This is a genomic window from Amycolatopsis keratiniphila (assembly GCF_000400635.2).
Lineage (GTDB): Bacteria > Actinomycetota > Actinomycetes > Mycobacteriales > Pseudonocardiaceae > Amycolatopsis > Amycolatopsis keratiniphila.
In genome coordinates this window covers 2677463-2733967 of record NC_021252.1, presented here as the reverse complement: position 1 = coordinate 2733967, position 56505 = coordinate 2677463, and the positions used below count along the sequence as shown (strand labels likewise).

The 56505-nt window shown below is 69.3% G+C and carries 56 protein-coding genes (2 of these 56 only partly in view); 26 read left to right on the top strand and 30 right to left on the bottom strand.

Features of this window, described 5'->3' with window-relative positions:
- Both AORI_RS53805 and AORI_RS53800 read right to left on the bottom strand, forming a co-directional pair.
- On the bottom strand, positions 1-945 hold the 5' portion of the coding sequence (locus tag AORI_RS53805; protein ID WP_016332932.1) for a sugar ABC transporter substrate-binding protein. It extends 189 nt beyond the left edge of the window; the window shows 945 of its 1134 coding nt (coding positions 1-945); the start codon lies at positions 943-945; its stop codon lies beyond the left edge, outside the window.
- 473 nt (positions 946-1418) lie between these two features.
- Positions 1419-3173, bottom strand: a complete 1755-nt coding sequence (locus AORI_RS53800) for a DEAD/DEAH box helicase (protein ID WP_016332931.1) — start codon at positions 3171-3173, stop codon at positions 1419-1421.
- Positions 3174-3437: 264 nt separating this feature from the next.
- On the opposite strand from AORI_RS53800, the gene AORI_RS53795 reads away from it, so the two are divergent.
- On the top strand, positions 3438-4541 hold the full coding sequence (locus tag AORI_RS53795; RefSeq protein ID WP_016332930.1) for a YihY/virulence factor BrkB family protein: 1104 nt from the start codon (positions 3438-3440) through the stop codon (positions 4539-4541).
- A 134-nt stretch (positions 4542-4675) separates the two neighbouring features.
- Positions 4676-7801 (top strand): efflux RND transporter permease subunit, encoded by a 3126-nt coding sequence (locus AORI_RS53790; RefSeq protein WP_016332929.1) that lies wholly within the window; start codon positions 4676-4678, stop codon positions 7799-7801.
- 88 nt (positions 7802-7889) lie between these two features.
- Here AORI_RS53790 and AORI_RS53785 read toward each other — a convergent pair whose 3' ends face one another.
- Positions 7890-8726: a hypothetical protein gene (locus tag AORI_RS53785; protein WP_016332928.1), complete on the bottom strand. Its 837-nt coding sequence runs from the start codon at positions 8724-8726 to the stop codon at positions 7890-7892.
- A gap of 120 nt (positions 8727-8846) precedes the next feature.
- Positions 8847-9089 (bottom strand): DUF3039 domain-containing protein, encoded by a 243-nt coding sequence (locus AORI_RS53780; RefSeq protein WP_007033595.1) that lies wholly within the window; start codon positions 9087-9089, stop codon positions 8847-8849.
- A gap of 58 nt (positions 9090-9147) precedes the next feature.
- On the opposite strand from AORI_RS53780, the gene AORI_RS53775 reads away from it, so the two are divergent.
- The 4 genes from AORI_RS53775 to AORI_RS53760 are packed head-to-tail and all read left to right on the top strand — an operon-like array spanning position 9148 to position 12394.
- Positions 9148-9954 carry a sporulation protein gene (locus AORI_RS53775; RefSeq protein WP_016332927.1) on the top strand — a complete coding sequence of 269 codons (807 nt, stop codon included), beginning with the start codon at positions 9148-9150 and terminating at the stop codon, positions 9952-9954.
- Positions 9954-10598, top strand: coding sequence for an HD domain-containing protein (locus AORI_RS53770; RefSeq protein WP_016332926.1), 645 nt, complete (start codon positions 9954-9956; stop codon positions 10596-10598). Before AORI_RS53775 ends, AORI_RS53770 begins: the two co-directional genes overlap by 1 nt.
- 9 nt (positions 10599-10607) lie before the next feature.
- Entirely contained in the window at positions 10608-11525 is a 918-nt protein-coding gene (locus AORI_RS53765) for a pseudouridine-5'-phosphate glycosidase (RefSeq protein WP_016332925.1), read from the top strand.
- Positions 11522-12394 (top strand): carbohydrate kinase family protein, encoded by an 873-nt coding sequence (locus AORI_RS53760; RefSeq protein ID WP_016332924.1) that lies wholly within the window; start codon positions 11522-11524, stop codon positions 12392-12394. The genes AORI_RS53765 and AORI_RS53760 overlap by 4 nt, the downstream gene beginning before the upstream one ends.
- A gap of 73 nt (positions 12395-12467) precedes the next feature.
- On the opposite strand, the gene AORI_RS53755 is transcribed toward AORI_RS53760, so the two are convergent.
- Both AORI_RS53755 and AORI_RS53750 read right to left on the bottom strand, forming a co-directional pair.
- On the bottom strand, positions 12468-12821 hold the full coding sequence (locus AORI_RS53755; protein WP_043848012.1) for a DUF3099 domain-containing protein: 354 nt from the start codon (positions 12819-12821) through the stop codon (positions 12468-12470).
- 17 nt (positions 12822-12838) lie between these two features.
- Positions 12839-14104, bottom strand: a complete 1266-nt coding sequence (locus tag AORI_RS53750) for an amidohydrolase (protein WP_016332922.1) — start codon at positions 14102-14104, stop codon at positions 12839-12841.
- Between the two features lie 27 nt (positions 14105-14131).
- Between AORI_RS53750 and AORI_RS53745 the strand changes: the two genes are divergently transcribed.
- The 4 genes from AORI_RS53745 to AORI_RS53730 all read left to right on the top strand — a co-directional run bounded on the left by AORI_RS53745 (position 14132) and on the right by AORI_RS53730 (position 19468).
- Entirely contained in the window at positions 14132-15628 is a 1497-nt protein-coding gene (locus AORI_RS53745; RefSeq protein WP_016332921.1) for a DUF7782 domain-containing protein, read from the top strand.
- Complete coding sequence (dtd, locus tag AORI_RS53740; protein WP_016332920.1) at positions 15628-16053, top strand: D-aminoacyl-tRNA deacylase; 426 nt, start codon at positions 15628-15630, stop codon at positions 16051-16053. The genes AORI_RS53745 and dtd overlap by 1 nt, the downstream gene beginning before the upstream one ends.
- 247 nt (positions 16054-16300) lie before the next feature.
- Positions 16301-17332 (top strand): sigma-70 family RNA polymerase sigma factor, encoded by a 1032-nt coding sequence (locus AORI_RS53735; RefSeq protein ID WP_016332919.1) that lies wholly within the window; start codon positions 16301-16303, stop codon positions 17330-17332.
- A gap of 477 nt (positions 17333-17809) precedes the next feature.
- Complete coding sequence (locus AORI_RS53730) at positions 17810-19468, top strand: fumarate hydratase (protein WP_016332918.1); 1659 nt, start codon at positions 17810-17812, stop codon at positions 19466-19468.
- A gap of 92 nt (positions 19469-19560) precedes the next feature.
- Here the strand turns inward: AORI_RS53730 and AORI_RS53725 are convergent, their stop codons facing one another.
- From AORI_RS53725 to AORI_RS53685, 9 genes are all read right to left on the bottom strand, one after another.
- The gene (locus tag AORI_RS53725; RefSeq protein WP_016332917.1) at positions 19561-19968 is read right to left on the bottom strand and encodes a hypothetical protein; all 408 of its coding nucleotides are present in this window, start codon (positions 19966-19968) and stop codon (positions 19561-19563) included.
- 168 nt (positions 19969-20136) lie between these two features.
- Entirely contained in the window at positions 20137-20607 is a 471-nt protein-coding gene (locus tag AORI_RS53720; RefSeq protein WP_016332916.1) for a hypothetical protein, read from the bottom strand.
- Between the two features lie 36 nt (positions 20608-20643).
- Positions 20644-21441: an ABC transporter permease gene (locus AORI_RS53715; protein WP_016332915.1), complete on the bottom strand. Its 798-nt coding sequence runs from the start codon at positions 21439-21441 to the stop codon at positions 20644-20646.
- On the bottom strand, positions 21419-22276 hold the full coding sequence (locus AORI_RS53710) for a 2-aminoethylphosphonate ABC transporter permease subunit (protein ID WP_016332914.1): 858 nt from the start codon (positions 22274-22276) through the stop codon (positions 21419-21421). The genes AORI_RS53715 and AORI_RS53710 overlap by 23 nt, the downstream gene beginning before the upstream one ends.
- Positions 22273-23334 carry an ABC transporter ATP-binding protein gene (locus tag AORI_RS53705; RefSeq protein ID WP_016332913.1) on the bottom strand — a complete coding sequence of 354 codons (1062 nt, stop codon included), beginning with the start codon at positions 23332-23334 and terminating at the stop codon, positions 22273-22275. Before AORI_RS53705 ends, AORI_RS53710 begins: the two co-directional genes overlap by 4 nt.
- Positions 23331-24350, bottom strand: coding sequence for a 2-aminoethylphosphonate ABC transporter substrate-binding protein (locus AORI_RS53700; protein WP_016332912.1), 1020 nt, complete (start codon positions 24348-24350; stop codon positions 23331-23333). Before AORI_RS53700 ends, AORI_RS53705 begins: the two co-directional genes overlap by 4 nt.
- 16 nt (positions 24351-24366) lie before the next feature.
- Positions 24367-25041: a phosphonatase-like hydrolase gene (locus tag AORI_RS53695; RefSeq protein ID WP_043848705.1), complete on the bottom strand. Its 675-nt coding sequence runs from the start codon at positions 25039-25041 to the stop codon at positions 24367-24369.
- Positions 25035-26147 carry a TIGR03364 family FAD-dependent oxidoreductase gene (locus AORI_RS53690; protein ID WP_016332910.1) on the bottom strand — a complete coding sequence of 371 codons (1113 nt, stop codon included), beginning with the start codon at positions 26145-26147 and terminating at the stop codon, positions 25035-25037. The genes AORI_RS53695 and AORI_RS53690 overlap by 7 nt, the downstream gene beginning before the upstream one ends.
- Positions 26148-26329: 182 nt before the next feature.
- A complete protein-coding gene (locus tag AORI_RS53685) occupies positions 26330-27106 on the bottom strand; it encodes a GntR family transcriptional regulator (protein ID WP_016332909.1) in 777 nt (258 codons plus the stop codon).
- A 326-nt stretch (positions 27107-27432) separates the two neighbouring features.
- Here AORI_RS53685 and AORI_RS53680 point away from each other — a divergent pair, with 326 nt between their 5' ends.
- Positions 27433-28239 (top strand): S1 family peptidase, encoded by an 807-nt coding sequence (locus AORI_RS53680; protein WP_016332908.1) that lies wholly within the window; start codon positions 27433-27435, stop codon positions 28237-28239.
- 219 nt (positions 28240-28458) lie between these two features.
- Here the strand turns inward: AORI_RS53680 and AORI_RS53675 are convergent, their stop codons facing one another.
- Together AORI_RS53675 and AORI_RS53670 are read right to left on the bottom strand one after the other, a co-directional pair.
- Positions 28459-29565: an NAD(P)H-dependent flavin oxidoreductase gene (locus AORI_RS53675; protein ID WP_016332907.1), complete on the bottom strand. Its 1107-nt coding sequence runs from the start codon at positions 29563-29565 to the stop codon at positions 28459-28461.
- Between the two features lie 8 nt (positions 29566-29573).
- The gene (locus AORI_RS53670; protein ID WP_016332906.1) at positions 29574-31190 is read right to left on the bottom strand and encodes an acyl-CoA synthetase; all 1617 of its coding nucleotides are present in this window, start codon (positions 31188-31190) and stop codon (positions 29574-29576) included.
- Positions 31191-31248: 58 nt separating this feature from the next.
- On the opposite strand from AORI_RS53670, the gene AORI_RS53665 reads away from it, so the two are divergent.
- Entirely contained in the window at positions 31249-32037 is a 789-nt protein-coding gene (locus AORI_RS53665; protein ID WP_016332905.1) for a crotonase/enoyl-CoA hydratase family protein, read from the top strand.
- A 69-nt stretch (positions 32038-32106) separates the two neighbouring features.
- Here AORI_RS53665 and AORI_RS53660 read toward each other — a convergent pair whose 3' ends face one another.
- Positions 32107-33678 (bottom strand): acyl-CoA synthetase, encoded by a 1572-nt coding sequence (locus AORI_RS53660; protein WP_016332904.1) that lies wholly within the window; start codon positions 33676-33678, stop codon positions 32107-32109.
- Between the two features lie 53 nt (positions 33679-33731).
- On the opposite strand from AORI_RS53660, the gene AORI_RS53655 reads away from it, so the two are divergent.
- Genes AORI_RS53655 through AORI_RS53645 form a run of 3 tightly spaced genes read left to right on the top strand, consistent with a single transcriptional unit; the run spans position 33732 to position 36981 of the window.
- Positions 33732-34760, top strand: a complete 1029-nt coding sequence (locus tag AORI_RS53655; protein WP_046199772.1) for a Zn-ribbon domain-containing OB-fold protein — start codon at positions 33732-33734, stop codon at positions 34758-34760.
- Positions 34761-34768: 8 nt separating this feature from the next.
- Complete coding sequence (locus AORI_RS53650; RefSeq protein ID WP_043848703.1) at positions 34769-35824, top strand: thiolase domain-containing protein; 1056 nt, start codon at positions 34769-34771, stop codon at positions 35822-35824.
- Complete coding sequence (locus tag AORI_RS53645) at positions 35821-36981, top strand: thiolase domain-containing protein (protein WP_016332901.1); 1161 nt, start codon at positions 35821-35823, stop codon at positions 36979-36981. The genes AORI_RS53650 and AORI_RS53645 overlap by 4 nt, the downstream gene beginning before the upstream one ends.
- Here the strand turns inward: AORI_RS53645 and AORI_RS53640 are convergent.
- The 3 genes from AORI_RS53640 to AORI_RS53630 are packed head-to-tail and all read right to left on the bottom strand — an operon-like array spanning position 36978 to position 40100.
- Entirely contained in the window at positions 36978-38000 is a 1023-nt protein-coding gene (locus tag AORI_RS53640; protein ID WP_016332900.1) for a YhjD/YihY/BrkB family envelope integrity protein, read from the bottom strand. The genes AORI_RS53645 and AORI_RS53640 overlap by 4 nt on opposite strands.
- A 48-nt stretch (positions 38001-38048) precedes the next feature.
- Positions 38049-38837 carry a transglutaminase-like domain-containing protein gene (locus tag AORI_RS53635; protein ID WP_043848010.1) on the bottom strand — a complete coding sequence of 263 codons (789 nt, stop codon included), beginning with the start codon at positions 38835-38837 and terminating at the stop codon, positions 38049-38051.
- 36 nt (positions 38838-38873) lie between these two features.
- Entirely contained in the window at positions 38874-40100 is a 1227-nt protein-coding gene (locus AORI_RS53630; protein WP_016332898.1) for a cytochrome P450, read from the bottom strand.
- A gap of 242 nt (positions 40101-40342) precedes the next feature.
- On the opposite strand from AORI_RS53630, the gene AORI_RS53625 reads away from it, so the two are divergent.
- Positions 40343-41506, top strand: coding sequence for a steroid 3-ketoacyl-CoA thiolase (locus AORI_RS53625; protein WP_043848009.1), 1164 nt, complete (start codon positions 40343-40345; stop codon positions 41504-41506).
- Here the strand turns inward: AORI_RS53625 and AORI_RS53620 are convergent.
- Positions 41503-41988, bottom strand: a complete 486-nt coding sequence (locus tag AORI_RS53620) for a pyridoxamine 5'-phosphate oxidase family protein (RefSeq protein ID WP_043848008.1) — start codon at positions 41986-41988, stop codon at positions 41503-41505. The two genes, AORI_RS53625 and AORI_RS53620, sit on opposite strands and share 4 nt — an antisense overlap.
- Positions 41989-42028: 40 nt before the next feature.
- Entirely contained in the window at positions 42029-42874 is an 846-nt protein-coding gene (locus AORI_RS53615; protein WP_016332895.1) for an SCO6745 family protein, read from the bottom strand.
- A gap of 63 nt (positions 42875-42937) precedes the next feature.
- On the opposite strand from AORI_RS53615, the gene AORI_RS53610 reads away from it, so the two are divergent.
- A complete protein-coding gene (locus tag AORI_RS53610) occupies positions 42938-43813 on the top strand; it encodes a GNAT family N-acetyltransferase (protein ID WP_016332894.1) in 876 nt (291 codons plus the stop codon).
- 450 nt (positions 43814-44263) lie between these two features.
- Here AORI_RS53610 and AORI_RS53605 read toward each other — a convergent pair whose 3' ends face one another.
- Positions 44264-45169: an SDR family oxidoreductase gene (locus AORI_RS53605; protein ID WP_016332893.1), complete on the bottom strand. Its 906-nt coding sequence runs from the start codon at positions 45167-45169 to the stop codon at positions 44264-44266.
- A complete protein-coding gene (locus AORI_RS53600; RefSeq protein ID WP_016332892.1) occupies positions 45166-45963 on the bottom strand; it encodes an SDR family oxidoreductase in 798 nt (265 codons plus the stop codon). Before AORI_RS53600 ends, AORI_RS53605 begins: the two co-directional genes overlap by 4 nt.
- 91 nt (positions 45964-46054) lie before the next feature.
- Between AORI_RS53600 and AORI_RS53595 the strand changes: the two genes are divergently transcribed.
- The 5 genes from AORI_RS53595 to AORI_RS53575 are packed head-to-tail and all read left to right on the top strand — an operon-like array spanning position 46055 to position 50252.
- Positions 46055-46804 (top strand): enoyl-CoA hydratase family protein, encoded by a 750-nt coding sequence (locus AORI_RS53595; RefSeq protein WP_016332891.1) that lies wholly within the window; start codon positions 46055-46057, stop codon positions 46802-46804.
- The gene (locus AORI_RS53590; protein ID WP_016332890.1) at positions 46804-47664 is read left to right on the top strand and encodes a CoA transferase subunit A; all 861 of its coding nucleotides are present in this window, start codon (positions 46804-46806) and stop codon (positions 47662-47664) included. Before AORI_RS53595 ends, AORI_RS53590 begins: the two co-directional genes overlap by 1 nt.
- Positions 47661-48386 carry a CoA-transferase subunit beta gene (locus AORI_RS53585; protein WP_016332889.1) on the top strand — a complete coding sequence of 242 codons (726 nt, stop codon included), beginning with the start codon at positions 47661-47663 and terminating at the stop codon, positions 48384-48386. The genes AORI_RS53590 and AORI_RS53585 overlap by 4 nt, the downstream gene beginning before the upstream one ends.
- Entirely contained in the window at positions 48383-49429 is a 1047-nt protein-coding gene (locus AORI_RS53580; RefSeq protein ID WP_016332888.1) for an NAD(P)H-dependent flavin oxidoreductase, read from the top strand. Before AORI_RS53585 ends, AORI_RS53580 begins: the two co-directional genes overlap by 4 nt.
- A 31-nt stretch (positions 49430-49460) precedes the next feature.
- Positions 49461-50252 carry an alpha/beta fold hydrolase gene (locus AORI_RS53575; protein ID WP_016332887.1) on the top strand — a complete coding sequence of 264 codons (792 nt, stop codon included), beginning with the start codon at positions 49461-49463 and terminating at the stop codon, positions 50250-50252.
- Position 50253: 1 nt separating this feature from the next.
- Here the strand turns inward: AORI_RS53575 and AORI_RS53570 are convergent, their stop codons facing one another.
- Positions 50254-50730 carry a DUF2000 domain-containing protein gene (locus AORI_RS53570; RefSeq protein ID WP_016332886.1) on the bottom strand — a complete coding sequence of 159 codons (477 nt, stop codon included), beginning with the start codon at positions 50728-50730 and terminating at the stop codon, positions 50254-50256.
- Between the two features lie 103 nt (positions 50731-50833).
- Here AORI_RS53570 and AORI_RS53565 point away from each other — a divergent pair, with 103 nt between their 5' ends.
- Positions 50834-51301 carry an Lrp/AsnC family transcriptional regulator gene (locus AORI_RS53565; RefSeq protein WP_016332885.1) on the top strand — a complete coding sequence of 156 codons (468 nt, stop codon included), beginning with the start codon at positions 50834-50836 and terminating at the stop codon, positions 51299-51301.
- Here the strand turns inward: AORI_RS53565 and AORI_RS53560 are convergent.
- From AORI_RS53560 to AORI_RS53545, 4 genes are all read right to left on the bottom strand, one after another.
- The gene (locus AORI_RS53560; RefSeq protein WP_016332884.1) at positions 51298-51855 is read right to left on the bottom strand and encodes a sugar O-acetyltransferase; all 558 of its coding nucleotides are present in this window, start codon (positions 51853-51855) and stop codon (positions 51298-51300) included. The genes AORI_RS53565 and AORI_RS53560 overlap by 4 nt on opposite strands.
- A 207-nt stretch (positions 51856-52062) precedes the next feature.
- A complete protein-coding gene (locus tag AORI_RS53555) occupies positions 52063-53130 on the bottom strand; it encodes a DUF1996 domain-containing protein (RefSeq protein WP_016332883.1) in 1068 nt (355 codons plus the stop codon).
- Between the two features lie 204 nt (positions 53131-53334).
- Positions 53335-54090, bottom strand: a complete 756-nt coding sequence (locus tag AORI_RS53550; protein WP_016332882.1) for an anti-sigma factor family protein — start codon at positions 54088-54090, stop codon at positions 53335-53337.
- Positions 54087-54638, bottom strand: coding sequence for a sigma-70 family RNA polymerase sigma factor (locus AORI_RS53545; RefSeq protein WP_034317190.1), 552 nt, complete (start codon positions 54636-54638; stop codon positions 54087-54089). Before AORI_RS53545 ends, AORI_RS53550 begins: the two co-directional genes overlap by 4 nt.
- Before the next feature lie 224 nt (positions 54639-54862).
- Here AORI_RS53545 and AORI_RS53540 point away from each other — a divergent pair, with 224 nt between their 5' ends.
- The 3 genes in view from AORI_RS53540 to AORI_RS53530 are tightly spaced (each overlapping or abutting the next) and all read left to right on the top strand, a layout consistent with a single transcriptional unit that may run on beyond the window.
- Positions 54863-55423 carry a hypothetical protein gene (locus AORI_RS53540; RefSeq protein WP_016332880.1) on the top strand — a complete coding sequence of 187 codons (561 nt, stop codon included), beginning with the start codon at positions 54863-54865 and terminating at the stop codon, positions 55421-55423.
- The gene (locus tag AORI_RS53535; protein ID WP_016332879.1) at positions 55407-56174 is read left to right on the top strand and encodes a DUF4142 domain-containing protein; all 768 of its coding nucleotides are present in this window, start codon (positions 55407-55409) and stop codon (positions 56172-56174) included. Before AORI_RS53540 ends, AORI_RS53535 begins: the two co-directional genes overlap by 17 nt.
- Positions 56167-56505 carry the 5' portion of a ferric reductase-like transmembrane domain-containing protein gene (locus AORI_RS53530; protein WP_016332878.1) on the top strand. The gene runs 267 nt beyond the window's last position, so the window shows 339 of its 606 coding nt (coding positions 1-339); the start codon lies at positions 56167-56169; the stop codon falls past the right edge of the window. The genes AORI_RS53535 and AORI_RS53530 overlap by 8 nt, the downstream gene beginning before the upstream one ends.

The window sequence follows — 56505 nt, the reverse complement described above, 5'->3', positions numbered from 1 at the left end:
GCCCGCCTTGTCGCCCTTGGCCAGCAGGACGGCGAGCTTCGCCGCGGCCTCGGCCTCTTCCTTGATGGGCTTGAAGACGGTCATGTACTGGTCGCCGCGCAGGATGGCCATGAGGCCGTCCGCGGTGGCGTCCTGGCCGGTGACCGGGACCTTGCCGTTGAGGCCGTTCTTCTTCAGCACGGTGATGACCGCGCCGGCGAGACCGTCGTTCGCGGCGACGACGCCGTCGACCTTGCCCTTGTTGTCGGTCAGGATCTGCTCGAAGGTCTGGCCGCCCTTCTGGTTGTCCCAGTTGTCGATGGCCTGCTCGCGCACGAGCTTCAGGTCGCCGCTGGCGAACTTCGGCTGCAGCACGGACTTCTGGCCGTTGGCGAACAGCGTCGCGTTGTTGTCGGTCGGGGCACCCTCGATCATGACGACCTCGGCGCCCTTCTTGTCCTTCAGCGCGTCGGCGAGGCCCTGGCCCTGGAGCTGCCCGACCTTCTCGTTGTCGAACGAGACGTAGTAGTCGGAGCTGCCGCCGAGGTTGAGGCGGTCGTAGTCGATCGTCGGGATGCCCGCGGCCTGCGCCTTCTTGGCGACGGCCGAGCCGACCTCGCCGTTGATCGCGGCGATGATCAGGACCTTGACGTTCTGCGCGATCATGCCGTCGGCCAGCGTGGTGAACTTCTGGACGTCGCCCTGGGCGTTCTGGACGTCGGCGTCGAAGCCCGCGTCCTTGAGCGCCTTGGTCAGGAAGGGCTTGTCGAAGGACTCCCAGCGGGCGGAGGTGGCGGTCTCCGGCAGGATGACGCCGACCTTGCCACCGGCGGCGGCGCCGCCCGGGGCGGGGGCGGACTGCGAGGAGTTGCCGCTGCCCGAGTCGGCGGTGTTGGCGCCACAGGCGGAAAGCACCAGGCCGGCGCCCACCGTCGCGGCGAGGAGGGTAAGGGTTCTGCTGCGCATCCTCGTTCCTTCCGGATCTTGCTCGCGGGCGGCGATCCTGAGGGACCGGTCGCACCATCGCGCATATGTTGTGGGCGACAACATATGCCGCCGAACGGGTTTCGCGGAAGACGGCTGAATCGATTAAGCCTCATCAAATGGACACGGTTTGGCAACGTGGCCGTAGCAAGGCGTATGAAGTCTAGGTGCGCTGACGGTGTGACCGCCACCACTCACTCAGCGTGATCATTCCAGTTGAGCGTGGTGCCGACACCCTGGATCGAACCGGCGGTTTCGCGTGACTGGACGGACGACACGCGTGATCCGCGGGACGACACGCTGTGCGGCGGGGTCCCGCCGCGAGTCGTCCTCCTGAACACGCGTGTCGTCCATCCACACACGTGTGTCGTCCATCCCCGCTCGCTGCTATGAAAGGTCCTTTCCTTGCAAATTTTGCAAGGAAAGGACCTTTCATAGCGCTTGGTACGGGGCGGTCACCAAGAACGCAGGGTGACGATCCGCTCTTCCAGCTGCTCCACCGAAGCCATCGCGGTCGGCGGCCCGCCGCACACCCGGCGCAGTTCGTTGTGGATCGCGCCGTGCGGCTTCTTCGTGCGGTGGTGGTGGACGCCCACCAGCGCGTTCAGCTCCTTGCGCAGGCTGCCGAGCCGCTCGCTGACCGACTGCGGCCGCGCGACCGGCGCCGCCTCCTCGGCCTTCGGCTTGCGCCGCTTCTCGTCGGAGAGCTGCTCCTCCTGCCGCTTCCGCAGCAGCGCGCGGACCTGGTCCGGTTCGAGCAGCCCCGGCAGGCCGAGGTACTCCTGCTCCTCGTCGGAACCGGAGAACACCGCGGTGCCGAACGAGTTTCCGTCGTAGATCACCTGGTCGAGCTCGGCGGAGGCACCCAGCGAGGTGAACGCCTTCTCCTCCTCGCCCGGTTCGTCCTCGGTGCGGTTGGCCTGGGCCAGGAGTTCGTCGTCCCAGCCCTCCTTCTCGCGGTGCGGCTTGCCGAGGACGTGGTCGCGCTGCGCCTCCAGCTCACTGGCCAGTTCCAGCAGCACCGGCACGCTCGGCAGGAAGACCGAAGCCGTCTCGCCGGGTTTGCGCGAACGCACGTACCGGCCGATGGCCTGCGCGAAGAACAGCGGGGTCGACGCGCTCGTGGCGTACACACCGACCGCCAGGCGCGGGACGTCGACGCCTTCGGACACCATCCGGACCGCGACCAGCCAGCGGTCCGTCGAATCGGAGAACTCCTTGATCCGCCCCGACGCCTTGGGGTCGTCGGAGAGGACGACCGTCGGGTTCTGGCCGGAGATGCGCTGCAGGATCTTGGCGTACGCGCGCGCCGAGTCCTGGTCGGTGGCGATCACCAGACCGCCCGCGTCCGGGATGCCGTTGGCGCGAAGCTGCGCGAGACGGGTGTCCGCGGCCTGCAGTACCGAAGGGATCCATTCGCCCGCCGGGTCGAGCGCCGTGCGCCAGGCCCGCGCGTTCTGCTCGGCGGTCAGCGGCTCGCCGAGCCGCGCGGTGAACTCCTCCCCCGCGCTGGTGCGCCAGGAGGCCTCACCGGAGTAGGCGAGGAAGACGACCGGCCGGACCACGCCGTCGGCGAGCGCGTCGGCGTAGCCGTAGGCATGGTCGGCCTTGCTGCGCTGGAAACCCGAGCCGTCGGCCTCGTAGGTGACGAACGGGATCGGCGAGTCGTCGCTGCGGAACGGTGTCCCGGTGAGCGCCAGACGGCGGACGGCGGGGGTGAACGCCTCGCGGATCGCGTCGCCCCACGATTTCGCGTCGCCGCCGTGGTGGATCTCGTCGAGGATGACCAGCGTCTTGCGGTTCTCGGTGCGCACGCGGTGCAGCGACGGATGCGCGGCGACCTGCGCGTAGGTCACCGCGACACCTTGGTAGTCACGCGAGGTGACGCCGGTGCCGTTGCGGAAGTTCGAGTCGATCGCGATACCGGCGGCCGCGGCCGAGGCGGCCCACTGGTGCTTGAGGTGCTCGGTCGGCGCGACGATGGTGATCCGCTCGACGGTCCGGTCGCTCAGCAGCTCGGCGGCGATCCGGAGACCGAACACCGTCTTGCCCGCGCCCGGCGTCGCCACGGCCAGGAAGTCCTGCGGTTTCTTCGTGAGGTACTTCGTCAGCGCTCGCCGCTGCCAGGCACGCAGCGGGCGGGCCGTGCTGTCCTTCGCCGCGGGAGGCGCGCCCAGCTCGCCTCGATCGCGCTCAACGGTTTCCGACATGCAGGTCCCCCTCCTCCCTCATCCGAAACGCCTGGTCATCCACCCTGACACAAGCGAAAACCCCCACTTGGGTATCCGGCCGCGACGCCGGCGCCTGAGGTGAGGGCACTCCGGTGAGCCTACCTTCCAGCCCCGTGGAACGCCGGAAGCGCCACCCCCGTTGTCGGTTTACTCACCCGAAAACCCAGGGGTGGCGAGCCGAATGGCGCGGCATGGACCATGCTGGACACCGTCAAGGGCGCTCGGCGCCGGCGGAGGAGCTGCATGAGCGAGGAGAACGGCCGTCCCGACACGGCCGCCGAGGTCGCGAAGGGCCGCAGGGGGCCGTTGCGCCTGCTCAGCCGCACGCTCAGCAAGGCGTGGGACGGCAACATCTTCTCCGAGGCCGCCGAAGCCGCCTTCTGGCAGACGTTGTCCCTGCCCCCGCTGCTGCTCGGTCTCCTCGGTTGCCTCGGCTTCGTCGGCGACTGGTTCGGCCAGGAGGTCGTGACCGCCGTCCACGACCGGATCATCACCTTCAGCAAGACGATCTTCAGCGACAACGCCGTCCACGACATCATCGAGCCGACGGTCAACAGCATCCTCACCGTCGGCAAGGGCGAGATCGTCTCCGTCGGCTTCCTGATCTCGCTGTGGGCCGGTTCGTCGGCGATGTCGTCGTTCGTCGACGCGATCACCGTGGCGCACGACCAGTACGGCGTCCGCAACGACGTCTGGCAGCGGATCTTCGCGCTGCTGCTGTACCTGGCCGGGCTGGTCATCCTCGTGGTCGGGCTGCCGCTGCTGGCGATCGGGCCGGACCTGCTCCCCCAGTTCTTCCCCACCGACTGGCGCGGCACGGTGTCGTACTGGGTCGGCACGCTGTACTACCCGGTGCTGGCCGTGATGATCGTGCTGGCGCTGACGACGCTGTACAAGCTGGCCCTGCCGCGACGGCTGCCGTGGCACCGCGGGCTGCCGGGCGCGATGCTCGCCATGGTCGTGTTCCTGCTCTCCAGTATCGGGCTGCGGATCTACCTGAACTGGATCACCAAGACCGGCTACACCTACGGCGCGCTCGCCGCGCCGATCGCGTTCCTGTTGCTGATGTTCTTCATCGGGCTCGCGGTGGTCGGCGGCGCGTACTTCAACAGCGCGATCCAGGAACTGTGGCCCGCCAAGGCGACGAAGCGCCAGCGCCGTAAATGGCGGCGGCTGGAAATGGAGCGCGCCAGCGAACGGATCCGTGCCGAAGAGGGTCGCAAACTGTGGGAACGGACGACCGTCCCGCTCCGCCGTCCCCGTCAGGACGACGAGACCGAATCAGAACAATCGGTGAACGAAGAAACGCAGAGCGAAGCCGATCAGGTGACCGAACGGCAAAATTGAGGCCGGTCTGAGCAGGACCTCATCCCGAAGTCGTACTCCGATTCCACCCGTGGTGTGAATCCAGTCCACCCCCCGCCGTGAAAAGCTCGCGGTAATCCGCACGTACCCGAGCTGTCTTCCTGGGGGATCCCGTCATGTCCACGCTGGCCAGACTGAGCCTGCGCAACCGAAGTCTCATCGGGCTGCTCGCCCTGGTGGTGATCGGCTTCGGCGCCTTCGCCCTGCCGCAGCTGAAGCAGCAACTGTTCCCGTCATTGCAGTTCCCGCAGGCGCAGGTCGTCACGCCGTACGCGGGCGCGTCGCCGGACGCGGTCGACCGTCAGGTCACCGAGCCGCTCGAAGGCGGGCTGCAGGGTTTGAAGGGGCTCGAAGAGCTGAGCTCGACGTCGTCGGAGGGGCTGTCGCGGATCACCGCGCAGTTCGAGTTCGGCACGGACATCGACGCGGCCGTCGGGCAGATCCAGCGCGTCATCGACGGGCTCAAGGCCCGGCTGCCGCAGAACAGCGAGCCGACGGTGGCCGCGGGGTCCACCGACGATCTCCCGGTCGTGCTGCTCGCCGCCGGCACCACGGGTGACCCGCAGGCGCTCGCGCCCGCGCTGACCGGGGAGGTCGCGCCGGAACTGCGCAAGATCGACGGCGTCCGCGAGGTGGACGTGACCGGTGCGCGGCAGCCGCGGGTCACCATCGCGCTCGACTACGCGAAGCTGGCGGCCGCGGGGGTCGACCCGTCGTCGATCGCCACCACACTGCAGACCGCCGGTGCCGCCGTCCCGGCCGGGACGCTGACCGAGGGCGGCAAGACGCTCACCGTCCAGGTCGGCGGCGGACCGACCACAGTGGACACGATCAAGAACCTGTACCTGACACCGGCTTCCCGCCCCGGGGCGCCGGCGGGCAAACCGGTGAAGCTCGGTGATGTCGCGGACGTCCAGGCGGGTTTCGCGCCGCCGACGTCGATCACGCGCACCAACGGCAAGCCGAGCCTCGGGCTCTCGATCACCATGGTGGAGAACGGGAACGCGGTCGCGATCTCGGAGGCGGTGCGGGACAAGCTGCCCGGGTTGTCGAAGAAGATCGGCGCCGAGATGAGCGTCGTGTTCGACCAGGGCACCCCGGTCAAGGACGCGATCAGCGGCCTGACCACCGAAGGCCTGCTGGGGCTGGCGTTCGCGGTCGTGGTGATCCTGCTGTTCCTGATGTCGGTGCGCTCGACGCTGGTGACGGCGGTGTCGATCCCGCTCTCGGTGGTCGTGGCGCTGCTGGCGTTGTGGACGGGTGATCTTTCGCTGAACCTGCTCACCCTCGGCGCGCTCACCATCGCCATCGGGCGGGTGGTCGACGACTCGATCGTGGTGCTGGAGAACATCAAACGACATCTGGCCTACGGCGAGGAGAAGCAGCGCGCGGTGCTCGACGGCGTGCGCGAGGTCGCGGGTGCGGTGACGTCGTCCACCCTTACCACGGTCGCGGTGTTCCTGCCGATCGCCTTCGTGGGCGGGTTCGTCGGCGAGCTGTTCTCGCCGTTCGCGATCACGGTCACCGTGGCACTGCTGGCGTCGCTGCTCGTGTCGCTGACGATCGTGCCGGTGCTGGCGTACTGGTTCCTCAAGCCGCCCAAGGCCCCGGCGGACGAACGCGAGGCCGAGCTCACGCGCCAGGCCGCCGAGGACAAGGAACGCCGCGGGCTGCTGCAGCGCGGGTACGTGCCGGTGATCCGGTTCGCGACCCGGCGCCGCGTCACCGTCGTGCTGCTGGCGCTGATCATCTTCGGCGGCACGGTGGGGCTGGCCTCACAGCTGAACACCAACTTCCTCGACCAGTCCGGCTCGACGACGCTGAGCCTTTCGCAGAAGCTGCCGCCCGGCACCAGCCCCGAGGCCAAGGAGAAGGCCGCGGGCGCGGTGGAGCAGGCGCTCGCCGCCGAACCGGCCGTCGAGACCTATCAGGTCAGCATCGGCGGGGGCAACTTCTTCGGCGGCGGCGGGACGGCGACCAGCATCCAGGTCACCGTCGCCAAGGACACCGACCTCGACGCGCTGTCGGATCGCTTGCGGGGCAAGCTGGACAAGCCGGAACTCGGCGAGGTGAAGATCGGCGCGGAAGCCGGCGGGTTCAACTCCGACCAGGTCTCGATCACCGTCACCGCGCCGGACGAGGCGGCGCTGAAACCCGCCGCCGAGCAGGTCCGCCAGGCGCTGACCGGCATCCCGGACCTCACCGAGGTGACCAGTGACCTCGCGCAGGGCTCGCCGCGCGTGCAGGTCGAGGTCGACGCCGCCAAGGCCGCCGCGAGCGGGCTTTCGGCGACCACGATCGGCCAGATCGCGAACCAGGCCATCGCCGGCCGCACGGTGACCCAGCTGCCGGTGGACGGTCAGCGCACGGACATCGTGCTGCGCGCGGGCACGGCCCCGGTGTCGGTCGACGCGGTCAAGGCACTGCCGATCCCGAGCGCGACCGGCGTGGTGCGGCTGGACTCCGTCGCCACCGTGTCCACAGTGGACGGCCCGGCCGCGGTGCACCGCACCTCGGGCGAGCTGAGCACCACGGTCACCGCCAAGAACACCGGCGCGGACCTGGCGGCCACCACGAAGGCCATCCAGTCCAAACTGGACGGACTGACCTTCACCGGCGGCGCGGCGTACAAGCTCGGCGGCGTCAGCGAGGATCAGCAGGAGGCGTTCGGGAACCTGTTCCTCGCGCTGCTGGCCGCGGTCGCGATCGTGTACCTGATCATGGTGGCGACGTTCCGCAGCCTGATCCAGCCGCTGATCCTGCTGGTGTCGATCCCGTTCGCGGCGACCGGCGCGATCGGGCTGCTGCTGGCCACCGGGACCGCGCTGGGCCTGCCCGCGCTGATCGGGATGCTGATGCTCGTCGGCATCGTGGTGACCAACGCGATCGTGCTGATCGACCTGATCAACCAGTACCGGGCTTCGGGGATGAGCGTCGCCGACGCCGTCGTCGAAGGCGGCAGGCGACGGCTGCGGCCGATCCTGATGACCGCGGCGGCGACCATCTTCGCGCTGATCCCGATGGCGCTCGGGCTGACCGGGCAGGGCGGGTTCATCGGGCAGCCGCTGGCGATCGTGGTGATCGGCGGGCTGGTCAGCTCGACCCTGCTGACGCTGATCCTGGTGCCGACGCTGTACACGATGGTCGAGACGCGGAAGGAGAAGCGCCGCGCGAAGAAGGCGGCCCGCCGGACCCCCGCGGCCCCGCGCTCGGAAGACCTCACCCCGGAACCCGCCCGGTAACCCGTAACTCGCGTGATCGAAGCCGTAACTCGCGTGCTTGGAGCAGGTACGCCTCCAATCACGCGAGTTACGCGTCTGATCACGCGTGTCACGCCTTCCGGAACCGCCAGGTCTTGCTGTCGAAGGCCACGCACCACGAAGGCGACAGTACGACGACCCGCAGGGTCCCGTCGGCGGCGACGTCGATGCCCTCGGTCTCGAAGTTCCCGCTGCAGGTGCTCTTCAAGGGCAGCTGCCCCAGCGACGTCACCCGCCCGGTCACGTCCGAACCCGACAGCGCACCGGAAAGATCCACCTGCAGCAGCGGCTTCGTGGTCCCGAACAGCGAGCCTTCGGGATCGTCGGACGCGCACAGCAGCCGGGTCGCGGTGACGAAGTCGCAGCCCTGGATGTCCCGCACCGGCTTGTCCAGCCGGATCGCGGACGAGTACGGCAGGTTCGCCGACGGGTTCGTGTGCGCGACGCCGGGCATCGGGTGCACGAGGAGCCGGTCCATCGTTCCCCACTCGCCCGCCACCATCCAGCGCGCGTCCGGGGTCACGGCGGCGAACGAGTTGTTGTTCGCCTCCCACGATTCCAGCGCGTGCGTGTAGTTCGCCCATTTCCCGTCGGGCGACTCGACGCGGAAGAGCTTCGCTCCCCGGTCGTCGCGCTGGTACGGCTCGACGTACCAGCCTTGCGCGGAGCCCGGGTCGCCGACGTGGTTCCAGCCCTGGGTCGAGAGGCTCATCGGGACGGTCGCGATCCCGGTGTAGCGGTAGATCGTCCCGGACGGCCGTTCGATGGTGGCCAGGCCCTGGCCCTCGTCGAGCGGGCGGGCGTTGTCCGAGCCGACGGTGGTCCAGCCGGTGACGGCTTGGGCGGCGGCGGGTGAGAACACCGCGACCAACGCGGCGATGGCGAGCACGATCCCGGTTCTACGCATGAAGGCTCCGTCCCGGCTGGGTTTCGCTGGCGGGTACTGATTACCAGCGAAAACCGGGACGGGCAGCCGCCATGTGAAGGATTTTCAGATTTTGTCCGGTATCGGACACCGGACGGACACTCAGTCGCCCGGCTTGAGACCGTCGTAGATCTTCTTGCAGTCCGGGCAGACCGGCGAACCGGGCTTCGCCGACTTCGTCACCGGGAACACCTCACCGCACAGCGCCACCACGTGCGTGCCCATGACCGCGCTTTCGGCGATCTTGTTCTTGCGCACGTAGTGGAACATCTTCGGCGAATCGTCGTCGGTGCCGTCGGTGCCCTCGGGACGGGTATCCGGCTTCGGAAGGGTCTGAGTACTCACCCCTCCATAATGCCCCAAATCCTCCTGCGCACACCGGCGACCTGGCAGGATCTCGCCCATGTTCCAGAAGGTGCTCGCGACGTTCGGCTCGGGCGGGGCGAAGATCGACGCCCGGCTGCTCGACCGCACGGTCTCCCCCGGCCGCCCGTTGCGCGGCGAGGTCCTGCTGCTCGGCGGCGAAGTCGATCAAGAGATCAACGGCCTCTCGGTGAAGCTGCTCGCCAGGGTCACGCTCCCGGACGAACGCCGCCCCGGCGTCGAGGACCTCGAGTTCGGGTCCCAGCAGCTCGCGGGCAACGAGCGCATCGGGCCCGGCCAGCAGGTGCGGATCCCGTTCGAGGTCGCACTGCCCTGGGAGACGCCGATCTCCAGCGTCTTCGGCAAACCGCTGAACGGGATGGCCGTCGGCCTGCAGACCAGCCTCGACATCGCGAACTCCGTCACCGACCCGGTCGACGTCGACGCCGCCGCGATCGAGCCGCTGCCCGCGCAGAAACGGATCCTCGACGCCTTCAGCCGGATCGGCTTCGTCTTCCGCGAGGCGGTGCTGGAACGCGGCCGCGTCGACGGCGCGGTCCAGCAGCTGCCGTTCTTCCAGGAGATCCGCTTCACCCCTTCGCCGCGGTTCGCGCCCGTCTTCACCTCGGTGGCGGTGACCTTCCTCTCCTCACCGTCGGAGACCCAGGTCGTGCTGGAGGTGACCAAACGGGTCCGGGTGTCCAAGAGCGGCGGCTTCGGCGGACGCGGCCAGGAGTTCCTCGGCCTGTTCAAGGTCGATCACGCCGCGCTGGAGCGGGTCAAGTGGGAGCCGCAGCTCGAAGGCTGGCTGCACGAGGTGGCCAAGGCACGCGGGATCTTCGACTGATGGACTGGCCGACCGCGATCACCCGGCTCGGCGGCGATCACCGGATCGCCGCCGTCGCGTGGACCGACCTCCAGACCCGCTACGCCGAACCGCACCGCCGCTACCACGATCTGCGGCACGTCACGGCCGTCGCCCGGGACAGCGGGGACCTCGCCGTCGCCTTCGGCCTTGGCGCTCGCGAGCGGGCCCTCGTCGCCATCGCGGCGTGGACGCACGACGTCGTCTACGACGCCCGCCCCGGTGAGGACGAACAGGCGAGCGCGGCCTGGACCCGCGACGAACTCACCAACGCCGGCGTCCCCGAGGCGGATGTCGAGCGTGCCGAAGAGCTGGTCCTCAGCACGATCCACCACGCCGCCCCCGACGAAGACCTCCTCGCCACGGCACTGCTGGACGCCGACCTCGCCATCCTCGGTGCCACACCGGAGGACTACGAGCAGTACGCGACCGGTGTCCGGGAGGAGTATTCGATCTACTCCGACGAGGACTGGCGGGCGGGCCGCGTGGCCGTCCTCGAGAACCTGCTGGCCAGGCCGCGGCTGTACCGCAGCGACATCGCGCGGGCACGCTGGGAGGCCAAGGCGCGCGAGAACCTCTCGAACGAACTGACCCGATGGCGTGACGCGGACCCACATCACCGATGATGTTCGTTCGTGACTCCGCAACTGTCCCTTCACGAAGAGGTCGCCTCCGCCCTCGCCGCCGGTGACCCCGTCGTCGCGCTGGAGAGCACCATCCTCTCCCACGGTCTCCCGCCCGGCCGCAACCTCGACGTCGCCCGGCGGCTGGAGAAGGTCGTGCGCGACGGCGGCGCCGTCCCCGCGACCATCGCCGTCCTCGACGGCGTCCCGCTGATCGGCCTCACCGGCGAGCAGCTGGAACGCGTCTGCGCGCCCGGCGCGGACCTGGACAAGCTCTCCCTGCGCGACATCGGCCCGGCCGTCGGCCTCGGCCGCTCCGGCGCGACCACGGTCGCCAGCACCGCGGCGCTGGCCGCCGCGGCCGGGATCGGCATGTTCGCCACCGGCGGGCTCGGCGGCGTGCACCAGGGCGCGGCGCAGAGCTGGGACGTGTCGGCGGATCTGGGCGTGCTCGCGAAGGTGCCGACCACGGTCGTCTGCTCGGGAGTGAAGTCGGTGCTCGACATCGCCGCGACCCTCGAGGTGCTGGAGACCAACTCGGTGCCCGTGCTGGGCTACCGCACCGGCGAGTTCCCGGCGTTCTACCTGCGCTCGTCCGGTTTCGAGGTGCCGTGGCGGGTCGACGACGCCGCGCAGGCCGCCGCGGTCATCGCCGCCCACCGGGCGCACGCGACTTCCGGGGTACTGCTGGCGAATCCGATCCCGGAAGCGTCCGAAATGGACCGGGCGCTGCACGACCGGCTGCTCGCCGAAGGGCTCGAACTCCTCAAGACCCGTGGCGTGCACGGGAAGGACGTCACACCGGTGCTGCTGGAGCACTTCCACACCGCCAGCGAGGGCGTGAGCCTCGACGCGAACGAGGCACTGGTGCTGTCCAACGCGGAACTGGCCACCGAGGTCGCCGTCGCGCTCGCCGGGACCGCCGCATGAGCGGCATCGTCGTCGTCGGCGACGTCGGCCTGGACGTGGTCGCGCGGCACGAAGGCCCCATCCCGCACGGCGGCGACATCCGCGCGAAGGTCCACTTCACCAGCGGCGGCGCGGGTGCGAACACCGCGCTGTGGCTGCGGGCCGAGGACACGGAGACCACGCTGGTCGCCCGGATCGGGGACGACTCCGGCGGCCGCATGGTGAAGAGCGAACTGGAGGCCGCGGGCGTCCGCTGCGAGTTCGCGGTGGATCCCGAGGAGCCGACGTTCTGCGTCGTCGTGCTCGTCGACGGCGCCGGTGAACGGAGCATGCTCGCCGACCGCGCCGCGAACGCGAAGTTCAGCCCCGAGGACGTCACCGAGGCGGCGCTGGCCGGGGCGAGTCACCTACACCTCTCGGGCTACGTCCTGCTGTACCCCTCGTCACGGCCCGCGGCGCTCGCCTCGCTGGCCGCGGCGAAGAAGGCCGGGCTGACGACGTCGGTCGACCCGCAGGCGGCGACGCTGATCACCGATCCCGCGGCGTTCCTCGACGACGTGCGCGGCGTCGACCTGCTGATGCCGAACACCAGCGAGCTGGTCGCGCTGACCGGGTCGAGTGATCCCGAGGCGGCGAAGGAACTGCTGGACTACGTCGGCGAGGTCGTGGTCACCGCCGGTCTCGACGGCGCCAGCTGGGTGGACGCGAGCGGCACCATCACCTCGGTGCCCGCGCAGCCGGCGGAGTGCGTCGATTCGACCGGTGCCGGGGACGCCTTCGACGCCGGTGTGCTGGCGGCGTGGCTGCGCGGCGAGTCCACCGTGGAGGTGCTTCGGGCGGGGACGCGGCTGGGGGCCCGGGCGGTCGCGAAGGTCGGGCCGCAGCCGTAGCCGAATGCCATGAAAGGTCCTTTCCTTGCAAAATTTGCAAGGAAAGGACCTTTCATAGCACGCGCGAAACGAGTCAGCCGCCGTCGATGACGCGGTGACCGGAGCTCTCGATCCGCGTCGGCTCGGCCTGGTACCGGTTGACCTTTTCGCTCTTGCGCGGCGGCCGGTCGTTGGCGATCAGCACGGCGACCCACGGCAGCGGGATCGAGATCGCGATCAGCGCCAGCGCGAGCCACCAGGTCTGGTAGAAGATCCCGGCGAGGATCAGGCACGGGATGCGGAACGACATCATGATGATGTACTTCCGCTTCCGCTTGGCCAGCTGGTCTTCGTAGGACGGGGCGGCTTCGGTGATCAGCACCGGAGCGGGTTCCCTCGGTTCGGGACCGTGGGCGGGCGCGTTCACAGCACCACCTCCGGCTTCCATGCTCCCACTCTCCCGACTCATCCGACACCCGGGTGGGTGAGCCGGTGCAAAGCCGCGACCACGAGCGTCTCGACGCCCGCCGAAAGCGTCGGATGCGGGACCGGCGCGAAGAGCGGCGAATGGTTCGACGGGATGTCCTGTTCGAAGCGCCCGGCGGTCATCGCGGCGATCACCTTGCCCTCGTCCAGGCCGCCGACCAGCCAGAACACCGACGGCACCCCGGCGGCGCGGCCGAACTCGCTGAAGTCCTCGCTGCCGGTGACCAGCGGCGCGGGCATCACCCGGCCCTCGCCGAAGTGGTCGCGGAACGCGGCGGTGAGCCCTTCGGTGGCCGCGTCGTCGTTCTCGGTGACCGGGAACGCGCCGATCCGCTCGATCTCCGGCGGTTTCGGCGCGCCCGCGGTGGCCGCCTCGCCCTGGACGATCCGCTCGACCGCCGCGACGACCTTCTCCCGTACGGCCTGGTCGAACGACCGGATGTTGACCTCGAGGACGGCCTGGTCGGCGATGATGTTGTGCGCGGTGCCGACGTGCAGCGACCCCACGGTCACCACCGCCGATTCGGTCGCCGAGATCTCCCGCGACACGATGGTCTGCAGCTTGAGCACCACGGACGCGGCGAGCACGGCGGGATCCACCGTGGTCTCGGGCCGCGAGCCGTGCCCGCCCCGGCCGTGCAGGGTGATGCGGAGCGCGTCGGTGGCCGCCATGATCACGCCCGGCCTGGTCAGCACCCAGCCCGCCGGGCCGGGGACGACATGCTGGCCGAGCACGACGTCAGGCTTGCCGGCGGGTTCGAAGACGCCGTCGCGGACCATGCCGGCGGCGCCGTCCCCGGCCTCCTCCCCCGGCTGGAAGACGACCATCAGCGTGCCGGACCAGTGCTCGCGTCCGGCCGCGAGCAGCGAAGCCGCGCCGGAGAGCCAGGTGGCGTGCATGTCGTGGCCGCAGGCGTGCATCACCGGGACGTCGCGGCCGTCGGCGTCGGCCCCGCGCGCGGTGCTCGCGTACGGCAGGCCGGTCTTCTCCTCGACCGGCAGCGCGTCGATGTCGGCGCGCAGCATCACCTTCGGGCCGGGGCCGTTGCGCAGCACGCCCAGCACGCCGGTACGCCCGATGCCGGTGTGCACCTCGTAACCGTCGGCCTCCAGCCGCCGCGCCAGTTCGGCGGCGGTGCGGGTTTCGGCGAACGACAGCTCCGGATGCCGGTGGAGGTCGGTGTACAGGTCTTCCAATCCGGGCAGCGCCGCCTGCAGCGGTGCCAGGACACTCTCAAGGCTCACGACGCAATCCTGGCAGTATTACCGACCGTGAGCACACGAGCGGCCCTCCCCGACCTGTCCGACGACGTTTGCGCGAGGCTCCGTGACGCCTTCCGCCGGACGGGTTACGACGCCGACGGCGTGGTCGGCGCCCTCGGCTCCGCGCACGGCGCCCTCGGGCGCGGCGAACCCGAACTCGCCTACCGCGCGACACGCGACGCGGGTGAGCTCGGCACGCTGATCCGGCTGTTCCTCCTGGGGTCGACCGAACCGGAGAAGGACGTCGAGGCCGCTTTCGCGCCGCTTTCCCTCGATGACGCGGTCGCCGCCACCCTGCTCGTGCCCGTGGCCGACGGCTACCGCGCCGGTCTCGACGTCCGCCCGCACGGCGACGACGAAGGCTCGTGGTGGGTCGTCGCCGACCTCGACGCCGACATCCTGGGCCGCACCGTGCCCGAAGACCACGTGCTCGGCGTCGGGCACGCCTCCCTCAGCCTGATCCGGGCCACCAGCCGCCGCGAGGTCGGCAGCCTGCTCGACGTCGGCACCGGCAACGGCGTCCAGGCGCTGCACGCCACCCGGCACGCGAAGAAGGTCACCGCGACCGACGTCTCGGCCCGTGCGCTGGCGCTGGCCGCGGCGACGTTCCGGCTCAACGAGCTGGACGTCGAACTCGTCCGCGGCGAATGGTTCGCGCCGGTCGCGCGGCGCCGGTTCGACCAGATCGTCTGTAATCCGCCGTTCGTGGTGGGCCCGCCGCGGGTCGACTACACCTACCGTGACTCCGGTCTCGCCGGTGACGACGCCAGCGCGCTGGTGGTGCGGCAGCTGCCCGGGTTCCTCAACGACGGCGGCACCGGCCAGCTCCTGGCGTCCTGGCTGCACGTGAAGGGCGAGGACTGGGGCGATCGGGTGACCCGCTGGCTGCCGGCCGAGACCGACGCGTGGTTCGTCCAGCGGGACATCGCGGACCCGGGGCTGTATGTCGGCACGTGGCTGCGTGACGCGGGCATCGACCCCCGGTCTCCCGAAGGCCGCGCGAAATCCGGAGCGTGGCTCGACTGGTTCGACGAAAACGACGTCCAGGGCATCGGGTTCGGCTTCGTCACGCTTCGCCGGGCGGACGGCGCGACCCCGACGATCGTGTGCGAGGACCTGCGCCAGGCCTACGACGACCCGCTGGGTGCCGAGGCCGCGAACTGGCTGGATCGCGTGGAATGGCTTCGCACCAACGGGGATTCGCTCCTCGATGTCCGGTTCAGGGTCCCGGAGACCGTGCTTCTGGAGAGCGTCGCCGAGCCGGGCGAGGAGGGCTGGGCCACGACCGTCCAACGGCTGCACCGCACCGACGGTCCCGGTTGGTCGCACGAAGTGGACGAACTCGCGACACGACTGCTCGCCGGTTGCCAGGGCGCTTTGCCCCTGGAGGATCTGATCGTGCTCCTGGCGGCCGCTCAGGGCCTGGAACCGGAGGAACTGGCCGAGGCCGCGCTGCCCGTCGTCCGGGAACTGGTCCGGCACGGCATGCTGCTGCCCGCCGTCTGATGCGGGCGGTGGTGGCGAGGGTCACGGAAGCGAGCGTGACCGTCGGCGACGAGGTGACCGGCGCCATCGACGAGCCGGGTTTGCTGGTGCTGCTGGGAATCCATGCCGACGACGACGTGTCGAAAGTGCCGGCGATGGCGCGCAAACTGCACGAAGCTCGCATACTTCGCGACGAGGAGTCCTGCGCCACCACCGGCGCTCCCCTGCTCGTCGTAAGCCAGTTCACTCTTTACGGCGACACCCGCAAAGGCCGCCGTCCGTCCTGGACGGCGGCCGCCCGGCCCGAGGTCGCCGAACCGCTCGTGACGGCCGTCGTCGACGCGTTGCGCGAACGCGGCGCACGGGTCGCAACCGGTCGCTTCGGGGCCATGATGGCGGTCCGGAGCGTGAACGACGGTCCGTTCACCCTCCTCATAGAGGTCTAGACCACGTTTCTTTCTCCCGGGCGCGGGCATTCTCAGGAAAAGCTCAGGGTTGGTCGAGCAACGCCCCAGGTCAGCCGCCCGTCTCCTCTGTAGCGGCCGGGAACGTTTTCGGACCTCCCGGCGTTGAGCCAAGTGTCCAGCCAAGCTGGGCCGACGAGGAGTAGCGGGTTTTCCACAGGGCCTGCTACGCCGAGGCGGATCCGGCGGACACATCGCAGCACGTTCAGCCCGTGACCGGGGAGGCAGAATGTCAGTCCAGACTCTCGAACGCGAAGCGCGCGGGATTCGCGAGCGCCGTATCCCGGCGCAATCCACCCAGGAGCCGGTGAGCACGGGGGCGCTCACCGACGCCGACCTCGACGCCCAGAGCCCGGCCGCGGACCTCGTTCGCGTGTACCTCAACGGAATCGGCAAAACGGCACTGCTGTCCGCCGCCGACGAGGTCGAGCTGGCCAAGCGCATCGAAGCCGGCGTGTTCGCCCAGCACATGCTGGACACCGCCGAGGGCCTCACGCCGAAGCGGCGTTCGGAGATGTCCGCCCTCGTGCGCGACGGCCACAGCGCGAAGAACCACCTGCTGGAGGCCAACCTCCGCCTCGTGGTCTCGCTCGCGAAGCGGTACACCGGCCGGGGGATGCCGCTGCTCGACCTGATCCAGGAGGGGAACCTGGGTCTGATCCGCGCGGTGGAGAAGTTCGACTACTCCAAGGGGTTCAAGTTCTCGACGTACGCCACCTGGTGGATCCGCCAGGCCATCACCAGGGGGATGGCCGACCAGGGACGCACCATCCGGCTGCCGGTCCACCTGGTGGAACAGGTGAACAAGCTGGCGCGCATCAAGCGCGACCTGCACCAGCAGCTCGGCCGGGACGCCACCCACGAGGAGCTGGCCGCCGAATCGGGTATCCCGGCGCACAAGATCTCCGACCTGCTCGACCACTCGCGTGACCCGGTGAGCCTCGACATGCCGGTCGGCACCGAGGAGGACGCCCCGCTCGGTGACTTCATCGAGGATTCCGAGGCGACCGACGCCGAGAGCGCCGTGATCTCCGGTCTGCTCCAGGACGACCTGCGCCGCGTGCTCGCGACGCTGGACGACCGCGAGTCCCAGGTGATCCGCCTGCGCTACGGCCTCGACGACGGCCAGCCGCGCACGCTCGACCAGATCGGCAAGCACTTCGGGCTCTCCCGTGAGCGCGTTCGGCAGATCGAGCGAGAGGTCATGTCGAAGCTGCGTCAGGGTGAGCGGGCGGACCGCCTGCGCGCCTACGCTTCGTAGTGCTGCTCGACCTGTCGGCGTAGCTGAAGGCGTACTTGTCAAAGTGACGACACGCGAACCCGCCACGGCCGAAGGCCCCGCTATCGCGGTGGCAGGGCGCCCTCTTCCCCATCGTGGGATGGATGACCGGGCAGCGCCCTGCCGACGTCGATCGCGGTCGCGGGTTCCCTCAGGCGCCGAGCCTTTCGGCGCGGAAAAAGCAACACCCGTTCGGCAGCGTTGACTTATGACCTGCGTCACGAGACCGTCGAGCAGGTAAAAAGTCTTCGCGGTCGGGTGTTCGCGCCCGGATCGCTTTCCCCGGGAGGTCGGGTCCGTCGGGGTGGGCCCGGCCTCCCGAACCATTTGTGGGGCGCGGCGACAAAATGCGGAGTGCGAATTGCATTCCCACGCCTTCGCTCCGGACGTGGCGCCGGTCACGTCGGGCCCGCCTAGTACCGTGAGCGGGTTCCCGATGCCGGCAAAGGAGCCCGCGCAGTGGCGCCCACCACGTTCCAGTACACCGAAGTCCTTCCCCTCGCCAAGGACACCCGCACCGAGTACCGGCTGATCGGCACCGAAGGTGTCGAGGTCGTCGAAGCCGCGGGCCGGAAGTTCCTCAAGGTCGAGCCCGAGGCGCTGACCAAGCTCGCCAAGACCGCGATCACCGACATTCAGCACCTGTTGCGCTCGTCACACCTGGCGCAGCTGCGCGCGATCGTCGACGACCCCGAGGCCAGCGGCAACGACCGGTTCGTCGCGATGGACCTGCTGCGCAACGCGGCGATCTCCGCCGGCGGCGTCCTCCCGATGTGCCAGGACACCGGCACCGCGATCGTGATCGGCAAACGCGGCGAGGGCGTGCTCACCGGCGGCGACGACGAGCGCGCGCTCTCGCGCGGTATTTTCGACGCCTATCAGGAGTTGAATCTGCGCTATTCGCAGATGGCGCCGGTGAATTTCTGGGATGAGCGCAATACGGGCACCAACTTGCCCGCACAGATCGAGCTCTATCACAAAGACGGCCAGGGCGACCCGAGCTATGAATTCCTGTTCATGGCCAAGGGCGGCGGCAGCGCGAACAAGACGTTCCTCTATCAGGAAACGAAAGCCGTCCTGAACCCGAAGCGGCTCGCGAAGTTCCTCGACGAGAAGCTGCGCAGCCTCGGCACCGCGGCCTGCCCGCCGTACCACCTCGCGATCGTCGTCGGCGGCACGTCGGCGGAGTTCAACCTGAAGGTCGCGAAGCTGGCCTCGGCCCGCTATCTCGACGACCTGCCCACCGAGGGTTCCGAGCTGGGCCACGGTTTCCGCGACGTCGACCTCGAGCAGCAGGTGCTGGAGATGACGCGCCAGTTCGGCATCGGCGCGCAGTTCGGCGGCAAGTACTTCTGCCACGACGTCCGCGTGATCCGCCTGCCGCGCCACGGCGCGTCCTGCCCGGTCGGCGTCGCCGTGTCGTGCTCGGCCGACCGCCAGGCGAAGGCGAAGATCACCGCCGACGGCGTGTTCCTGGAGCAGCTCGAGCGCGACCCGGCGCAGTTCCTGCCGGACGTCACCGAGGACGACCTGTCCGACGAGGTGGTGACCGTCGACCTGAACCGGCCGATGGCCGAGATCCGCGCCCAGCTCTCGCAGCTGCCGGTGAAGACCCGCCTGTCGCTGACCGGCCCGCTCGTCGTCGCCCGCGACATCGCGCACGCGAAGATCGCCGAGCGGCTCGACGCGGGTGAAGAGATGCCTCAGTACCTTCGCGACCACCCCGTGTACTACGCGGGCCCGGCGAAGACGCCCGAGGGCTACGCGTCGGGTTCGTTCGGGCCGACCACCGCGGGCCGCATGGACTCCTACGTCGAGCAATTCCAGGCCGCGGGCGGTTCGCTGGTGATGCTGGCGAAGGGCAACCGGTCCAAGAAGGTGACCGCCGCGTGCAACGAGCACGGCGGGTTCTACCTCGGCTCGATCGGCGGCCCGGCCGCGCGGCTGGCGCAGGACTGCATCAAGAAGGTCGACGTGCTCGAGTACGCCGAGCTGGGGATGGAAGCGGTCTGGAAGATCGAGGTCGAGGACTTCCCGGCGTTCATCGTGATCGACGACAAGGGCAACGACTTCTTCGAGGCCACGTCGGAACCGGTGCTGCAGATCAGCTTCCGCTGACAGCCCGGCCCAGTGTCATGAAAGGGTCGTTCAGGACGTTTTTCGTCCTGAACGACCCTTTCATGACATCGCGGGGATGACTCCCCTGAGCGTTATCGCATCTGCTTCAGGACCACGGTCCGCTCCCCCAGCGGCGCCGAAAGCGCCACCGAGATCACCGGATGCCGGATGTCCATCGTGCACATCTGGCCGGTCTGGCCCTTGAGTTCGGTCAGGTTGACGGTGACCCTGGTCCCGTCCTGCTGCGCGGCCTCCGCCGTCGCGTGCCCGCAGCCGCCTTCCTGGCCGCGGATGTTCAGGATCGTCCCGCCGTTGCTGGTGTACACCTCACGCGGGTAGTCCGCGGGCAGTGCCGACGCGTCGAGCTGTTTGTCCGGCAGCTTGGTGCTGCCTTCCGGAACCTCCTGGCGCGGCGCACCGGGAACGCCCGGCTGGCTTCCCGGCTTGCTGCTCGGGGCGGGGGCCGACGACGAAGGCGGTGCGGTCGGGGACGGCGGCACGGTACTCAGGGTGCCGCTCCCGGGTCCGGCCGCGGGTTCCGCCGCCTGGTTCTGCGCCCCGCAGGCGGATACCGCAACGACGATCAGGCCAAGGCCGATGACATTCGTTAAGTACCTCATGTGACTGGGACGGAACGAAGCCGCCATCGGGTTGCATCCCCGGCCCGATCAAAGGACGACGGTCCGGGTCCCGAGCGGCTCGGCGAGTTTCACCGGCAGGACGACGTAGCGGATCACCTGCGGGCACATCTGCCCCGGCTTCCCGTGGTCGATGGTCACGTGGACCACGACCCGCTGCGCGTTCTCTTCGGCGAGGTTCGCCCTCGCCTCGTCGCAGCCGCTCAGTTCGAGGTGCACGTTCAGGCCGCCGTTCTCGGCGCTGACCTGCGCGGGCAGCTGGGTCTCGACCTGGGACGGCGGCAGCATCCTGTCCGAGGGCGGCGGGCCGACGGTCGGCCGTGACATGGGCGGTTTCGCGACCGGCGGGCTCGCCGGGAGCGAGGTGGGCAGATCCGAAGGGGTGGTGACGACCGGAGGGGTGCTCGTGTTCGCCGGCGCTCCAGGGCCTCCCGCGCCGCAGGCCGCCGTCGTCGCGGCGAGCACGATCACCGCACCCAGCGTCTTCGCTGCGTTCATCATGGTTTCAGGACGGAACGAACCTCGCGCGCGGTTGCATCACCGCTGGGCAGCGCGTCCCCGGACCAGCCCGAGCAGCACCACCCCGGCGAGGGTGACGGCCAGCAGCAGCACCGTGCTCGCCGACGCGAGGAACACTTGTCCCCGGTCGGTGAGCGCGAAAATGCTCGCGGGCAGCGTTCGCCAGTCCGGCGGGTACAGCATCATCGTCGCGCCCAGTTCGCCCATCGACATCGCCAGCGCGAGGCTCGCCGACGCCGAGATCGACGGCAGCAGCACCGGCAGCCGCACGCGCAGCAGCACGCGGACCGGCGACGCGCCGAGGCTCGCCGCGGCCTGTGCCAGCAGCGGATCCATCCGCGCGATCGCGGCCGAGACCGTGCTGTAGGAGAACGGCAGCAGGATCATCACGTGCCCCAGCAGCACGATCCAGCGCGTGCCGTTGAAGGCGAGCGGTGGACGGCTGAACGCGACGAGCAGCGCCAGCCCCAGCACCACCGACGGTACCGCGATCGGCAGGTGGAACAGGGTGTCGACGGCCTTCCGCAGCTTCGGCGGCGCCGACGGCGACGCGAGCGCGGCCCACGTGCCGAGCAGCACCGACACCAGCGACGCGATGACGCCGGTCTGGATGCTCACCGAGAGACTCGCGAACGTCTCCCCGGACAGCGCCTGCGCGAAATGCGAGCCGGTGAGCGCGCCCGGCAGCAACCCGGTCCAGTTCCCGGCGACCGACGCCAGCACGATCATCAGCAGCGGCGCCAGCACGATCGCGGTGAACAGCACCGCGAACACCACCCACAGCAGGACGCGGCTACGCCTGGTCCACAGCAGCACGGCGGCCTCCCTTCGTCAGTCGCCGGTAGGTTCCGTACAGGGCCAGGGAGAACAGGACGTTGACCACCGCGATGACACAGGCCTGCGGGAAGTCGAAGGTGACGATCCCCTTGCCGTACACCAGCATCGGCAGCGTCGTGACGTCCTTGGCGCCGAGGAACAGCACGATGCCGAACTCGTTCATCGCCAGCAGCATGGTCAGGCAGGCACCGGATGCCAGTGACGGCAAGGCCTCCGGCAGGATCACCTGGCGCAGCACGCGACCGGGTTTCGCGCCGAGGCTGGCCGCGACCTCCATCTGCGCCGAGGAGACCTGGCCGAACGCGGCGAGCGCGGGCCGCATCACGAACGGCGTGTAGAAGGTGATCTCCGCCAGCAGGATCCCGAACGGCGAGTACAGGAACCCACCCGCGCCCAGGATTCCCGCGCCGCCGTAGATGAAGGTGAACGCGAGCGCGATGAGGAACGACGGGAACGCGAGCACGGTGTCCACCAGCCGCGAGAGCGTCCGCGCGCCGGGAAACGGCACGAACGCGATCACCAGCGCGAGGAACGTCCCCAGCACCACGCAGCCCGCGGTGGCGCCGAGCGCGAGCGCGACGGTCTTCCAGGCGGCGTCCCGGAATTCCGCCGAGCCCAGGACGTCCAGCCAGACCGACAAGCCGAACTCGCCGGTCTTCGATTCCAGCGACTGCAGGACGACCAGCACCAGCGGGTAGCCGAAGAAGCCGAGCAGGCCGAGCACCGGCGGCAGAAGGAGCCAGCCGCGACTGGGTCGTTTCTCCTGCCGCCGCGCCGGTGCCGCCGCCGTGGTGGCGAGCGCGAGGCCGGTCATCCGACGCCCACCAGCGGGCAACCGTCCGGAATGGACACTCCGACGCGCTGCCCCACGTCCGGGAGGCCGTCGATGTCCGGAACCTCGGCCCGGACCTCGTTGCCGTCGTGCGCGAGTTCGAGGTCGAGCCGGAAACCCGTGCCCCGCCACTGGACACCGCGCAGGACCGCCGGCAGCGCGCCGGGGGTGTCCGCCGCGGTGATCCCGACCCGGTGCGGCCGGACGCCGAGCGCGACGGGCTGGCCCGCCCGGAAGGTCCCGGACGGGTCGGCCGCCAGTTCGCGATCGCCGAGGCGGACCCTGGTGCCGTCGGCCTGGATCAGCTCGACCGGGATGAGGTTGGACGCGCCGAGGAAGCTCGCGGTGAACTCCGTCGACGGCCGCTGGTAGAGCTCGCGGCTGGGCCCGAGTTCGACGAGCTTCGAGTCGCGCATGACGGCGATCCGGTCGGCCAGGGCCAGCGCCTCGCCCTGGTCGTGGGTGACGTAGATCAGCGTGGTGTCGGGCAGTTCGGCCCGCAGCCGCAGCAGTTCCGCGACCATGTCCTCGCGCAGGGCGGCGTCCAAAGCGGACAGTGGTTCGTCGAGCAGCAGCACCCTCGGGCGGATCGCCAAGGCCCGCGCGAGGGCGACACGCTGCTGCTGTCCGCCCGAAAGCTCACGCGGGTAGCGCCGGGCGTACTTGCCCATCCCGACCAGTTCCAGCGCCGCGGCGACCCGGCCCGCCGTCTCGGCACGGGGTGTTTTCCGTGCCTTGAGGCCGAAAGCGACGTTGGCCTCGACCCGCATGTGCGGGAACAGCGCGTAGCTCTGCACGACCACGCCGAGGCCGCGCCGGTGCGGCGGCAGCTCGGTGACGTCCTCGCCGTCGAGCAGGACGCGGCCGGTGCTCGGCACGACGAAGCCCGCGAGCGCCTTCAGTGCCGTCGACTTGCCGGAGCCCGACGGTCCGAGCATCGCCAGCGTCTCCCCTCTCGCCACGGTGAGGTCCAGTGGCGAGAGGGCGGTCGTCCGGCCGAAGCGGACGGACACGCCGCGGAATTCGACCGCCGGGGTCATCGGCCCACGGCCTTCTTGTACGCGGCGAGGTCGGCGTCGAGCTTCGCGAGGACGGCGTCCCAGTCCGGCTGCCAGATCTCGACTCCGGCGAGGGCCGCCTTCACCTTGTCCGCGCGCGGGCCGGACGGCGTGACGTCGGTCCTCGACGGGGCACCGAAGGCGTCGACGGCCTTGCCCTGCACCTCGGGCGAGAGCAGGAAGTCCAGGAACTTCTTGGCGTTCTCGGCGTGCGGCGCGTTGTTCACCAGGCCCGCGTAGTACGGGAGGGCGAAGGTGGAGCGCTTGCCCTGCGCGTCGGCCGGGAAGAAGACCTCGAAACCGCCGCTCTTCTCGATCGCGGCGAGGTTCATCTGGACGTCGCCGTTGGCCACCAGGATCTCGGCCTTGGCCACCTTCGGCTGGAGCTTGCCGGTGGAGGACGACGGGCCGACGTTGTTGGCTTCGAGCTTCTTGAGGTAGTCGAGCGCGCCCTGCTCACCGAGGACGTGCTGGAGCTGCAGCAGGACCGCGGTGCCGTCGCCCGCCTCACCGGGGGTCGAGTACTGGAGCTTGCCCTTGAGCGACGGCGACAGCAGGTCGTCCCAGGTCTTGGGCGAGACCTGCGGGTTGCGGATGAAACTGAGGTAGTTGTTCATGAGAGCGAAGTAGCGGCCCTGGCCGTCCTTCTGCCCGGCGGGCACCTGGTCGATCCCGGCGGGTGCCGAGGCGGCCAGCAGGCCCTGCGACGCGGCCCGCTGGATGAACGGCGGCAGCGTGACCAGGATGTCGGCCTGGGTGTTGGCCTTCTCCTTCTCCACCCGCGAGGCGACCTCGCCGGAGCCGGCGGTCACCGCCTGGACGGTGATCCCGGTCTTGGCCTTGAACTCCTCGATGCGCTGGGCGTACCAGTCCTCGAGACCGTCCACTGTGTACAGCGTGACGGTCTGGTCGCCGGACGCGCCACCGGCGGTTCCGCCGCAGGCGCCCAGGGTGAGGGCGAGCAGGGCGGCGAGGGCGGTGGCCGCGAGTTTCTTCATGTCGTCAAAGCTCCTTTTAGGACAGCAGGGCGGGGAGGTCGCGGACGGATTCGAGGACGTGGGTGGCGCCGGCGGCTTCGAGTTCCGGCTTCTTCGCCGATCCGGTGAGCACGCCGGCGACGATCGAGGCACCGGACCGCAGCCCGGTCTGGACGTCGGAAGGGGTGTCACCGGCGACGGCGACGCGGCGGACGTCGGTGACTTCGAGCCGCAGCGCGGCGGCGAGGACGAGGTCGGGGAACGGGCGGCCGCGCACCCCGTCGCCCGGTGCCAGTACGGCGTCGGCGAGGCCGTGCCAGCCCAGCGCGTCGAGGATCGCCTTCTGCGTGCCCGGGGCGAAGCCGGTCGTGAGCGCGACCTTCACGCCGTGGGCGCGCAGTTCCTGGATCGTCTGCTCGGCGCCGGGGATCGGCTCGCAGTGGCCGTCGGCGACGAGTTTCCCGTAGGCGTCCTGGAAGGCGGTGTTCGCGCGCTGGGCGAGTGCTTCGTCCCCGTCGAGCAGGGCGCGGAAGACGACGATCTTGGACTGCCCCATCGTTTCGACGACGTAGTCGAGCATGCCGGGGAAGCGGCTGTCCTCTTCGGACACTCCGGCGGCGGCGATCGCGGCGGTGAAGGCGCGGATCACCAGGCCGTCGTCGGCGACGGTGGTGCCCGCCATGTCCAGGACGACGAGTTCGGTGTTCACCAGGACAGCTCCTCTGCGGTGTCTTCGGCGATGGCGGGGGAACAGGTCATCCCCCGGCCGCCCGGTCCGGTGACGAGCCACGCGTTGTCCGCGACGCGGGCACGGTGCACGATCCGGGTGGTGTCGGTGGTCTGGGCGTAGACCCCGGCCCAGCGGCGGGTGATCCGCGGCAGTGGCCGTCCGAGCAGCGCCCCGGCGACCTCGGCGAGGTGGTCGTACGGGGCTTCGGTGGTGTCGAAGGAGAACGGCTCGTCGTACTCGTGGGTGTCGCCGATGGTCAGCGAGCCGTCGAGGCGCTGGACCATGAGCAGCTGCATCTTGGCGGCCGCGGCGATCTCGCCCTGCGGCTGGCCCGCGTTGAGGCCGTCGAGCGCCTCACCGCGGTACGCCGGGTAGTAGCGGAAGCTGTCCGCGTCGGCGACCGTGGTGGTGAGGGTTTCCCCGAGCGGCTCGGTCTGGGCCATCTGCAGCCGCACGCGGCGGACCGGCGTCGTCCCGGCGAGCTCCTTGACCAGGCCGCCGGTCCACGCGCCGGTGCACAGCACCACGACGTCGCCCTCGTGGGTCTCACCCGTGTCGTCGACGACGCCGCGATCGGTCAGGTCGCGGATCTCGCGGCCGGGCACCCAGGTGTAGCGGCCGGACTTCGCGAGTTCGGCGCGCAGGGCGGGCTGGGCGACGCGCGGTTCGACGGCGGCGTCGCGGTCGCACCAGAGCGCGCCGAGGAATTCACCGCGCAGGGCCGGGTTCAGCTCGCGGGTCTCGGCGGCGTCGAGCAGCTTGAAGCCACGGTCTTCGCCTGCGCCGGCGGCCGCCCGCGCGACGGCGAGTTCGGCCTCGGTGCGGACGACGGTGAGCGAGCCGTTCGGCCGGAAGCCGATCCCTTCGACGCGTTCCCCGATGCGCTCCCACAGCACCCGCGCCCTGGCGGCCGTCTCCAGTTCGGGCCCACTGGCGCGGCCGCCGACCCAGACCAGGCCGAAGTTGCGCACGGACGCGCCCCTGGCCTCGGGTTCCCGTTCGATCTGGACGACGTCGTGGCCGCGTTCGACGGCCTGCCAGGCGTGCTGGGTGCCGAGCACTCCGCCGCCGATGATGAGGATTCGCACACCGCAGACGCTCGCCTGCGCGCACCAACGCTCCGTGACCCCCGTCCTAACCCCAGGTGAAGTGCCTCCGAAATGTGGATCAGACCTGTTATCTTAGCGTTACATTGCCCCGCGTTTCGTCCTCTGGATGCGGTCGTTGAATCCGCAAATATCGCGGTCAGAGGACTGAATGCGGCAGGTGGCTACTCCACGCGGCCCAGTCGGGTCTCGAAGGAGAGCCGGTCGCCGCGGAACAGCGAACGGACACGTTCGAACGGGACCCCGTCGGTCCCCCACGAGGTCCGGTGCATCAGCAGCATCGGCAGCGCCGGGTTCGTCCCGATCAGCAGCGCCTCCCGCGGGGTGGCGAGCACGGTCTCGACCCGCTCCTCGGCGCCGTCGAAGACCACCCCCAGCCGTTCCCGCAAACAGGCGTAGAGCGACTGTGTGGGATCGAACACATCCATCAGCGTCGGGAATCGCGCGGCGGTGAGATAGGTCGATTCCAGCCCGACCCGCTCGTCGTCGGCGAGCAGCACCCGTTCGATGTGGATGACGTCGTCTTCGGGATCGATTTCCAGTTCCGAAGCCAGTGACGGCCCGGCCTCGCGGCGTTCCAAAGAGATCAAATTACGGCCGGGCTGAATGCCCTGCCTCCTGAGTCCTTCGGTGTAACTCACCAAGGCGAGCGGCTGGACGAGCTTGGGGCCCGCGACGTACGTGCCGCTCCCCTGCCGCCTGCTCAGCCGCCCTTCCAGCACGAGTTCACCGACGGCCTGGCGGACCGTCGCACGGGAAACCTCGAATCGTTCGGACAGTTCCCTTTCGGTGGGAAGTACCGCCCCTTGGCCTAATTCGGAGATCACGTCGAGCAGATCGACTTTGACCGCGTAATAGCGGGGAATGCGGCCGTGCTCGGGAATTCCGTCCCGGACCGGGCCGTCGGCGGGGGGATGCAGTCTAGGCGAACGCGCTTTCACGATCCAGATCCTAGGCCCGATTCCCCATGCCTGTACTGACCCGAACGAAGTGTTCATGCCACGCTCACACTCGTGGCCGAAAGGGCACCCTCGGCGGGCGTTCAGCCTTCCGGCGGTTCCGGCGGCTCCCGCTCCGGGAGTAAGGGCGTTGGGCACTCCGGCCCACGCCATTCGTCGGCGATCAGGCCCGGACGTCCGTTAATCACCACCATCGGCCGAAAGATCCGAAGAAAGTCGGTTGTCCCGGTGTATGCCCACCTGCTGTAGTCAATTGGCCGCAGTCAGTCTCCCTGCCTCCACTGTGGACAGCCGGAAGGAATGAACCCTTGGACATCAAGCGTCGGTTCAGCCTGCTCAAAAAGACCCTGATCGCCGTCGCGGCGGCCGGAACCCTGGCGGGTCTCGCCACGGCTCCGCAAGCCGCGGCCGCCGAGCCCCCGTCCACCGACGTGGTCGGTGGCACCCGGGCCGCTCAGGGCGAATTTCCTTGGATGGTCAGGCTTTCCATGGGCTGCGGTGGTGCGCTCTACACCCCGCAGATCGTGCTGACGGCCGCGCACTGCGTGTCGCGGACGGGGGCCAACACGGGTATCACCGCGACCCTCGGCGTGGTGGACCTGCAGAGCACGGCGGCCAAGAAGGTCAAGTCGACCTACGTGTACCGGTCGCCGACCTACCCCACCTCCACCGGCGGTGACTGGGCCCTGATCAAGCTCGCCAGCCCGGTCAGCGGCATCCCGACGCTGCCGATCGCCACCACGACCGCCTACAACAGCGGCACCTTCACCGTCGCCGGCTGGGGTGCCGCGACCGAGGGTGGCGCGCAGCAGCGGTACCTGCTCAAGGCCAACGTCCCGTTCGTCTCCGACTCGACCTGCAAGGCGCAGGGCGGCAGCTACGCCGATCTGATCGACAGCGCCGAGATCTGCGCGGGCAACGTCACCTCCGGCGGCGTCGACACCTGCCAGGGTGACTCGGGCGGCCCGATGTTCCGTCGCGACAGCGCCGGTGCCTGGATCCAGGTCGGCATCACCAGCTGGGGCGAAGGCTGCGCGCGGGCGCACGCTCCCGGCGTCTACACCGAGGTGAGCACCTTCGCGACCGCGATCAAGAACGCGGCCGCCGGTCTCTAGTCCCACCGCACGGCATGCCATGAAGGTCCCTTTCACCACAACCTTGTGGTGAAAGGGACCTTCGTGCATCGCACGCGATGAAAGGCCCCTTCAGCTCATCTGCGAAGGTGCTGGAAGGTGTCAACCCTCCCGGGAACCGCCAACCGGCGGAGTCGAAGCGAAGGGGACTTTCCCCACATCGCACGCGGGCCAAGTCCCCTTCAGCTCACCTGACACGCGTCAGCGGGTCTTGTCCAAACGCGACAGTGTCTCTTCGTAGCCCGACACGAGTTCCGCGATCACGTCGGCGACCGGGCGCACCCGGTCCATCCGCCCGACGATCTGCCCCACCGGCATCGAGACCACGCTCGGATCCGCCGCGTGGTGGATCCGGTTGTGCGCGTGGGAGACCAACAGGTTCTGCAACGGCATCGGCAGGGGCTCGGGCGCGCCGGGCGCGGCCCACGCCTCGGTCCACCGCGTCTTGAGCAGCCGCGCCGGTTTGCCGGTGTAGATCCGCGTGCGGACGGTGTCGGACGATCCCGCCGCGACCAGCGCCCGTTGCATCGCCTCGGACTCCCCCATCGTCTGGAGGTATTCCTCGGTGGCGAGCCAGAAGGAGCCCATCCAGACCCCGGAAGCGCCCAGCGCGAGCGCGGCCGCGACCTGCCGGCCCGAGCCGATCCCGCCCGCGGCGAGCACCGGGACGCGGTCGCCGACGGCGTCCACCACCTCGGGCAGCAGGACCATCGACGCGATCTCGCCGGTGTGCCCGCCGGCCTCATACCCTTGTGCCACAACGATGTCGACGCCGTTGTCGACGTGCCGGACGGCGTGTTCGGCCTTGCCCGCCAGCGCCGCGACCGGCACGCCTTTCGCGTGACACTGCTCGATGACGTCCACCGGCGGTGATCCCAGGGCGTTGGCGATCAGCCGGATGGGGTGTTTCAGCGCGACCTCGACATGGGACCGGGCGACCGAATGCAGCCAGCCCAGCACGCCCGCGCGTTCGTCGGTGTCGTCCGGCAGCGGCGGCACCGCGAGGTCGCGCAGCGTCCGCTCCACGAAGTCGCGATGCTCCTGCGGGATGTGCTTCGCGAGATCGATCGACGTCCCTTCGGCCGGGATCTTCGCCGGCATCACGATGTCGACGCCGTACGGCTTCCCGCCGGTGTTCTCGTCCATCCAGGACAGGACGGCGTCGAGCTCGGCCGCGTCGTTGAACCGCACGCAGCCCAGCACGCCGAGCCCGCCCGCCCGGCTGATCGCCGCGGCCACGTGCTCGGACGGGGTGAACCCGACGATCGGCAGGTCGATCCCGAGCCGGTCGCACAGAGACGTCCGCATGAAACTCCTTACGCCGGTTGGATGGTGATGGGTTCGTGCTCGGCGGCGTAGCGCTGGGCCCAGGGATAGTCCGGCTTCCCGCTGGGTGAGCGCCCGATCTCCTCCGCGAGCCAGAGACTGCGCGGCACCTTGTACCCGGCGATCTCGGTCCGTACGTGCGCTTCGAGCGCGGCGACGTCGAGTTCCTTGCCGGAGCGCGGCTGGATCACCGCGGCCACCCGCTGGCCGAGCCGGTCGTCGGGGATGCCGATGACGAGCGCGTCGAAGACGTCCGGATGCGATTTGAGCGCACCCTCGACCTCTTCCGGGTACACCTTCTCGCCGCCGGTGTTCACGCACTGCGACCCCCGGCCCAGCAGGGTCACCGTGAGGTCTTCCTCGTAGCGCGCGTAGTCACCCGGCACGACGTACCGCTTGCCGTCGATCTCAACGAAGATCTTCTCGGTCTTCGCGGGATCCTTGTAGTACCCGAGCGGGACGTGCCCGCGCCGCGCGATCAGGCCGATCGCGCCCGGTTTCGGCTCGACGAGCGCGCCGTCGTCGTCCACCAGGATCGCGTCCTTGCCGAAGTTGACCCTCGGACCGGCGGAATGATCGCTGTCCTTGCTGACCATGCCGATGCCGGTGAACCCGCTTTCGGACGAGCCGATCGCGTCGGTGATCACCACGTTCGGGAGCAGCGACAGGAATTCCTGCTTCACCGACTGGGAGAACAGGGCGGCGTGACTCGACACCGCCACGATCGACGACGCGTCGTAGTCGCCCTCGCGATAGGCGTCGATCAGCGGCCGCGCCATCGCGTCGCCGACGATGGTGAGCACCTGGACCTTGTTGTCCTGCACGGCTTTCCAGACCTCGTGCGCGTCGAACCGCGGGACGAACACGACCGGGCTGCCGGTGAACAGCGCGCCGAACGCGGCCCACTGCGCGGCGCCGTGGATCAGCGGCGCGGCCGGGAGCCGGACCAGGCTGCCCGACTTGCCCTGTTCGGCGAGTGTCCACTCGTCCGGGACGTACTCGCCGGTGACGAAGTTGATTCCGCCGCCGAGCGCGCGCCAGATGTCCTCGTGGCGCCACAGGACGCCCTTGGGATAGCCGGTGGTGCCGCCGGTGTAGAGGATGTAGATGTCGTCGGCGCTGCGTTCGGCGAAGTCGCGCTCGGGCGAGCCTTCGGCGAGCGCGGCTTCGTAGTCCACGCCGCCGTAGGACGAATAGTCGCCGTCGCTTCCGTCGTCGACAACGACAACGTGTTTCAGTTTCGGGGTTTCCGGCAGGACGGCGGCCACCTTGTCCGAGTAGCCGCGTTCGTGGACCAGCGCCACGAGGTCGGCGTTGTCGAACAGGTACCGCAGTTCGCCGTGGACGTAGCGGTAGTTGACGTTGACCGCGATCGCGCGCAGCTTGTACGCGGCGATCATCGATTCCAGGGCCTCGATCGAGTTCCGGGAATAGACACCGATGTGGGATCCGGGTCCCACGCCGTGTGCGGCGAGGTGGTGCGCCAGCCGGTTGGCGCGCTCTTCCAGTTCGGCGAAGGTGACCCGCCGATCGCCGCAGACGACCGCGATGCGCTCCGGCACGGCGTCGACGGCGTGCTCGAGTAGATCCGCGATGTTGAGTGCCACTTCCTCAAAGTAGAACATGTTATTGTTCTGGGCAATGGCCGCTCTACGGGAGGTTCAAGTGGGCGAACCGCACGCGCTGGTGGAAAAGATCGGACACACCCTCGTCGTCACGATGAACCGACCGGAGGCCCGCAACGCGCTCAGCGGCGAGATGCTCGGGATCATGGTCGAGGCGTGGAACCGGGTCGACGAGGACGAGGACGTCCGGTGCTGCGTGCTCACCGGCGCGGGTGGCGCGTTCTGCGCGGGCGCGGACCTGAAGTCGATGTCGAAGAATTCGCCGTCGGACTCGTTCGAGAAGGGCACTTTCGACCCCAGCAAGATCGAGGGCCTGCTGAAGGGACGGCGGCTGACGAAGCCGTTGATCGCGGCCGTCGAAGGCCCCGCGATCGCGGGCGGGACGGAGATCCTCCAAGGCACCGACATCCGCGTCGCGGGCGAGAGCGCGAAGTTCGGCGTATCCGAGGCGCGGTGGAGCCTGTTCCCGATGGGTGGTTCGGCCGTGCGGCTCCCCCGCCAGATCCCGTACACCGTCGCGGCGGATCTCCTGCTGACCGGACGGCACATCACCGCGGCCGAGGCGCTGGAGATCGGCCTGATCGGCCATGTCGTCCCGGACGGCAAGGCACTGGACAAAGCGCTCGAACTCGCAAGTCTCATCTCCGCGAACGGCCCGTTGGCCGTCCGCGCGATCCTCAAGACGATGCGCGACACCGAGGGCATGCACGAGGAAGAGGCCTTCAAGCTCGACGCCCAGTACGGCATCGAGGTCTTCGCGAGCGAAGACGCGAAGGAAGGCCCCCGCGCCTTCGCCGAGAAGCGCAAGCCCGTCTTCCGAGGCCGCTGACCCCCCGCGTTTCGTCCTCTGGATGCGGTAGTTCGCCGGTGAACTACCGCATCCAGAGGACTAATTGCGTCAGGGGGCGCGGTGGCCTTCCCAGTACGGGTCGCGGAGCTTGCGCTTGTAGAGCTTCCCGTTCGGGTCGCGCGGGAGTTCGGGCAAGTAGTCGACCGAACGCGGGAGCTTGAACTTCGCCAGCCGCGACGCCGCGTACTCGAGGATCTCCGCGGTCAGCTCCTCGGAGGGCTCGACACCGTCCGCGGGCTCGACGACGGCCTTGATCGCCTCGCCCCAGTCCTCGTGCGGGACGCCGAACACGGCGACGTCGGCGATCTTCGGATGCATCACCAGTTCGCCCTCGATCTCCGCCGGGTAGATGTTGACCCCGCCCGAGATGATCAGATCCGCCTTGCGGTCGTGCAGGAAGAGGTAGCCGTCCTCGTCGAGATGGCCGACGTCGCCGAGGGTGAACAGGTCCCCGACCCGCGCCTTGTCCGTCTTCGCCCGGTCCTTGTGGTACTCGAACTTCGAGTCGCCCATCTTCATGTACACCGTGCCGGTCTCGCCGGCGGGCAGTTCCGTGCCCTCGTCGTCGAGGATCTTGATCGTCGAACCCGGCCACGGCAGCCCGACCGAACCCGGTTTCTTCAGCCATTCCTCGCCCGAGATCGCCGTGCCGCCGCCTTCGGTGGCCGCGTAGTACTCGGTGACGACCGGGCCCCACCAGTCGAGCATCCGGCGTTTGACCTCCAGCGGACACGGGGCGGCGCCGTGGATCATCACGCGCAGCGAACTCAGGTCGTAGGCCGCGCGGACGTCGTCCGGCAGGGCGAGCAGGCGGCGGAACTGCGTCGGGACCATGTGGCTGTGCGTGACGCGGTGCCGCTCGATCAGCCGCAGCATGTCCTCGGCGTCCCAGCGGTCCATCAGCACCGCGGTATGGCCCAGCTGCAGGGAGATCGCGACGAAATTGAGCACGGCCGTGTGGTAGAGCGGAGATCCGCACAGATGCACGTGGTCGTCGTGCGGCGCCAGCCCGAAGATCCCGAAGAACCACGTCGACGCGGCCGGCACGGAGTCGGGGTCGGCGCCGGTCAACGGCCGCCGGACACCCTTGGGCCGCCCCGTGGTCCCCGACGTGTAGAGCATCGGCGAGCCGGCCGTGCGCCTTTCCGGACGTCCGTCGCACGAGCTCTCACCATTGCCGGAGCCGAGCTCCTCGATCCGACGGAAGCCGTCGATGTCGCCGACGGCGAACCGGCCGCGTTCCGGGATCCCGGCCTCGTCGGCGGCGGCGATCGCGACGTCGGCGAACCGTTCGTGCGCGAGGAAGGCCTTGGCGCCGCTGTCGGACAGGATGTAGGCGACCTCCGGCCCGACCAGATGCCAGTTGACCACCACGATGTACAGGCCGGATTGGATGGCGGCGAAGTAGGCCGCCACGAGTTCGTCGCCGTTGGGCTGCAGGACGACGACCACGTCCCCGGCCTCCAGCCCGAGGGCCTGCAGCCCCCGGGCGTACGCGTTCGCTTTCGCGGCGAGGTCCCCGTAGCCGATCGAGCGGCCGTCCGGATCGACGAGCGCGACCCGCTCCGGCTCCTGTGCGGCGATGTTCCAGACCCCAAGTGTCCCGGTGGCAGTCGACATACCCGCGAATCTAGAACGCGTTCCACTCAAGAGCAACCGTCAGCCAAGCCCAGATGGCCGATCTTGCCGAGAAATCGAGAACATGTTTCACTCAGGATGTGAGCGCACCTGAACTTCCGCTGTCGGCCCCGCTCAACGTGGGCTTCGACTACACGCGTTCGGTCGGCCCGGTACTCGGCCGGTTCGTCGACGCCCTGCGCGAGCGCCGCGTCGAAGGCGTCCGGGGCAGCGACGGCCGCGTCCACGTGCCCCCCTTGGAGTACGACCCCGTGACCGCCGAAGCCCTGTCCGAGTTCGTTCCGGTGGCCTCCGAGGGCGAGATCGTCTCCTGGTCCTGGATCGCCGAACCCGTCGACGGCCAGCCGTTGTCGCGGCCGTTCGCGTGGGCGCTGATCCGGCTCGACGGCGCCGACACCTCGATCCTGCACGCCGTCGACGCCGGCACGCCGTCGAATGTCCACACCGGACAGCGCGTGCGGATCCGCTGGGCGGACGAGACCGTCGGGCACATCCGGGACATCGCCTACTTCGTCCCCGCCGACGGGCCCGACACCGAAGCCACCGAGGCACCTCCTCCAGTCGCGGAACGCGAAGAAGGCGCGCCGGTCAGCGTGGTGATCACGCCGATCCACCTGCGCTACGAGCATTCCGCGTCTCCCGAGGAAAGCCGGTATCTGCGCGGGCTCGCGGAGGGGAAGCTGATCGGCCAGCGCTGCCCGTCGTGCGAGAAGGTCTACATCCCGCCGCGCGGCGCGTGCCCGACCGACGGCGTGCCGACCATCGACGAGGTCGAACTGCCCGACACCGGCATCGTCACCACGTTCTGCATCGTGAACGTGCCGTTCCTCGGCCAGAAGATCAAACCGCCGTACGTGGCCGCGTACATCCTGCTCGACGGCGCGGACATCGCGTTCCTGCACCTGGTCCTCGGCTGCGACGCCGCCGACGTCCGGATGGGCATGCGGGTCCGGGCCGCGTGGAAACCGCGGGACGAATGGTGGACCTCGCTGGAGAACATCGGCCATTTCGAACCGACCGGTGAACCCGACGCCCCGTACGAATCCTTCGCCCACCATCTGTGAGGACCACCGTGCCAGATGTAGCAGTCGTGGGCTTCGCGCAGGCCCCCAACGTCCGCAGCACCCCGGGCACCACCAACGGCGTGGAGATGCTGGTGCCGATCTTCGCCGAGGTCTTCGAGCGCACCAGTCTGTCCAAAGAGGACATCGGATTCTGGTGCTCGGGTTCCTCGGACTACCTCGCCGGCCGCGCGTTCTCGTTCATCGCCGCGGTCGACGCGATCGGCGCCTTCCCGCCGATCCACGAGTCGCACGTCGAGATGGACGCCGCCTGGGCGCTGTACGAGGCGTGGCTGAAGATCCGGATGGGCGAGGTGGAGACCGCGCTGGTCTACGGCTTCGGCAAATCGTCGGCCGGGCAGTTGCGGCGGGTGCTCGCCCTGCAGATGGATCCCTACGTCGTCGCGCCGCTGTGGCCCGACTCGGTGAGCGTGGCCGGGATCCAGGCGCGGCTGGGGCTCGAATCCGGGCTGTGGTCGGAAAAGGATCTCGCCGAGGTCGCCGCGCGCAGCCGCGCCGACGCCGCCGGCAATCCCGCCGCGCAGATCTCCGGGACGGTCGAGGTCGCGGAGCTTCTCGACGCCCCCTACTTCGCGGATCCGTTACGAGCCCACGACATCGCGCCCATCACCGACGGCGCCGCAGTGCTCGTGCTCGCCTCGGCGGAACGGGCGGCGGACCTCGTCGACAGCCCCGCGGTGATCACCGGGATCGAGCATCGGGTCGACTCCCCCGCGCTCGGGGTCCGGGACCTCACCAAGTCGCCTTCGACGGCGGCCGCCGGGCGGGCGCTCGATCTCGACGGCGTCGAAGTCGCCGAACTGCACGCACCGTTCACCCATCAGGAGTTGATCGTGCGTGAGGCACTCGGCCTCGGCGACCAGGTGCGGATCAATCCCTCCGGCGGCGTCCTGACCGGCAATCCGATGTTCTCGGCGGGGCTGGCGCGGATCGGCGAGGCGGCGAACCGCGTGCTCGACGGCAGCGCGCGCAAGACCCTCGCCCACGCGACCAGCGGCCCCGTCCTCCAGCAGAACCTGGTCGCGACCTTGGAGGTCCTCTCGTGAAGCACCTCGCGGCCGTATTGGGAACCGGCCAGACGCACCACAAGGCCAAACGCACCGACGTGTCCATGCCCGGCCTGCTCCGGGAGGCCATCGACCGCGCGATGCTCGACGCGGGGACCGGCTGGGACGACATCGACGCGGTCGTCCTCGGCAAGGCGCCGGACCTGTTCGAGGGCGTGATGATGCCCGAACTGTTCCTCGCCGACGCGCTCGGCGCGACCGGGAAGCCGTTGCTGCGCGTGCACACCGCGGGTTCGGTCGGCGGCTCGACCGCGCTCGTGGCGGCGTCGCTGGTGCAGGCGGGTGTGCACAAGCGGGTGCTGACCGTGGCCTTCGAGAAGCAGTCCGAGTCGAACGCGATGTGGGGCCTGTCGATCCTGCCGCCGTTCCAGATGCCGGTGGGCGCCGGGGCAGGCGGCTACTTCGCGCCGCACGTGCGGTCCTACATCCGGCGATCCGGCGCGCCCGACCACGTCGGGGCGATCGTCGCGGCCAAGGACCGCCGCAACGGCGCGCTGAATCCGTACGCGCATCTGCGGCAGTCCGACATCACGGTGGAGTCGGTGCGGGCGTCGCAGATGCTGTGGGACCCGATCCGCTACGACGAGACCTGCCCGTCTTCGGACGGCGCGTGCGCGATGGTGATCGGGGACGAGGCGTCGGGCGACGCCGTGCCCGGTGGCGCGGCGTGGATCCACGCGACCGCGATGCGCACCGAACCGACCACGTTCGCCGGACGCGATCAGGTCAACCCCCAGGCGGGCCGGGACGCCGCGGCCGCGTTGTGGCGCGACGCCGGGATCACCGACCCACTGTCCGAAGTGGACGCAGCCGAGATCTATGTGCCGTTCTCATGGTTCGAGCCGATGTGGCTGGAGAACCTGGGGTTCACCGACGAGGGGCAGGGCTGGAAGCTCACCGAGGCGGGCGAGACCGCGCTCGGCGGGCGGCTGCCGGTCAACCCATCGGGTGGCGTGCTCTCGTCGAACCCGATCGGCGCGTCCGGGATGCTGCGGTTCTCCGAAGCGGCCAAGCAGGTGATGGGCCGGGCCGGGGACTACCAGGTCGACGGGGCGCGGATCGCGCTCGGGCACGCGTACGGCGGCGGTTCGCAGTTCTTCTCGATGTGGGTGGTGGGGTCGGCGAAGCCGAGCTAAGGGCGACGCCGGGGCCGCAGGCGCTGCGCCGCCAGCGTCGCGACCACCCCGGTCACCGCGCCCACCAGCACCGGCTTGAGCCCGTGCCGGTCGGGTGCCGCGACCACGGGGCGGACCACGACGGGCGGCGGCGGTTTGACCGGGTCCGGCGGGGCGTCGCGCGCGGTCGCCGTCCAGGCCGTGACGAACACCAGCATCCGCGCCACCAGCGAGATGAAGAAGATCAGGCCGATGATGGAACCGAACGCGACCCCGGTCGGCGAGTTCCCGATCAGGCGCAGGTAGATCCCACCGGCCTGCTTCAGCAGCTCGAAGCCCAGCGCCAGCGCCACAGCGCCGCGCATCGCGCTGCGGACGCCGACCGGTTTCCGCGGCAACCGGGTGAGCACCCAGAGAAACACGAGCCAGTTCGCCAGCAGCGCCAACGGAATCGAGATCGCCGACAGCACGTTGTGGCCCCAGGCGGTGTCGTCCACGCCGGCCAGCCCCAGCAGATACCGGCCGAGCGCGGATCCCGAGATGGTGATGGCGAACGAGACCAGCAGCGCGCTCGCGAGACCGAGCAGCGCGAGCAGGTCCGCGGCGATCGTGCGCAGCAGCGGGAGATCCGACCGGTTCTGGCCCCACAGCGCGGTGAGCGCGTCCCGCAGCGAGTTCATCCAGTTCCAGCCGGAGTACAAGCCGATGATCAGACCGATGATCCCGACGCTGGTGCGCTGCTCGACGAATCCGGTGAGCAGCTCCCCCGCCTTGTCACCGAGGCCGCCGGGCAGGGTGCCGGTGATCGCGTTCAGCATCGACTCGATCAGCTGCGGCTGGCTCGCCAGCACGAAGCCCGCCACCGAAACCGCGACCATGAGGATGGGCACCAGCGAGAACAGGCTGAAGTAGGTGATCGACGCGACGTAGTGGTAACCGCCGTACTCGACGTAGCGGTTCACCGCCCGCGCCACGTGGTCCAGCCAGCGGTGGCGGGCCCGCAGCCGCTGCCATTTCGTCGGTGCTTGCTTCTCCCTCACACGGCAATGTCTACCTCAGCGAGGTCACGGGTCGGGGGCAACACGCGATCAAGCGAGCGCGATCAGCCGCGAGCCGTCGTCCTCCGGCAGTGACGGGCCCGCGGTCGCCAGCACGGTGTTGCCGAGAAAGTCCAGCTCACAGCCGAGGGTGGAGAGGAACGCGGTGTCGGCGGCGTCCCGTCCGGTGGCGATCCGGCAAAGACTCTGCCTCGGCGCGAGGCCGGTGGCGTCGAACACGTACCAGCGCCCGTCGACCGCGGCCTCGAACACGGCGTGGAAGTCCATTGGGGACAGTCCGGGCGCGTAGACGGCGGCGAACCGGGCGGGGATGTCCAGGACGCGGCACAGCGAGATGCAGACGTGCGCGTAATCGCGGCAGACCCCTTCCCCGGCGAGGTAGGTGTCAACGGCGTCGTCGGTCGGCGAACCGGAACCGACCACATAGGACAGGTGCTCGCCCACGTGCCGGACGATCGCCTCCACCTGCGTGCGCGCGTCGGGCAGGCCGCCGAAGCGGGACAGCGCCAGCCCGCCCATCCGGTCCGAGGGGCAGTACCGGCTGGGCCTGGTGTAGCGGATGACGTCGTCCAGGCCGACGGGCTCGGCATCGGCCGGGTCGAGCGTGCGTTCGGCGCGGTACCGCACGACGTGTTCACCGGGCGGCAGATCGACGACCTGGGCCCGGGTCCCGTGTTCGAACGCCACCTGGCGCGGCGGCGCGGGATAGGCGAACTCCTCTTGCCCGGCCCCACCGGCGAGCGCGATCACGAACGCGGCGGGGCCGGGTTTCGTGACCCGGAAGGACATTTCGACGTCGACCTGCACGTGGGGACCCATGACCCCATGGTGCCCCACGGCCGCGGTCCCGGCCGATCAGGCGTAGCGGACCTGGTAGTGCTTGATCCCGTTGAGCCAGCTCGACCGGAGCCGGTCGGGCGGGGCGAGTTCGGTGATGCCCGGCATGACGTCGGCGATGGCGTTGAAGATCAGATCGATCTCCAGCCGCGCGAGGTTGGCGCCGATGCAGTAGTGCGAACCCGTGCCGCCGAAACCGACGTGCGGGTTGTCCTCACGAAGGATGTCGAACTTCTCCGGCCGGTCGAAGTGGTCGGGGTCGAAGTTCGCGGAGCTGTAGAACATCCCGACCCGGTCGCCCTTGCGGATGTGCTGCCCGCCGAGTTCGGTGTCCCGGGTCGCGGTGCGCTGGAAGGCGACCACCGGGGTGGCCCAGCGGACGATCTCGTCCGGCGCGGTCTTCGGGCGTTCCTTCTTGTACAGCTCCCACTGATCGGGGTGATCGAGGAAGGCCTTCATCCCGTGGGTGATCGCGTTGCGCGTGGTCTCGTTGCCCGCGACGGCGAGGAGGATGACGAAGAAGCCGAACTCGTCCGACGCCAGCGATTCGCCGTCGACGTCGGCCTGCACCAGCTTCGTGACGATGTCGTCCATCGGGCACTTGCGGCGTTCTTCGGCCATGTTCCAGGCGTAGCCGACGATCTCGGCGGACGCGGCGAGCGGCTCGACCTCGTACTCGGGGTCGTCGTAGGCGACCATCTGGTTGGACCAGTCGAAGATCTTCAGGCGGTCTTCCTGCGGGATGCCGATCAGTTCGGCGATGGCCTGCAAGGGAAGTTCGCACGCGACGTCGACGACGAAATCGCCGGAGCCCTTCTTCTTGGCCTCGCTGACGATCCGCTCCGCGCGATCGCGCAAGGTGTCCTCGAGCTTCGCGATCGACCTCGGCGTGAAGCCCTTCGACACGATCCGGCGCAGCTTCGTGTGCTGCGGGGCGTCCATGTTGAGCAGGACCAGACGGTTGGCTTCGAGGCTGTCGTCGGTCATGTTCTCGTCGAACCGGATGATCGCGGTCTTCTCCCGGGAGGAGAACAGCTCGCTGTCCCTCGACACCGCCTTGACGTCATCGAGCCGGCTGACCACCCAGTAGCCGTCATCGCGGAAGCCCGCGGTGTTGTGCGGCTGAGGGTTCCACCAGACCGGCGCCGTGCGGCGGAGTTCGGCGAACTCCTCCAGAGGCAGTCTGGTGGCGTACAGATCCGGATCGGTGAAATCGAAACCGGCGGGGATCAGGGGAGCGGCCACGGGCTACCTCCTACGCGGTTCGCCAATGAAACACGTTCTAGACCCGATTGAAGCATACGGTGTTTACCAAGTGAAGAGTTTCAGTGAAACCCGTTTACTCGACCCGTATCGATCTTGCGCTCCCTGCAAAAAGCGGGAACGGCGATCAGTGATCAAAATCCGGCCGACCCTGGGGTGGCTTGCTCAAATTGAGAACGTGTTCTACTTTTCTCGGTAGTGAACGGTGTTTCCAGGAGGCGAACGTGGGTAGTCCGGTGATCGTCGAGGCGGTCCGCACCCCCATCGGCAAGCGCAGGGGGCATCTGGCGGGGCTGCACGCCGCCGAGATCCTCGGCGCGGCGCAGCGCGCCCTGCTCGAACGCGCGGGCGTGGATCCCGCGCTGGTCGAGCAGGCGATCGGCGGGGCCGTGACCCAGGCGGGCGAGCAGGCGGGCAACGTCACGCGCACGGCGTGGCTGCACGCCGGTCTCCCGGAGAGCACGGGCGCGACGACCATCGACGCCCAGTGCGGCTCGGCGCAGCAGGCGACACATCTCATCGCCGGGCTCATCGCGACGGGCGCCATCGACGCCGGCGTCTCGTGCGGCGTCGAGGCGATGAGCCGGGTCCCGCTGGGCGCGAACCGCGGCGAGGGCATCGGCACGCCGAGGCCGCAGTCGTGGTCGATCGACATGCCGAACCAGTACGGCGCGGCCGAGCGGATCGCGGAACGCCGCGGGATCACCCGCCTCGACGTCGACCGGTTCGGGACCGACTCGCAGGCCAAAGCCGCCGCCGCGTGGGCCGCGGGGCACTTCGACCGCGAGGTCGTCGCCGTGAAGGCACCCGTGCTCGGCGAGGACGGCACGCCGACCGGCGAGACCCGGCTGGTGGCGCGCGACCAAGGACTTCGCGACACGACCGTCGAAGGCCTGGCCAAGCTCAAGCCCGTCCTCGAAGGCGGCGTGCACACGGCCGGGACGTCGTCGCAGATCTCCGACGGCGCGGCCGCACTCCTCCTGATGGACTCGGACCGGGCCAAGGCACTGGGCCTCAGGCCGCGAGCACGGATCGTCTCGCAGGCGTTGGTCGGCGCGGAGCCGTACTACCACCTCGACGGGCCCGTTCAGGCGACCGAACGCGTCCTCGCCAAGGCGGGGATGACGATCGGCGACCTCGACCTCTTCGAGGTCAACGAGGCGTTCGCTTCGGTCGTGTTGTCGTGGCAACGGGTGCACCGGCCCGACGAGGCCAAGGTCAACGTGAACGGTGGCGCGATCGCGCTCGGGCATCCCGTCGGCAGCACCGGCGCCCGCCTGCTGACCACGGCGTTGCACGAACTTGAACGCCGCGACGCGAGCACCGCGCTGGTGACGATGTGCGCCGGTGGCGCGCTTTCCACCGGCACGATCATCGAACGGATCTAGCCCAAGGCGACCTCGACCACCGGACCGTTGTCCGGCCTCGCGAGCCTTTTGAGCCCCTGACCCTCCTTCCAGAAGTCGAAATAGATGGTGTTGCCCTCGACCCAGGTCAGCACCGCCTCGGTGAGGTCGAGCCGGAAGACGTGCGCCTCCCCGTCGTCGCCCTGCAGGCGGGCGACCTCCGCCGGATCGGTGATCTCGACGGCCTTTCCCGACACCTTCGCGTCCGCGCCGCCCTCGTCGATCGCCGAGGCGGCGTGGATCGCGAACCTGCCGTCGTGCTGCAGATCCTTCGCCTTCATCGCGCCGATCATCGAACCGATCAGCAGGTCCTGCTCACGGAAATCGACCTCACTGCCACTGACCCGGGGCGAACCGTCCCGCCGGACTGTCGCCAGCACATGCGACTTCGCCGCGGTGAACCGCTCTTTGATCTTCTCCGCCAGCGCGGGTGCCTCTTCACTGAACTGCTGCCACGTCGCCATGCGCATCAGCGTCCCACCGGGGTCCGACAGTTTCGAGCCGTCAGGGCCGCGGCGCCCCCATCGGGTTCGGCAACGGGATCGCGCCGGCGTCGAAGATCCGGCGGCCCAGCGGGACGGCGATCCGCACGACCTCGGCCGCCCCGTCCTCGCCCAAGGCGTCGAGCGGGCCGAGGGCGAGGCGGTCCGTCTCGTCCTCGATCCGTTGGCGCAGCTCGATTCCCGGGCCGGTGAGCCGGAGATCGCCGTCGAGGATCCCCCGTCCGGACAGCCGCGCGACACTCGCGTCCCACTCGTCGTCGGACCAGCCGCGGTTGATCTGGATGACCTCGCGCGTCACCGCCCCGCTGCCGATGTGGGTCAGTGTCGTGTCGAGTCCGCGCAGCCCGGCGGCGACGGCGGAAAGCACGTGACCGTCCCCGCGATGCTCGCGCAGCACCGTCGCCGCGAGCCAGACCCGGCCCGCCGGCGTCGACGGCCTGGCGACCGAAGACCAGGCGGCGGCGAGCGGCCTGGCGGCGTAGTCGCAGCCGGTGACGGCGTGTTCGAGCAGATCGGCGAGGTCCCCGAGAGGCGCGTCGGCGGGAAGGATCCGGTTCAGGGCCTCCTCGACGGCGGCCATCCGGCTCCGGAGCACGACCGCCGGTTCGGCGTATTTCCACGCGTCGGGCAGGGAGCGCGCGACCATCCTCGGGGCGAACCCGAAGAGCATGGCGGTCGCGGGTGGTTCCGGCAGCGGCCCGAGCGGCGCGATCCGGCCGGCGAAATAACCCATCCACCAGCCCGGCAGGCCCGCCGCCTTCGCCGCGGCCGCGGTCTCCGGGGCGAAGTAGACGACGGCGTGCAGCGGCTCGACCGCTTCCCAGAGACGGCGCTGAAGTGACTTCACTCCCCCATCTTGCCCCGCCGAAAACCGGATGCGGCTCCTCGCGGCATGGTGTGTGATCGCGCCATGGTGATCAGCTTGGAGACGCCGGGGACCGACAGGCTGGACGAGGCCGTCGAGGCGCTGCGGGAGTGGCAATCCGAAGGCGTGGCTTGGCAAGTGCATCCCGGTGACCTCGGCTGGTACTGGCGTAACGGCGCGGCAGTGGTGGCCGAAGCGGTCCGGATCTGGCGCCGGCACGGCCGGATCCTCGCCGTCGGTTTCCTGGACGGAGCCGACCTCTTGCGGCTCACGACCGCGCCGGACGTCCGCCGGGACGAGGAACTGGCGCGACGGCTGGCCGAAGACGTGGCCGCGCCCGAACGTGGCGTCCTGCCCGCCGGAAAGGTCTCCGTCGAGGCGCCGATGGACGCGCTGCTCCAGGACGTGCTGCCCGGGCACGGCTGGCACGTCGACGAGGAAGAGCCATGGACTCCGCTGAGCCTCGACCTCACCGAGCCGGTGAAGACCGCGGACCTGCGGATCGAGACGGTCGGCGCGGATCTGGCGGCCGCCTGGGCCGACGTGATCGGGGCGGCGTTCGGCGGATCGACGTTCACCGCCGAAAAGTGGCGGACGATGGCGGCCTCGGCGCCGTACGCCGATGCCCGGTGCCTGCTCGGCTACGACGACCGCGGTGACGCCGTCGCGGCGGTCGCCGTGTGGTCGGCCGGTCCCGGCAAGCCCGGGTTGCTCGAACCGATGGGCGTGCGTGCCGACCAGCGCGGCCACGGATACGGCCGGGCGATCACCGTCGCCGCGGCGGCCGCGCTCCGGGAACTCGGCTCGTCGAGCGCGGCCGTGAACACGCCCAGTTCCAACGTCGCCGCCGTGACGACCTACAAGTCAGGCGGGTTCCAGCCGTGGCCCGAGATCCGGGACCTGACGCGAGACGCCTCGTGAGCGAAGGCGTGACTCGCGTGATCAGGGACGTGACTTGCGTGACTGGATGCCGTACTCGGGGTGTTCCGGCTTCGATCACGTGAGTGCGGTGCCAGGTCCTCGTGAGTGGTGATTCGGGTTAGAACCAAATACCTACTGGACTTTGGCTGTGGCTGATCGCGGGTCGGCTCCGTGAAGGCCTCCTTGCCTACTCTGAAGGTAGGCAAGGAGGCCTTCACTACTCCTCAGGGGTTCGTCACCTACAGCTCACCCGCACCAGCGACCACAACAGTCGCAACGGCGGCGCGTTCACCCCTTCCCGAGTACATGAAGGCCCCCTTCCTTGCGCCTGGCGCAAGGAAGGGGGCCTTCATGTACTCGGACTTCACGTACTTCAGGTTCTCGCCGTGGGTCGTGAGTGGCGTTTCGGGTTAGAACCCGAAACGCCACTCACGAGACAGCACCGAAGACCTAAGCGCCGTAAACGGGTTCTGGCACGGGAGCCTCCGCCAGCAGCTCCCCCACCACCGGGCCGAGTTCGGCAGGCGACCATCGGGAACCCTTGTCCCGTACCGGTCCGTGCCGCCAGCCCTGCGCGATCGAGACCCGTCCGCCGTCGACCTCGAACACCCGGCCGGTGACCCCGGACGACTCCTCGCTGCCGAGCCACACCACCAGCGGCGACACGTTTTCCGGTGCCATGGCGTCGAAACCGTCCTCCGGCGCGGCCATGTCGTCGGCGAAGGCGACTTCGGTCATCCGGGTGCGGGCGGCCGGGGCGATCGCGTTCACGGTGACGCCGTAGCGCGCGAATTCGGTCGCCGCGACCAGCGTGAGCCCCAGGATGCCGGACTTCGCGGCCGCGTAATTCCCTTGCCCGACACTGCCGAGCAGGCCGGCCCCGGAGCTGGTGTTGATCACCCGCGCCACCCGGGTCCGGCCCGCTTTCGCCTCGGCTCGCCAATATTCGGCGGCGTGCCGCGTCGGCGCGAAATGCCCCTTCAGGTGGACGCGGATGACGGCGTCCCATTCGTCCTCGCCGAGGTTGACCAGCATTCGGTCGCGCAGGAAGCCCGCGTTGTTGACCAGGACGTCCAGCCCGCCGAAGGTCTCGACGGCCGTCCGCACCAGTGCCGCGGCGCCGTCCCAGGACGCGATGTCGTCGGTGTTCGCCACCGCTTTGCCGCCGAGCGCCTCGATCTCGTCGACGACGTCCTGCGCGGGCCCGGCCGATCCGCCGCTTCCGTCGATCCCGGCGCCGAGGTCGTTCACCACCACCCGCGCGCCCTCCGCGGCGAACGCGAGCGCGTGCGCCCGCCCGATGCCGCGACCGGCTCCGGTCACCACCACGATCCGGCCGTCGGCGATCCCGTTCACACCGGCTCCTTTCGTTCTTTCACCAGGGAATTGGAAGCGGCGAGGAAAGCAGGCACCTCTCCCCCGCCGTGGACGGTCAGGCAGGCTCCGCTGACATAGGACGCCAGCGGGGACGCCAGGAACACCGCGCAGGAACCGATCTCGTCCGGATCCGCCAACCGTCCTAACGGGACGGTCGCGCCCACGGCCTCGATCCCCGCCTCGTCGCCGTAGTGCAGATGCGAGTGCTCCGTCCGCACCATGCCGACGTCGAGCCCGTTCACCCGCACCTTCGGCGCCCATTCGACGGCGAGTGACGCGGTCAGGTTGTCCAGGCCCGCTTTCGCCGCGCCGTAGGACGCCGTCCCCGGCGACGGTCTCGTCGCGCTGACGCTGCTGATGTTCACGATGACACCGCCGCTTTCCTGCTCCTGCATGACGGCGTTCGCCGCCCGCGCGACGCTCAGCGGCGCCAGCAGGTTCAGCGCGACGATCTTCTCGTGGAACCGCGGCGACGCGTGCGCCGCCTCGGCGTACGGCGCGCCGCCCGCGTTGTTGACCACGACGTCGAGCCTGCCGTGCCGCCGGACGACCTCCTCGACGAGCGCGTCGACCTCTTTCGGGTCACGGACGTCGCAGGAGATGAAGGTGGACGCCTTCTCACCGGCGCAGACCGGCCGCTCGGGTTCGGTGCGGGCGCAGGTGACGACTTCGGCGCCGGCGCGCAGGAAAGTCCTGGTGACACCGGCGCCGACGCCGCGGACCCCGCCGGTCACCAGCACCACGGCGCCGTCGAGCCGGAGTTCGAGTGCCATGCCGGGCCTCCTTCACGTCGCTGTACCCGGGCCGGACGTCCTGCTAACGTACCAAGCAAGTGCTAGGTTTGGTAGCGGAGAAGGGTGCACGATGACCGTTTCCACCCACTCACCGGAGCCCGGCATCGCCGTGGTCACGGTCGACGCGCCCCCGGTGAACGCGCTGAGCGTGAAGGGATGGTTCGCCCTCGCGTCCGCCGTCACCGACGCCGGACGCGACCCCGCGACCCACGTGGTGGTGCTGCGCGCGGAAGGCCGCGGGTTCAACGCGGGGGTCGACATCAAGGAGATCCAGCGCGACCCGGGTTACGGCGCGCTGATCAGCGCGAACGAGGGTTGCGCGGCGGCGTTCTCCGCGGTGTACGACTGCGCGGTCCCGGTGATCGCCGCGGTACAGGGTTTCTGCCTCGGCGGCGGGGTCGGCCTGGTCGGCAACGCGGACGTCGTGGTCGCCAGTGAGGACGCCACTTTCGGGCTGCCGGAGGTCGATCGCGGCGCGCTGGGCGCGGCGACCCATCTCGCGCGCCTGGTCCCCCAGCATCTGATGCGGGCCCTGTACTACACGGCTTCCACGATCACCGCGGCCCAGCTGCACCACCACGGGTCGGTCTACGCCGTCGTGCCGCGGGAGGAACTCGACGAGACCGCGCTCGGCGTGGCGCGGCAGATCGCGGCGAAGGACACCCGCGTGATCCGCGCGGCGAAACAGGCCATCAACGGCATCGACGTCCAGCCCGTGCACCGCAGCTACCGCTTCGAGCAGGGATTCACCTTCGAACTCAACCTGGCGGGCGTCTCGGACGGCGCGCGCCAGGAATTCCTGGACGGTAAGGGGAAGTGATGGCCGACAAGCGGATGACGCCGGACGAGATCGTCGCCGAACTGAAGGACGGCATGACGATCGGGATCGGCGGCTGGGGCTCGCGGCGCAAGCCGATGGCGCTGGTGCGCGCGATCCTGCGCTCGCCGGTCAAGGATCTCACCGTGGTCTCCTACGGCGGTCCGGACGTCGGGCTGCTGGCGTCGGCGGGCAAGCTCAAGCATCTCGTCTTCGGCTTCGTCACGCTCGATTCGATCCCCTACGACCCGTGGTTCTCCCGGGCGCGGGAATCCGGGTCGATCACCGTCACGGAATACGACGAAGGCGTGTTCGGCACCGGTCTTTCCGCTGCCGCGCAACGACTACCGTTCCTGCCGACACGGGCGGGCCTCGGCTCCGGCGTCATGGACCTGAACCCGTCGCTGCGCACCGTCCGCTCACCGTACGACGACGCCGAGGAGCTGCTGGCCGTGCCCGCGCTCAAGCTCGACGCCGCCTTCGTCCATCTCAACCGCGCCGACGCCCGGGGCAACGCGCAGTACCTCGGGCCGGATCCGTACTTCGACGAACTGTTCGCGCTCGCCGCCGACAAGTGTTACGTGTCCACGGAAAAGATCGTCGAGACGGCCGAGCTCACCGAAGCGGGCCCGGTGCAGAGCCTGTTGCTGAGCCGGATGCTCGTCACCGGGGTGGCCGAGACCCCGAACGGCGCGCATTTCACCACCGCCGTCCCGGACTACGGACGAGACGAACGTTTCCAGCGCCACTACGCCGAAGCGGCCAAGGACCTCGACGCGTGGCCGGCATTCGTCGACAGGTTCCTGTCCGGGGAGGAAGCGCAGTACCAGAAGGCCGTCGCCGAGTTCGGGGAGTCCGCGTGAGTGACATCAGCCGTGCCGAAGTGGCCGTCGTGGCCTGTGCCGAACTGTTCCGCGGAGACGGCGAAATCGTGGTGAGCCCCATGGGTTTCATCCCTTCGCTTGGCGCGCGGCTGGCCAGGCTGACGTTCGAGCCGGACATCCTGCTGTCCGACGGCGAGGCGTACCTGATGACGCCGGACGCCGTCGTCGAAGGCTGGCAGCCGTTCCGCAAGGTCCTCGACACCGTGGTGCCGCGCGGAAAACGGCATGTGGTGATGGGCGCCAACCAGATCGACGGCGAGGGCAACCAGAACATCTCGGCGATCGGCGCGCATTCCCGGCCCAAGAAACAGCTTCTCGGCGTGCGGGGCGGGCCGGGCAACACCGCCAACCACCGCACGAGCTACTGGGTTCCCCGGCACGGCAAGCGGGTTTTCGTCGATCAGGTCGACGTCGTGTCCGGCGTCGGCTACGCCCGGGCTCGTGCGGCAGGTTTGCGGCATCACGATGTCCATCGGGTCGTCACGAACCTCGGGGTGCTGGACTTCGGCGGCGAAAACCACGCACCGCGGCTGCTTTCCGTGCATCCGGGGGTTTCCGTGGACGAGGTCGTCGAGGCGACGTCGTTCCCGCTGAGCACCGACGGCGTCACCGAGACCCGGCTGCCGACCGAGACCGAGCTGCTCCTGATCCGCACCAGTCTGGATCCGAAGTCCTTGCGGGACAAGGAAGTTCCGTCATGAAAACGGCGCTGACCGAGCTGGCGGGCATCCGGCACCCGATCGTGCAGACCGGGATGGGCTGGGTGGCCGGGCCGCGGCTGGTGTCCGCGACGGCGGAAGCGGGCGGCCTCGGCATCCTCGCGTCCGCCACGATGACCTACGACGAGCTGGCGGCCGCGATCAAGGAGGTCAAGAGCCGCACGTCGGCACCGTTCGGCGTCAACCTTCGCGCGGACGCCGAAGACGCCGCGCGCCGGGTCGAGTTGCTCATCACCGAGGAAGTCCGCGTCGCGTCCTTCGCGCTCGCGCCGAAGAAGGACATGATCGCGCGGCTCAAGGACAACGGTGTCCTCGTCGTCCCTTCGGTCGGCGCGGCCAGGCACGCGGAGAAGGTCGCGGGCTGGGGTGCTGACGCCGTCATCGTGCAGGGCGGCGAGGGCGGCGGGCACACCGGCGGGGTGGCGACGACGCTGCTGCTGCCCTCGGTGCTGGACGTGGTCGACATCCCGGTGGTCGCGGCGGGCGGCTTCTTCGACGGCCGGGGGCTGGCCGCCGCGCGCGCCTACGGGGCGGCCGGGGTCGCCATGGGCACCCGGTTCCTCCTGACGAGGGAAAGCACCGTCCCCGACGAGATCAAGCAGGCGTACCTCGCCCGTGACCTCAACGGCACCGTCGTCACCCGCAAGGTGGACGGCATGCCGCATCGCGTGCTCCGGACGGAACTGGTGGACGCGCTCGAGTCCGCCGGTCCGGTGAGCGGGCTCGCCCGTGCCGCCCGCAACGCCGCGAAGTTCCGGAAACTGACCGGGCTGTCGTGGCGGTCCCTGGCCACCGAAGGGCTGCGGATGAAACGCGGCGGCGACCGGACGTGGTCGCAGGTCCTGATGGCCGCCAACACGCCGATGTTGCTGCGCGCCGGCCTGGTCGAGGGCGACCGGAGCGCCGGCGTGCTGGCCTCCGGGCAGGTCGTCGGCCTGCTCGACGACCTGCCCGCGGTCGGCGACCTGATCGAGACGATCGTCGCGGACGCGACCGGCATCCTGCGGCGGCTGGCCTCGGAGTGAGCGGCCGGACGCGCTGTGCTTGACTTCGGCCATGATCTCGGAGAGTCGTTGTCCGGTCGAGGACGGTGAGCTGTACGTCCGCAGCACCGGCGAAGGGCCGCTTCTGCTCCTGATCGCGGGCGGGCTCGGCTCGGCGGACACCTTCCGGGCGATGACGAAGCTGCTCGCGGACGACTACACCGTCGTCACCTACGACCGGCGCGGGCACTTCCGCAGCACGGACACCAGCACCGGACCGGTCAGCGTGCCGAAGCAGGCCGACGACGCCCACGCGGTGCTCCAGCACGTCGGCGGCGGCCCCGCGAGCGTGTTCGGGACCAGCGCGGGCGCCATGATCGGCCTCGACCTCGTCGCCCGTTACCCGGACGCGGCGACGATGCTGATCGCGCACGAACCGCCCGCCATCCAGCTGCTGCCCGACGCGCTCGGCTGGCTCGACGAGGCCAACGCGCAGGTCCGGCTCGCCCAGGCGGGCGACCTGATGGGGGCGTTCAAACGGTTCACCGACGGGATCGCCGGTGCCGCGCTGCCCGAACTGCGCGCGATCCGGCTGCCGAACGAGGAGGACTGGAAGCGGCTGTTCGGCCGCGAGCTGGCCGAGATCCTCGACTACCTTCCCGATCTGCGGGCCCTGCGCCGGAGCAGGACCGAGATCGTCCCCGTCGCGGGTGTCGGAAGCCGCGGCCACTACCACTACCAGCCCGCGAAGATCCTCGCGCTCGAACTGGGCTTGCCGTTCACGGAGGTCCCCGGCGCGCATCTGGCGCCGCAGCGGAATCCCGCCCAGTTCACCGAAGCGCTGCGGGATCTGCTCGAAGGCTGAGTCACGGCAGCAGCGGCAGCTTCCCGACCAGTTTGTCGATCCGGTTGCGCGGGCCGACGATGCCGATCGCGCAGTAGTCCATCTCCCCGGTCGGGATCTCCTTCATCATCGCGAGGAAGTCGGAGTAGACCCGGATCCGCTGGGCGACGGCGGGCATGTCGGCGACGTGACAGTCCGGCGAGGCGGCGGCCTTGGCGCGGATGGCACGCAGCTTCTCGGTGTCGGCCGACAGGATCGAGCAGCCGACCCAGGGCAAGCCGGTGTAGTGCTCTCCGTCGGCGTCGACCGCTTCGTCGCCGAGGAGACCCATGACGCTCCGCGCGGTGGCGACGGCGGTGCACACCGCCGCGTTGACCGCGCGGCCGGGCGGCAACCCGCTGTCGACCACGATCACCCATTTCAGGCGGGCCGACCGGGTGGACGCGGTGAAGTCGATCTCCTCGGGGGCGAATCCGATGGCCGTACCGTACTCGGACATTCAGCTGGTCTCCTGCTCACTTCGACGGATGAACAAGGCCAAGCTAGGGAGACGTACGAGTACAGTCCACCGTGTTCGTACTTAATACGGCGAGAGGGCCACCATGGCGCGGTTGGACGAACTTGATAAGGCGATCCTGGCGCAACTGCAGTCGGACGCACGGAAGACCAACCGCGAAGTGGCCGCCGCCGTGGGCGTTTCGCCGACCACCGCGCTGGACCGCACGCGCGCATTGCGCGAACGCGGCGTGATCCGGGGCGCGCTGCTGGACGTGGACCTGCCCTCGATCGGCCGCGGGGTGCAGGCGCTCATCGCGGTGCGCGTGCGCCCGCCCTCGCGGCGGAACATCGAGGGCTTCCGGAACTGGGTCAACGCGCTGCCCGACCTCGTCGGGCTCTATGTGACCACCGGGACCGAGGACTTCATCCTGCATGTCGCGGTCCCCGACAACGACGCCCTCTACGCCTTCGTGATCGACAAGCTGACCGAACGCCCCGAGGTGGCCGACGTCCGCACCTCGATGGTGTTCGAGCACAGCAGGCGCACCAAGATCACCCCCGTGGACCGCTAAAGCTCCCGGATGACGCGGGCCGGGTTGCCCGCGGCGAACACCTTCGACGGCAGGTCGCGCGTGACGACGCTGCCGGCGCCCACCACCACGTCGTCCCCGATGGTGACCCCGGCGCAGACGATGACCCCGCCGCCGAACCAGACGTTGTTCCCGATGGTGATCGGCGCCGCCGACTCCCAGCGCTGCCGCCGCAGTTCGTGGTCCTCCATGGGGTGCAACGCGGTCAGCAGCTGGCAGCGCGGGCCGATCGAGCAGTCCGAGCCGATCTTGATCGGCGCGCAGTCGAGCAGGATGGCGTCGTAGTTGAGGAAACTGTTGGCGCCGATCTCGATCAGGTAGCCGTAGTCGCACTGGAACCGCGGCATGATCCAGGAACCCTCACCGAGCTTTCCCAGCAGCTCGCGCAGAATCGTGTCCCGCTCACCGGTCTCCTCGGCGCCCGTGCCGTTGAACCGGTCGACGAGGGCCTGAGCGCGCCTGCGATCCGCGACCAGTTCGGGGTCGTTGTCCCGGTACAGCTCGCCGCGCAGCATGCGGTCCTTCTGTTCACCCATGCGGCCAACCTACCGAAAAGGGCCCTGCCGCCGGCTTCCCTCGGGAAGCCGGCGGCAGGGCGGGGTGAATGCTTGCGGAGCGTTCTTCAGTTGTGTCGATCGTTTCCGGGCAGGGCCGGCCCGGCGGGTGGGTGAGGTGTAGGGGGGACCCGCCGGGCCGGAGTTCCTTCCTTTCTCTTCGCAGGTTCCTGCTTCCGCTTCAGGGCGTCATTCGCGGCACTGGCGGCCTTCGTTGACGCAGTCGACGAGGCGGTCCATGACCCGGTCCGGCATCACGTTCGCGAAATCGTCGTGGTCGGAGAAGGGGTTGTGGTCCTCCTCGGGGAAAGAGTCCACTTTGTACTGTCCGTCGAGCTGGATCCGCCGCGGGATCTCGTAGGTCAGCGAGATGGTGAGCTCCGGGACGGCGGTCAGGCCGTTCGCGCATTCGCCGTTCTCATCGGGATACTTGATGTGGTCCCGGTGGTTCTCGCTGTCGATGTTGTTCCCGTCGAGACAGCTCGGGAACGTGTGCACCCGTTTGACGTCACTGCCCTCGGGACAGATCGGGTACTGCTTGATGAGCCTGTTCTCGAAGCCGGTGCACGTCCAGCTCTCCCGCGCGTTGGCGGGGCCGTTCGTGGTGACTTTCGCGTCACCGTAAAGGATCCGGAGGAACTTCGGCATCTCCTTCACCTTCTCCCTGGCGTTGCCCTTGAAGGTGATGTCGACGACCGCAGGGCGCTGGATCTCACCGTCGTTGCCGGCGAGTTCGTTGTCCGCGTTGGGTTCTTCCAGCTGAGCCTGTTCCTGCTCGTCGTTCCGGTTCCGTCGCTGCCCGGCTTCTTCCTCGGTGTCGATCCGCACCACCGGCCAGAAGTACGCCGACTCGTCGCCGTTGCGGCACGTGGTGCCGGCGCCCAGCAGGCTGTCGTTGTCCGAATCCGCGTTCGTGGAAAGATTTCCGACGTAGTCGTGCAGATGCTGGGCGCCGTTGCGGACACCCGGCTGCGCGATGAAGTTGTCGGGATTGAAATGCCCGTTCTCGTTCCGGCCGCAGTCGACGGTGAACGAACCCGTGGACGCGTTCCGGCCCGGCCTCGGCTCGTCGACGTTCGGCCGCACCTTCGTGATGTCCACGAACTGCGACCTGTCCACCTCGTCCGCGGCGGCGCGCTCGGGTTCGCCGGTCGTGGTGGACACCACCAGCCCGCCGACCGCGATCGACAGGCCCAGCAACGCGGTCGCGATCTTGGTCCTGCGGGCGATCCGATGGCGCCCTTGATTTCGTGCCATTGGCTGCTCACCTCATTCTTTTCCGGGCACGCCGATCACTCGCACCCGGGCATGAGCCACGCATTCGTCGAATACGGGAAATAGCCGCATTCGCGGCGAAGCCTTCTGTTCGCCCGCCGATTCAGATCCGGCTATCTGGAGATACGGCTCCCGTGTGGATCCGGTTCAAAACGCGATCCGGCCGTTATCTTTCCGTTATATGACTTACCGGCGCACGACGGCCAGCACGGTGCCGTCCCGCTTGTGCACCTCGAACCGCTCGATGTCGGCCTTCTGCAACGCCGTTGATCCGGTGATGACGAGAGGATCCGGCGAGCCGGGGACGCCGTACCCCTTGGCGGGCACACTCCAGTTGTTGACGACGTAGGCCTCTCCGCCGTGGGAGTAGGCGAAAAGCTGGCAGGTCATCGGCCCGATGAGGCCGCGCAGTTCGAGCTCGACGGCGCTGCCCCATTCCTTCTCCTGCACCGTGACCTCGGCCGCGACGGCGTTGCCCGCCTCGGACCAGCCGAACGGGGCGGCGCCGCCGTCCGGGCCCGCCTCGCGTTCCCGCGACGACACCGGGGACGGCACCACCGACGTCACGACGGAAGGCGCGGCCTGCGTGACGACCGGCTCACGATCGGTGAGCGAAAGCACCGTGAGCGGTCCGCCGACGACGAGCACGAGCACGGCGGCCGCCGTCGCCAGCCGGACGACCTTGCGCCGCCGGCCCGCCTTGGCGGCGTCCGCGAGCAGCATCCGCAGCACCCGAGGGCCCGGGCCCTTCACGGGCGGATCCGGCCAGCTCTTCTTGACCATGTCCAGGATGTCGGGCAGGTGGTACATCTCCACCAGCTCGACCTGGCATTCGGGGCACTCCAGCAGATGTGCCTCGAACCTGGCGTGATCCTCCTCGCCGAGGACGCCCAGTACGTAGGCGGCGATGTCCGTGTGGACGGCTCCGGACACCTCGCTCACCCCCGCTCCTGCAGCGCCCTGCGCAGCGCGCGCACGGCGTGGTGGATCCGCGATTTCACCGTACCCGGCGGAACCCCCAGCGTCGCCGCGACCTCGTTCACGGTGCGGTCACGCAGGTAGGTCTGCTGGACGGCTTCACGTTGTTCCGGGGAAAGATTGCGCAGGGCCTCGTAAACGATCATGGCCGCGAGCGTCTTCTCCGATTCGTCCGGCACTCCGATCGAATCCGACTCCAGTTCCTCCACCTCTTGAGGGCGGGCGCTCCGGCTCCGCCAGCCGTCGATGACGATGCGCCTGGCCACGGTGAACAGCCAGGCGCGCAGCATTTCCGGCTGCCGGTCGAGTTTGCCGGCGTTGCGCCACGCCTTGATGAGCGTCTCCTGGACCACGTCCTCGGCCCACTGGCGATCGTGGCCGGTCAGCTTCAGCACGAACGCCATCAGGCTCGATCCGAACTCCTGGTACAACGCCCTGATGAGGTCGTCATGCCCGTTCGACGCGGGTTCATGATCGACAATTGGCTGCAGTATCCGAGAGTGGCGTCCCACGCGGCACATCTTTGTGGGCTCAGGGGCGATAAGTCCAGAGCGAAAGTTTTTTGAACCGTTCCCTGCCCGTGACCGTATCCCCTACCGAAGACCCCGACCCGGCGCTGTCCCCCGCACCGCCGAATCCACTGTGGATCATGACTGTCCACAGTGGAATTGAACCTGCCTGCACACCATCTCCCCGCGGTGATGGCGTTCTCCTCTGCCCCGACAGGAGGATTTCCGTGAACCCCGTGTCACGCTCGGTCATACCTCTGCCCCTCATCCTGGCCGCGGTCGCGCTGACCGCCGCCTGCACCACCGGTACCGCGGGACCGAACGGCGCTCCCGGCGCGGGCTCCACCGCCGGAGCGGCGCGGATCCCGGGAATGCCCGACCCCGCGGCCGAACCCGTCCCCGGTGTCACGGCGGCGATCCTGTTCGACCTCGGGCCGATCGTCACCGACACCGGAGGCTTCACGCTTTACCGCTACGACAAGGACACGGTGAATCCGCCCAAATCGAATTGCACCGAAACCTGTGCGCGGACCTGGATTCCCGCCAAGGCCGACGCCGACCTCGTGGTGACCGGGATCGATCGCGCCCTGGTCGGCACCGTCACCAGGGACGACGGCACCGAGCAGCTCACGCTCGCGGGCTGGCCGCTCTACCGCAACGCCAAGGACACGATGCCCGGCAACACGAGCGGGCAGGGTGCCGACGACGCGTGGTTCCCCGCCAAGCCGGACGGGACGAAAGTGCTGCTCACCGCCGAGACCTGGCAGGCCGATGACCTCGGCATCTGACCTCCCCAGACCCGTCCGCCCGCTGCTCGTCCTGCTGATCGCGGCCGTGGTGAGCCTTTTCGGCCCTATCGGCGAAGCGCGTGCCCAAGAACTCTCCGCCGCGGACAAGAACCTGATCGTCAACGTCAAACTGGCCGGGCTGTGGGAAATGCCCGCCGGGATGTGGGCGCAGGAACGCGGGAAGAGCAAGCGGACCCGGGAAGTCGGCCGGACACTGATGATCGACCACGGCAGGCTCGACACCGCGACGCACGCCATCGCCGACCGGTTCGGCATCGCCCTGCCCGCCGAGCCGTCGGATCAGCAGTCCGCGTGGCTCGGCGAGATGAAGGCCGCCCGCGACGACACCGAGTTCGACCGGATCTTCGCCAACCGGCTCCGGTACGCGCACGGCGTGCTGTTCCCCGTCATCGCGCAGGTCAGGGCCGGTACCCGCAACGACGTCGTCCGCGATTACGCCACCACGGCCAACCAGGCGGTGCTGCGGCATATGACGCTGCTGGAGAGCACCGGCGTCGTCGACCAGTCGCTGATGCCGGAGGCGCCGGTGCCGCAGTCGAATTCGGCCAACGCCGCGATGGACGTCGGTTTCGGCGAGTTCGCGCTCGGCCTGCTGCTCGCGGTGGTGCTCGGCGGCGGACTGTTCCTCGCCCTGCGGGCCCTGCGCGGCAAGAACACCCGGACCCGCGACCGCGCGGCCGCCCCCGAACCGGATCCGGTTCCCAGTGCCCCAGGAGAGATCAATGTATGACCAGTGGTCCGAGGTGGTGATCGTGCTGACCCAGAAGGCGGACACCGACCCCGGCGTCAAGGGCATGGCGCAGACCTCGGCCCGGATCGCCTACGGCTTCATGTGCCTCACCCTCTGCTGGGGCGTGCTCACCGCGACCGGCTGGATCAAGTCGCTGACCGGGCGGAAGGCGCTGCGCAACTCGCATATGGTGCTCGGCATCCTGACGCTGTCGTTCGGCGTCGTGCACGCGATGTCGTTCCTGTTCCTGCCCGACGGTTTCACCCTGGCGCAGGTCACCATCCCGCTCCTGCCCGGCACCTTGGCGCGGCACGAACTCGGCGTCGTCGGG

Coding starts and splice junctions, on each gene's coding strand:
- AORI_RS53635 (WP_043848010.1), bottom strand. CDS start 38,837: ATGGGTCCCCACGTGCAGGTCGACGTCGAAATGTCCTTCCGGGTCACG.
- AORI_RS53600 (WP_016332892.1), bottom strand. CDS start 45,963: ATGGCACTCGAACTCCGGCTCGACGGCGCCGTGGTGCTGGTGACCGGC.
- AORI_RS53770 (WP_016332926.1), top strand. CDS start 9,954: ATGGACTGGCCGACCGCGATCACCCGGCTCGGCGGCGATCACCGGATC.
- AORI_RS53800 (WP_016332931.1), bottom strand. CDS start 3,173: ATGTCGGAAACCGTTGAGCGCGATCGAGGCGAGCTGGGCGCGCCTCCC.
- AORI_RS53735 (WP_016332919.1), top strand. CDS start 16,301: ATGTCAGTCCAGACTCTCGAACGCGAAGCGCGCGGGATTCGCGAGCGC.
- AORI_RS53760 (WP_016332924.1), top strand. CDS start 11,522: ATGAGCGGCATCGTCGTCGTCGGCGACGTCGGCCTGGACGTGGTCGCG.
- AORI_RS53610 (WP_016332894.1), top strand. CDS start 42,938: ATGGTGATCAGCTTGGAGACGCCGGGGACCGACAGGCTGGACGAGGCC.
- AORI_RS53755 (WP_043848012.1), bottom strand. CDS start 12,821: ATGGAAGCCGGAGGTGGTGCTGTGAACGCGCCCGCCCACGGTCCCGAA.
- AORI_RS53595 (WP_016332891.1), top strand. CDS start 46,055: ATGACCGTTTCCACCCACTCACCGGAGCCCGGCATCGCCGTGGTCACG.
- AORI_RS53705 (WP_016332913.1), bottom strand. CDS start 23,334: ATGACCCCGGCGGTCGAATTCCGCGGCGTGTCCGTCCGCTTCGGCCGG.
- AORI_RS53710 (WP_016332914.1), bottom strand. CDS start 22,276: ATGACCGGCCTCGCGCTCGCCACCACGGCGGCGGCACCGGCGCGGCGG.
- AORI_RS53720 (WP_016332916.1), bottom strand. CDS start 20,607: ATGATGAACGCAGCGAAGACGCTGGGTGCGGTGATCGTGCTCGCCGCG.
- AORI_RS53790 (WP_016332929.1), top strand. CDS start 4,676: ATGTCCACGCTGGCCAGACTGAGCCTGCGCAACCGAAGTCTCATCGGG.
- AORI_RS53535 (WP_016332879.1), top strand. CDS start 55,407: ATGACCTCGGCATCTGACCTCCCCAGACCCGTCCGCCCGCTGCTCGTC.
- AORI_RS53775 (WP_016332927.1), top strand. CDS start 9,148: ATGTTCCAGAAGGTGCTCGCGACGTTCGGCTCGGGCGGGGCGAAGATC.
- AORI_RS53555 (WP_016332883.1), bottom strand. CDS start 53,130: ATGGCACGAAATCAAGGGCGCCATCGGATCGCCCGCAGGACCAAGATC.
- AORI_RS53620 (WP_043848008.1), bottom strand. CDS start 41,988: ATGGCGACGTGGCAGCAGTTCAGTGAAGAGGCACCCGCGCTGGCGGAG.
- dtd (WP_016332920.1), top strand. CDS start 15,628: ATGCGGGCGGTGGTGGCGAGGGTCACGGAAGCGAGCGTGACCGTCGGC.
- AORI_RS53560 (WP_016332884.1), bottom strand. CDS start 51,855: ATGGGTGAACAGAAGGACCGCATGCTGCGCGGCGAGCTGTACCGGGAC.
- AORI_RS53660 (WP_016332904.1), bottom strand. CDS start 33,678: ATGTCGACTGCCACCGGGACACTTGGGGTCTGGAACATCGCCGCACAG.
- AORI_RS53795 (WP_016332930.1), top strand. CDS start 3,438: ATGAGCGAGGAGAACGGCCGTCCCGACACGGCCGCCGAGGTCGCGAAG.
- AORI_RS53565 (WP_016332885.1), top strand. CDS start 50,834: ATGGCGCGGTTGGACGAACTTGATAAGGCGATCCTGGCGCAACTGCAG.
- AORI_RS53575 (WP_016332887.1), top strand. CDS start 49,461: ATGATCTCGGAGAGTCGTTGTCCGGTCGAGGACGGTGAGCTGTACGTC.
- AORI_RS53655 (WP_046199772.1), top strand. CDS start 33,732: ATGGCCGATCTTGCCGAGAAATCGAGAACATGTTTCACTCAGGATGTG.
- AORI_RS53580 (WP_016332888.1), top strand. CDS start 48,383: ATGAAAACGGCGCTGACCGAGCTGGCGGGCATCCGGCACCCGATCGTG.
- AORI_RS53785 (WP_016332928.1), bottom strand. CDS start 8,726: ATGCGTAGAACCGGGATCGTGCTCGCCATCGCCGCGTTGGTCGCGGTG.
- AORI_RS53675 (WP_016332907.1), bottom strand. CDS start 29,565: ATGCGGACGTCTCTGTGCGACCGGCTCGGGATCGACCTGCCGATCGTC.
- AORI_RS53590 (WP_016332890.1), top strand. CDS start 46,804: ATGGCCGACAAGCGGATGACGCCGGACGAGATCGTCGCCGAACTGAAG.
- AORI_RS53700 (WP_016332912.1), bottom strand. CDS start 24,350: ATGAAGAAACTCGCGGCCACCGCCCTCGCCGCCCTGCTCGCCCTCACC.
- AORI_RS53570 (WP_016332886.1), bottom strand. CDS start 50,730: ATGTCCGAGTACGGTACGGCCATCGGATTCGCCCCCGAGGAGATCGAC.